Genomic DNA, 55,939 nt, shown 5'->3' on the forward strand with positions numbered 1-55,939 from the left:
CAAGCACGGCAGGATCAGCTGGCAGAACCGGCCGACGTTCCAGCAGGTGGTGGAGTACACCTCACACCGGTAGGCCGGGAGGTGACGTGCGGCGGCGGGTCAGCTCACCCGGCCCGCCGCCAGTACCACCCGCGCCAGCTCCGGATGCACGATGTCGCTGTGCGCGCCCGACGGCGGACCGCCGTGGCAGACCACCGAACAGGCATCGAGGTTGACGCAGCCGGACGCCGGCAGTCCGCCGTCGAGCGCGTCGGCGAGCGTCATGCTTCGCGTACCGTCCACCGCCTGGATCCCGTCGTGCCCCATCGCCCCCCACCGGGGGCCGAGGAGCCGGCCGATGTCGAAGTCCGCCGCGAAGTCCCCGGTCAGCGACCGGTCGTCGTCCGCCATCCGGGACGCCAGCGGGTAGAGCGTGCCGAGCGCCGAGTCGAAGTGGGAGTAGCAGCACACCAGGGGACCGTCGACCCGGTTCTGCTGCCCGTCCAGCACACCGCTGGTATGCGGGTCCTCCGGCAGCCGGGCCGCGAACGCGTAGTGCGAGAAGGCGCCCTGCAGCAGCGTCACCGACTTCACCGTGCGCACGCCCGCCGGCAGCCCGCGCAGCGCGAACGCCACCAGCCGCCCGCCGAAGCTGTGCCCGACCAGGTGCACCCGCACCCCCGGCGCCGCCTGCGCCAGTTGCCCGATCACCTGCCCGAGCCCCCGCTCGCCGACCGTCCCCGCGCGCCGCTTCATCGCGTAGTACGTGGCCTGTCTGAGCAACTCGCGCGCGCCGTCCCACACCCCCTTAGAAGTGAACGAGAACCCCTCCGGGGACTCCCCGCCGGCCGACTGGACCTGCTCCAGCGCCCGCGCGAAGCTCCGGCACACCTCGGCCGTGTCCCCGGTCAGCATCCCGGGCTCGTCCTCGGGCGCCCCCTGCGCCAGGGTGTCCGCGGCGAACGCGGCCTGCGGCTCCTGCGGTCGCACCTCCACCAGCAGCCGTACCAGCCGCCCGAACTCCTCCAGCGAGGCGCTGTCGTCAGGGTGCTGCTCCAGCAGCCGTGAGAGCTGCTCCACCACGGTCGCACGGCCGGGGAAGACCTCGAGCAGCGCGTGGCGGCTGTTTTTGTCCAGCGGCGGAGCCGCCGGCACCTCCACGACCGACGGCGGGAAATGGGGGATCGGCTCGTCCGCGAACATCATCGACGGCCAGATCACTCCCACGTACCCGAGGCGGGCGCTGGGCGCGATCAAGGGCACCGGCGCGAAGAAGCTGCTGTAGAGCCGGGTGGCGCCGGAGCGCTGGTTGTTCCAGCCGTGCGCGAAGACCAGCAGGTCGCGTACTCCCCGCCGCGTCACCTCGCCCGACAGCCGGTCCCGCTCCGGCCCGTCGACGTCGCCGTCCGCGTCGAAGGTCAACTCCCAGTAGGGACTCACGCTCACTGCCGGTACCGTCATGACGGGCCCCCTTGCCCCGAGGTCGAGTGCGCTGCGCGCAGTGCGCGTATCGTCCTGCGGGCGGACACGGTTGGCCATACGTCACGACTCATCCGTACAGCAGGTACTCCCTGCGGATCCGCCGGAAGGCGGCCAGCTCGTCCTGCCACGCGGCCACCACCTCGTCGGCCGTGGCGCCGGCGTCGATCATCGTGCGCACCCGCGCGGAGCCCGTGAGCTTGTCGATCCAGTCGTCGGAGCGCCAGGCGAAACCGCTCCACACCTTCTTCGCGGTCACGAGCAGCGCGATCCCGGTGCGGACGGGGTCGTAGGCGGCCCGGTCGTGCACATGGATCTGCACCCCACCGATCGTCTTCCCCTGGAACTTGGAGAAGGTGGGCGCGAAGTACGCCTCCCTGAAGTGCACGCCCGGCAGTCCCAGTTGCTCCGCTTCCGCTGCCCACCGGCCGTCGACGCCCTCTGCGCCGAGGAGTTCGAAGGGGCGGGTGGCGCCGCGTCCCTCGGACAGGTTCGTGCCCTCGAACAGGCAGGTACCCGAGTAGACCAGCGCGGTCTCGGGCGTCGGCATGTTGGGGCTCGGCGGCACCCAGGGCAGCCCGGAGGCGTCGTAGAAGTCGGCCCGCCTCCAGCCGGTCATCAGGACGGTGTCGAGCGGTACGGGCGGGGTCAGGAACTCCCCGTTGAACAGCCGCGCCAGCTCCGCGACCGTCATCCCGTGCGCCTGCGCGATCGGCTGCCGGCCGACGAACGTGGCGAACTCCCTGCGCAGGACCGGGCCGAGGGCGGCACGTCCGGTCACCGGGTTCGGCCGGTCCAGGACCATGAACCGCTTGCCCGCGAGCGCGGCGGCCTCCATGCAGTCGTAAAGGGTCCAGATGTAGGTGTAGAAGCGGGCGCCCACGTCCTGGATGTCGAAGACGACGGTGTCCGCACCGGACGCGGTGAAGATGTCGGCGAGCGGCCGGCCGCTCTTCAGGTACGTGTCGTAGACGGGAAGCCCGGTCGCCGGGTCGTCGTGGCGGCCCTCGGATCCGCCGGCCTGGGCGCTGCCGCGGAAGCCGTGCTCGGGGCCGAAGACCGCGACCAGGTTCACCCGGGGGTCGGCGTGCATCACGTCCACGATGTGGCGCACGTCCCTCGTCACGCCCGTGGGATTGGTCACGATGCCGACCCGGTGGCCCGCCAGCGGCGCGTAGCCGTCCGCCGCCAGCCGTTCGAAACCGGTGCGCAGCCGCCGGCCGCCGCCGGCCCCGGACGCTGCGGGGAGCGGCACGGTCGCCGCCGTGGTGGCGGCGAGCAGCCCTCGTCTGGACAGCCTCATGCGATGACCTCCCTGCTCGATGGAACTGTCATGCCCGCGTAATGGCCGGTGAAGCAGCCTCTTCCCTCGTTACATACCGACTGGTTAGTCTGGCCGCCGTACAGAGCCGACGGCAGCAGAGCCGGTGCGTGTCGCGTCGAAGGAGACCGATGGTGGAAGCCGTGCAGGATGCGGGAGTGGTCGTCACCGGGGCGGGAGGCGGCATCGGGGCCGCGCTGGCCCGCCGCTTCGCCGCCGAGGGGGCCCGGGTCGTCGTCAACGACCTGGACGCCGGGAAGGCGAAGGCCGTGGCCGACGAGATCGGCGGCACCGCCGTCCCGGGCGACGCCTCCGCGATCGTCGCCGAGGCGCGGGACGCCCTCGGCGGCACGATCGACGTCTACTGCGCCAACGCGGGCCTCGGCTCCGGCGGCACCGAGGCCGCCGACGAGGAGGTCTGGGCGCGGGCCTGGGACGTGAACGTGATGGCCCACGTCCGCGCGGCCCGGGAACTCCTGCCCGCCTGGCTGGAGCGCGGCGCGGGCCGCTTCGTCTCGACGGTCTCCGCCGCCGGACTGCTCACCATGATCGGCGCCGCCCCCTACAGCGTCACCAAGCACGGCGCGTACGCCTTCGCCGAGTGGCTGTCCCTGACGTACCGCCACCGCGGTCTGAAGGTCCACGCGATCTGCCCCCAGGGCGTCCGCACCGACATGCTGACCGCCTCCGGCACCGCCGGGGAACTGGTGCTGGCACCGACCGCGATCGACCCCGCGGACGTCGCCGACGCCCTGTTCAAGGGGATCGAGGAGGACCGGTTCCTGATCCTGCCGCACCCCGAGGCCGCCGCGTACTACCAGGCGCGGGCCACCGACCCGGACCGCTGGCTGACGAGCATGAACCACATCCAGCAGAAGTGGGAGGCCGGCCGGTGACCGCCTCCCGTTACGCCGCCAAGCCCTGGCTCGCCCTCCTCGACGACGCCCAGCGCGCCCCGGTCAGCCCCGCCGACTCGCTCCCGCACGCCCTGCGCGAGGTGCCCGCGGACCGCACCGCCCTGGCCTACTTCGACGGCCGGATCAGCTACGCCGAACTGGACGCGCTGACCGACTCCGTCGCCGGGTTCCTCGCCTCGCGCGGTCTGGAGCGCGGCGACCGGGTCGCGATCCTGCTGCAGAACTCCCCGCACTTCGTGCTGGCGCTGCTCGGCGCCTGGAAGGCCGGCGCCACCGTCGTTCCCGTCAACCCGATGTACAAGTCGGGTGAGGTCACGCACGTCCTGAAGGACGCCGAAGTGACCGCCCTGGTGTGCTCCGACCGCGCCTGGGAGTCGTATCTGCGGGACACGGCCGCCGCGTCGCCCGTGCGGATCGTGCTGACCGCCTGCGAACGGGACCTCCAGACCCGGGACGACGCACGTGTGCTCACCTTCGAGCGGCTGGAGCAGGCCGCCGACGCCGACGACCTGGTCACCGTCGCCCGGCAGGGCCGCAAGGCCCCCGAGGGCCGCGACGTGGGCCCGTCGGACATCGCCCTGATCAGCTACACCTCGGGGACCAGCGGCACCCCCAAGGGCGCCACCAACACGCACGGCAACATCATGTACAACGCCGAGCGGCAGCGCACGGGCCTCGGCCTGCCCGAGGCGCCCGTCTACTTCGCGCTGGCGCCGCTCTTCCACATCACCGGGATGGTGTGCGAGCTGGTGGCCTGTCTCACCAGCGGCGGCACGCTCGTCCTCGCCTACCGGTTCGAGCCGGGCGTCGTCCTCGACGCGTTCGCCGAGCACCGCCCGCACTACACCGTCGGCCCCTCCACCGCCTTCATGGCGCTCGCCGCCCACCCCTCCGTCACCCCGGACCACTTCTCCTCCTTCCGGGTCATCTCCTCCGGCGGCGCCCCGCTGCCGCCCGCCCTGGTGGAGAAGTTCCGGGCCGGCTTCGGGCCGTACATCCGCAACGGCTACGGCCTGACCGAGTGCACCGCACCCTGCGCATCGGTCCCGCCCGGTCAGGAGGCCCCCGTGGACCCGGTCTCCGGGACCCTGGCGGTCGGCGTGCCCGGGCCGGACACGGTCGTCCGCATCGTCGACGAGCGGGGCGAGGAGGTGCCGTTCGGCGAACAGGGCGAGATCGTCGTCCGCGGCCCCCAGGTCGTGCCCGGCTACTGGCGGCGCCCCGAGGCCACCGCCCAGACCTTCCCGGACGGCGAGCTGCGCACCGGCGACATCGGGTTCATGGACGAGCGGGGCTGGCTGTACGTCGTGGACCGCAAGAAGGACATGATCAACGCTTCCGGCTTCAAGGTGTGGCCGCGCGAGGTGGAGGACGTCCTCTACACGCACCCGGCGGTGCGCGAGGCGGCCGTCGTGGGGGTGCCGGACGGGTACCGCGGCGAGACCGTCAAGGCGTACATCAGCCTGCGCCCGGGCGCCGAGACGGACCCCGACGCGCTCGCGGCGTACTGCAAGGAGAGACTGGCCGCCTACAAGTACCCGCGCCAGGTGGAGATCCTGCCCGAGCTGCCGAAGACGGCGAGTGGCAAGATCCTGCGTCGGGAACTGCGTACCCGCACGCAGACGCCCCAGTAGTCATCATCGGAAAGGCAGGTGGCGGCAGTGCCAAGAACGACGGACGGGGACGGGACACCGGTCCCGCAGCGGCTCCTGGCCGCCGCCACGCGTCTCTTCGCCGAGCGGGGCTACGACCGCACGTCCGTGCAGGAGATCGTCGAGGCGGCCGGCGTCACCAAGGGCGCGCTGTACCACTACTTCGGCTCCAAGGACGATCTGCTGCACGAGGTGTACGCGCGTGTGCTGCGTGTCCAGCAGGAGCGGCTGGACGCCTTCGCGGACGCCGACGAGCCGGTGGAGAAGCGCCTGAGGGACGCGGCAGCCGACGTCGTCGTCACCACGATCGAGAACCTCGACGACGCGATGATCTTCTTCCGGTCCATGCACCACCTCAGCCCGGAGAAGAACAAGCAGGTCCGCGCGGAGCGGCGCCGCTACCACGAGCGGTTCCGCGCGCTCATCGAAGAGGGCCAGAAGGAGGGTGTGTTCTCCACCGCCACCCCGGCCGACCTGGTCGTCGACTACCACTTCGGCTCGGTGCACCACCTGTCGACCTGGTACCGCCCCGACGGCCCGCTCAGCCCCCGGGAGGTCGCGGACCACCTGGCGGACCTACTGCTGAGGGCGCTGCGGCCGTAGCCGATCGACGCACATGGGTGAGGGGCGGACGCCGCGGCGTCCGCCCCTCACCCATGCCTCACAGGTACTTCTTCAGCTCCCGCCGCGCCAGCGACCGCTGATGGACCTCGTCCGGGCCGTCCGCGAGGCGCAGGGTGCGGGCCGCCGCCCAGAGCTCGGCCAGCGGGAAGTCCTGGCTCACCCCGCCCGCGCCGTGCAGCTGGACCGCCTTGTCGATGATGTCGACGACCGCGCGAGGCGTAGCGATCTTGATCGCCTGGATCTCCGTGTGGGCGCCCTTGTTGCCGACGGTGTCCATCAGCCAGGCGGTCTTCAGCACCAGCAGCCGCAGCTGCTCGACCGTCACCCGCGCGTCGGCGATCCAGTTGTGCACCACGCCCTGCTGTGCGAGCGCCTTGCCGAACGCCGTACGGGACACCGCCCGCCCGCACATGAGCTCGATCGCCCGCTCCGCCATGCCGATCAGCCGCATGCAGTGGTGGATACGGCCGGGGCCCAGCCGCGCCTGGGCGATGGCGAACCCGCCGCCCTCCTCGCCGATCAGGTTCGCCACCGGCACGCGTGCGTGGTCGAAGACTACCTCGGCGTGGCCACCGTGGTAGTGGTCCTCGTAGCCGTACACCTGCATCGCGCGCTTGACCGTGACACCCGGCGTGTCGCGGGGGACCAGCACCATGGACTGCTGACGGCGGATGTCCGGCCCGTCCGGGTCCGTCTTGCCCATCACGATCAAGATCCGGCAGTCGGGGTTCATCGCCCCGGAGATGTACCACTTGCGGCCGGTGATGACGTACTCGTCACCGTCCCGCTCGATGCGCGTGGTGATGTTGGTGGCGTCCGAGGAGGCCACCTCCGGCTCGGTCATCGCGAAGGCCGAGCGGATCTCCCCGGCCAGCAGCGGCTGAAGCCACTGCTTCTTCTGCTGCTCGTCGCCGAACTGCGCGAGCACCTCCATGTTGCCGGTGTCGGGCGCCGCGCAGTTCGTCACGGTGGGTGCCAGCTGCGGGGAGCGGCCGGTGATCTCGGCGAGCGGGGCGTACTGGAGGTTGGTGAGCCCGGCGCCGTACTCGGCGTCCGGCAGGAAGAGGTTCCACAGGCCCTGCCGGCGCGCCTCGGCCTTCAGCTCCTCGACGACCGGCGGGGTGTCCCACGGCGAGGCGAGCCGCGCGCGCTGCTCGTGGGCGACGGCCTCCGCCGGGTAGACGTACTCGTCCATGAAGGCGAGCAGCTTGGCGCGCAGCTCCTCGGTGCGCGCGTCGAACGCGAAGTCCATGACGGATCAGCCCTCCTGCAGGGTGGTCAGGCCGTGCTCGATGAAGACGGGCACCAGCTCGCCGATGCGGTCGAAGCCCCGCCCGACCGTCTGGCCGAGCGTGTAGCGGTAGTGGATGCCCTCGAGGATCACGGCGAGCTTGAACCAGGCGAACGCCGTGTACCAGGAGACGGCGGAGACATCGCGCCCCGAGCGGACCGCGTACCGCTCGATCAGCTCGGCCGGGTCGGGGTGGCCCGGGGCCTCGGCGGTCGTGGAGACGGGGGAGTCGGGCGTGCCGAGCGGCACGCTGTACATCACCAGCAGACCCAGGTCGGTCAGCGGGTCGCCGAGCGTGGACATCTCCCAGTCCAGGATGGCGGTGATCCTGTCGTCGTCACCGAGGAGAACGTTGTCCAGGCGGTAGTCGCCGTGGATCACGGCCGGCGGGGGGGAGGTGGGCAGCGCGCGGCCGAGCGCCGCGTGCAGCTCGTCGATGCCGGGCAGCTCCCGGTTGCGGGAGGCGTCCAACTGCTTGCCCCAGCGCCGCAGTTGGCGGTCCAGGAAGCCCTCCGGGCGGCCGAAGTCCGCAAGACCCACCGCCTCGGGGTCCACCGCGTGCAGCTCGACCAGTGTGTCCACCAGGCCGAGGATCGCGTTCCGGGTGCGCTCCGGGCCGAGCGGCGCCAGCTGTTCGGCGGTGCGGTAAGGGGTGCCGTCGACGAAGTCCATCACGTAGAAGGGGGCGCCGAGGACCGACTCGTCCTCGCACAGCAGCACCGGGCGCGGCACCGGCACCGGCGTCGGGTGCAGCGCGCTGATCACCCGGTGCTCGCGCCTCATGTCGTGCGCGGTGGCCAGGACGTGGCCGAGCGGAGGACGGCGTACGACCCATCGCGCCGTGCCGTCCGATACGGCGTAGGTGAGGTTGGACCGCCCGCCCTCGATCAGCCGCCCGGTCAGGGGGCCGTTCACCAGGCCGGGCCGCTCGGCGTCGAGCAGGCCGCGCAGCCGGCCGAGATCGAGACCCGGCGGGTGGTCTGGGCTCATCGTTGCTCCTCACGTGCGACGTGCGCGGAAAACAGGACCTGCCTCATGATGCCGACCGGTCGGTATGTCGTCCAGTGCGCGGGGCGAACGTGATCGGCGCCACGGTGCCATCGTGCCGTCGGCGGTGGCGGGTGTCACGGCGGCGGACGCGCCGCCGCCGTGGCCGGACGCGGCCCTCACGCGTGGCTGGGCATCATCTCCCCGCCGTTCATGACCGCCATGTCCCGGAAGGCGGGCAGCGGATCGAGAGGCGCCCCCTCGGCCAGGCCGTCCAGCTCGGCGTAGGCGCGGTGCAGGTTGGCCACCAGCCGCTCGCTCTCCCGCCACTCGGCGAACTCCCCGAGATCCGTGGACCGCGCCGCCTCGAGCGGCGTACGGCCCGCCGCATGGTGCTTGTGCGCGACCTCGGCGACGAACCGCAGATAGCGCTCCGTGCGGTCGAACGCCGACGGATCGGTCACCGGCCCGTGCCCGGGCACCACCGTCTCGGCGCCGAGCGCGCGCAGCCGTTCCAGCGCGCGCAGGGAGCCGCTGAGCGAGCCCATCAGGAAGAACGGCGTCCCGCCCTCGAAGACCAGGTCGCCCGTGAAGAGCACGCGCCGGTGCGACAGCCAGACCACCGAGTCGCCGACGGTGTGCCCGACGCCGGGGTGGATCACCTCGGCGTCCACCGCGCCCGCGTGCACCGTCGTGTGGTCCTGGTACGTCAGGTCGGCGCCCTGTATCCGGACGTCCCCATAGTCGATCGTGGGCCAGATCAGCGGCAGGTTGTGCCCGGCGGCGAGCGCTTCCCGGCGGCAGTCGGCGTGCGAGACGATCATCGCGGCCGGCGCGAAGAAGGCGTTGCCGTAGGTGTGGTCGCCGTGGTGGTGGGTGTTGACCACGACCCGCGGCGCGGGGGCGCCCGTCGCCGCGATCGCCGCGCCCAGGGCACGGGTGCGGCGCTCGGTCGCGGTGGTGTCCACCAGCAGGGTGGCCGTCCCGTCGCTCACGAACCCGGCGTTGTTCAGGCACCAGCCGCCGTCCGGCTGGACGTAGGCGTGTACGTCGTCGGCGAGTGCGACCGTGTACGGCTCAGCCGCGGCCATGGAACCCCCTGTTGCGTTGCCAACTGGTGCGGGACAGCCTGCCAGTCGACAACGAGCGCCCCGTATCGGGGGTTCCTCTCACCGTCCTCGGTCAGTGCCTTCAGAACACCAGGGCCGCCGCGCACACCGCGAGCGCGGCCGTGCACAAAGTGGCGGCCGCGGCGTGGCGGGGCGTGAGCCGCGGGGGGTGGCCGGGCTCGGCGGTCGCCAGGGCGTGGATGCGGCGCCCGGCCAGAGAAAGGAACCCGAGCCAGAGCAGGCAGCACAGCGCGACGGCCACGAAGCCGCTCGTCGTCCTGCCGTGCAGTGCCGTCTTCGCGGCCAGGACGGCGGCCACGGTGCAGGACAGGGTGGTACGGCGCCACGCGAGCCGGGTGCGCTCCGGCTGGAGCCCCGGGTCGCGCTGACCGGCCGGGGCGCTCATCCGGCCCAACCGACGACGACGACCACGACCATGGCGATGGCCACCACGGCGATGGCGAGGCTGAGCACCGCCGGGAAGCGGGAGGCGGGAAGGTCCTCGCCGCGCCGCATCGCCCGCTCGCAGCGCACCCAGTGGTTGATGGCCCGGAGCGAGCACAGCACCCCGGAGCCGAGCAGCGCGAGGGCGAGCCCCACGCGCCAGGCCCAGCGCAGGCCGGGCAGGAACTGGTCCACGGCGAAGCCGCCGCCGATCAGCGCCAGCGCGGTGCGCAACCAGGCCAGGAAGGTGCGCTCGTTGGCCAGGGAGAAGCGGTAGTCGGGTGTACGGCCTTCCTCACGGACCTCCTGGGGCGCGAACCACAGCCGGACGTTCCGTACGAATTCGATCACGCTCAGGACCCTACCGGGGGCGCCGTGCCGCGCCGCGCTCAGTCGGTGGAGCGGCGGTACTCCTTGAGTCGCCGGTACGCGGCGAGCCCGTCCGGGACCCACTCCCACTGCGGCAGCAGCCGTTCCACCTCGTCCTCGGGGAGGAAGGCGTGCCAGGCGACCTCCTCCGCCTGGGGGTTCACCGGCAGCTCGCAGGTGACCTGGTAGACCGAGGACCACCAGCTCCGGCCGACACCGTCGTCGTACAGGAACTTGAACAGCGGCTCGGGCCGGGGGAGCCCGCTCACGCCGAGTTCCTCCTCCGCCTCGCGCAGTGCGGCGTCGTCGTAGGTCTCTCCCGCGCCGACGACGCCGCCGACGAACATGTCGTAGCGGGAGGGGAAGACGAGTTTGGTAGGGGTGCGGCGGTGCACGAAGACCCGCCCGTCGCCATCGCGCGCCAGCACGAACACGCACCGGTGCCGCAGCCCCTGTGCGTAGGCCTCGCCGCGTGGCGACTGCCCGACGACCCGGTCGTCCTCGTCCACGATGTCAAGAAGCTCATCAGCGGCACTCATACGGCCATCCAACCAGCCGCTCCCGTCCGCCGCCGTTCGCCGAGGTTTCGCTCTTCGGCCCGCCGCACGGGGCCGACCCTCCGCGCCGGGGCCGGCACCGAGCCCTCACCGGGGCTGCAGATCCTTCTCCTGTTCCACTTCCCCCAACCCCCGAGGCATCGCCGGGTGCAACCCGAGCAGCACGATGCCCAGCACGATCGCCGCGAGGCCGGACGCCTCCCAGGCGAGTGCTCCCGTGTCGGTGCGCAGGCGGTCGCCGAGGAAGCCCACCCCGCAGGCGATCCCGGCCAGCGGCTGCGCCGCGGTCAGGGCCGGCAGGGACATCCGCAGCGGCGCCGTCTCGAACGCGCTCTGCACCAGCACCAGTCCGGTCACCCCTAGCACGAGCACCGCGTACGGCTGCCAGCCCGTGATGAACTCCGCCCACCCGCCCGTCGTCAGACGCTGCCCGCTGACCCGGGTGAGCGCGTCCTGCACGCCGTACAGCAGACCGGCCGCCAGCGCCAGCAGCGACGGTCCGATGATCATCCTGGATTTCTTCGCATAGGTCGTCAGCACCAGTGCCGCGCCGACCATCGCCCCGATGATCACCCAGTGCCGTACCGGATCGGTGACCGCGTCGCCCGCTCTGGGCCGGCCCGCCACGATGAACGCCGTGACACCGCCGGCCAGCAGCACCAGGCCGGTCCAGCCCTGACGGCCCAGCGGCTGCTTGGTCTGCCGGCGGGAGAGGGCGAGCGCGAACAGCAGGTTCGTGGCGACCAGCGGCTCGACCAGCGAGATCTCGCCCTGGGACAGCGCGACCGCGCTGAGGATCATGCCCGCCACCATCAGGCCGATGCCGCCGAGCCAGCGCGGCACCCTCATCAGGTCCAGCAGCAGCCGGGGGGAGAGGAAGTCGCTGAGCGGCGCCTGCTGGGCGGCGTTCTGCTGCAGGACGAACCCGGTGCCCAGACAGAAGGCCGCGCTCACGGCGAGAGTCAGAACCAGTACCGACACGCTGCGTACCTCAATGATTCAGCGGGGTCACGGGATGCGTATCACGCTGACTGTAGCGCTCACGGCTGTGACCTGCCCGTGCTTGACAACTTCTCGGCACGCTCCCGCTCGTACGACACGCCGGGTGTCCCGCACCCCCGCCCGGTACCGGGAAGACCCCAACAGCCCTTCCGGGAGTTCCTTTTCACCCCAGGTGGGCGCCCGCTGCCGCACGGCGGCGCACGTGTCCGTGCGGCGGACGACGTGAGTTTGCCGACAGCGGCGAGTACCCGGAAACATGCGGTTGACGCCGTCACTCTTGTGCCGAAGGATCTGACCCGTCAGTAACAAGGAGACGGACCGGTCGTCACCGTGAGAGGACGGGCGCATGGCCTACGACGCTGATGTCATCGTGATCGGGGCAGGCCTCGCCGGGCTCACCGCGACCGCCGAACTGGTGGACGCCGGCCGGAAGGTCATCCTGCTCGACCAGGAACCCGAGCAGTCGATGGGCGGCCAGGCGTTCTGGTCCTTCGGTGGCCTCTTCCTCGTGGACTCCCCGGAACAGCGCCGCCTCAGGATCCGCGACAGTCACGCGCTCGCCCTCCAGGACTGGACGGGCACGGCCGCCTTCGACCGCCCCGAGGACCACTGGCCGCGCAAGTGGGCCGAGGCGTACGTCGACTTCGCGGCGGGCGAGAAGCGGGCCTGGCTGCACGGGCAGGGCGTGCGCTTCTTCCCGGTGGTCGGCTGGGCCGAACGCGGCGGCTACGACGCCACCGGGCACGGCAACTCCGTCCCCCGCTTCCACATCACCTGGGGGACCGGGCCCGGGGTGATCGCCCCCTTCGTGCGGCGGGTGCGGGCCGGGGTCGCGCGTGGCCTCGTCGAGCTGAGGTTCCGTCACCGCGTCACCGGCCTCGCGCGCAGCGCGGGCACCGTCGACACCGTCACCGGCGAGATCCTGGAGCCCTCGGACGCGCCGCGGGGCAAGGCCAGCAGCCGCACGGTCACCGGCGCGTTCGAGCTGCGGGCCCAGGCGGTGATCATCACCTCGGGCGGTATCGGCGGCAACCACGACCTGGTCCGCGCCAACTGGCCGAAGCGTCTCGGCAACCCGCCGGAGCGCATGGTCTCCGGTGTGCCCGCGCACGTCGACGGCAGGATGCTCGGCATCGCCGAGGAGGCGGGCGCCCGTCTGATCAACCGCGACCGGATGTGGCACTACACCGAGGGCCTGCACAACTGGAACCCCATCTGGGACAACCACGGCATCCGCGTCCTGCCCGGTCCGTCCTCCCTCTGGCTGGACGCCCGCGGCCGGCGCCTGCCCGTCCCGCTCTTCCCCGGCTTCGACACCCTCGGCACGCTCGAGCACATCATGAGGACCGGGTACGACCACACGTGGTTCGTGCTCGACCAGAAGATCATCGGCAAGGAGTTCGCGCTCTCCGGCTCCGAGCAGAACCCCGACCTCACCGGCAAGTCGGTCCGGGACGTGATCGTGCGGGCCCGCGCGGACGTGCCGGGCCCGGTCAAGGCGTTCATGGACCACGGGGTGGACTTCGTCGTCGAGAAGGACCTCGGCGCGCTGGTGCGCGGCATGAACGCGCTCACCAAGGAACCACTCATCGACGAGACCGAGCTGCGCCGCGAGATCGTCGCGCGTGACCGGGAGATCCTCAACCCCTTCACCAAGGACCTCCAGGTGACCGCGATACGCGGGGCCCGCCGCTTCCTCGGCGACCGGCTGATCCGTACGGCGGCACCGCACCGCATCCTGGACCCCAAGGCGGGCCCGCTGATCGCGGTGCGCCTCAACATCCTCACCCGCAAGACGCTGGGCGGCCTGGAGACCGACCTGTCCTCCCGGGTGCTGACCGAGGGCGGCGACCCGCTGCCGGGCGTGTACGCGGCCGGGGAGGCGGCGGGCTTCGGCGGCGGCGGGGTGCACGGCTACCGCTCCCTGGAGGGCACGTTCCTCGGCGGGTGCCTGTTCTCGGGACGCACCGCCGGACGGGCGGCGGCGAAGGCGGTCGGCTGAGCGCACCCGGGGCGGGAGCGGCGGCACCACGACGACCGCCCCGCCCCGCGTCCACGCAACAGTGGCCCGTTAAACGCCCTTGCCGCACAGCGTGGTTGGCACGTGTATGCGATGCGGTAAGCCCTTGACGCACACCGCAGGCGGAGGGTTTGCTGTGCGTGACCGCACTCTGACGAGCCGCGTCCGGTAAGGAATCACCGCGGTGCCACCCCCACCCCCACCCCCACCGGCGTTCGGCCGTGCCCGCAAGCGCGCGGACCGGCTCTTCGACGCCGCGCTCGACGACACCGAACTCATCGCTGCCCGGGCCTCGCTCGCCCGCGGACGATGGGCGACCGTGCGCGCCCTGCTCGCCGCGACCCGGGACGACTGGGACCGCCGCGGCCACCGCGTCACCGTCCTCGCCCAGGAGCCCACGGCGCTCGCCTGGGCGCGCGACTGGCAGCTCGCCGAGCCGGAGTCGCCCTGCGCCGCGGTCCTCGTCGCCCACGCCGTCGTCCACCGCGCACTGAACGGCAAGGAGAGCCCGGACGCGGCCCGCGAGGCCTGCCGGGCCGCCGCCGCGCTCGCCCCCGAGGACCCCACGCCGTGGCTCGGCCTGCTGATCCTGGAGCGGTCGCTCGGCACCGAGGAGGACGTGGTCCGCCTCTTCGACGAGGTGCGCGCCCGCTACCCGGACCACCACCACGCGCACCACCTGGTGGTCGCCCGGCTCGCCGAGCGCCGTGCCGACGCCGGCCAGGACCCGCTGCACGAGGTCTACGATTTCGCCAACTGGGCCGCCGAACAGGCCCCCGCCGACTCGCCGCTCGCCATCCTCCCGGTCGTCGCGCACGCCGAGCGCTACCGCGTGCTGGCCGCCACGGGCAGTGAGCCGCCCGATCCCGTCGCCTCCGGGCACTGGGTGGGGCGGCGTGCCCGCCAGGTGATGAAGGCGGCGTTCGACTGGTGGTTGGAGTGGGAGCGCGACGACCACCCGCGCCGTCATGTCGACCTCAACTTCCTGGCCCACGCCAAGTACTGCGAGGGCCGGGGTGCCGAGGCCGCCGCCCTGTTCCACCGCATCGGGTCGTACGCGACCCCGGCGCCGTGGTCGTACCCCGACCGCGACCCGTACACGGCGTTCCGTACGGCGCGCGACACGGCGTTGGGCACGGTGTGACGACACCGACGGCCCCGAAAGCCCCTGAAGTCCCGACAGTCCCACCCGAAAGGACAACCGCGCGATGACGACCGGTGGTTCGAGCACGAGCAGACCGGCCGCCGCCGACGGCGGCGCCATCCCCACCTTCAAGGGGCAGGAACGCGCCCTGCGGGCCGACCGGCTCGGCACGACGGGCCTGCTGCTGTCCGTGCTGGCGGCGACGGCCCCCCTGATGGTCGTCGCGGGTGTCATGCCCACCACATTCGGGGTGATGGGCATCGTCGGCCAGCCGCTGTTGTTCGTCGTCCTCGGCGTCGTGCTCGCCCTGTTCTCCTTCGGATATGCGGAGATGAGCCGCCACGTCCACAACGCGGGCGCGTTCTACGCGTACATCTCCCGAGGGCTCGGCGGCACGGCGGGGGCGGCCGCGGCGGCGGTGGCGCTCGTCGCCTACAGCGCGCTGCAGTTCGGGATCTACGGCATCTTCGGCTTCGAGGTCTCCGGACTTTTCGCCACATATCTGGACATCCAGGTGGCCTGGTGGATCCCGGCGCTGGCCGCCGTCCTCGTCGTCGGCACGCTCGGCTGGCTGAAGATCGACGTCAACGCGCGCGTGCTCGGGGCGCTGCTGCTGGTCGAGGTCGCGCTCGTCGTCATCTTCGACGTGGCGGCCGTCGCCGATCCCTCCAAGGAGGGGCTGTCCCTGCACGCCTTCAATCCGGACACCCTCACCGGGGCGGGCGTCGGCACCGCGCTGTGCTTCTGCCTCGCCGCCTTCACCGGCTTCGAACAGGCACCCGTCTACGCAGAGGAGACCAGCCGCCCGCACGTCCTGGTACCCCGGGTGATGTTCCTCGCGATCGGTTTCGTCGCCGTCTTCTTCGCGGTCAGCTCGTGGGCGCTGACGGTCGCCGCCGGGCCCTCCCGGATCGTCCCGGCCGCGCAGAAGCAGAGCGCCGGGCTGCTGTTCTGGCTGACCGAGTCCCTCCTCGGGCACACCTTCGCGGACGTGCTGCACGTGCTGTTCGTGACCGGCATGTTCGCGGCGCTCCTCAGCTTCCACAACGTGGTCGCCCGATACGCGTTCGCCATGGGCCGCGAGGGACTGCTGCCGGCCGCCTTCGGACGGACGACCGGCGCGAGCGGGGCCCCCGGCACGGGTTCGCTGCTGCAGAGCGCGGTGTCCGCGGTGATCGTGATCGCGTTCGCGGTGGCCGACGACAAGCCGAACGGCGACCCGACCGCGCCCGTGCTGCACCTGTTCACCTGGTTCGGCAGCGTAGGAGCGCTCGGCGTCACCGTGCTGATGGTGGCCGCCTCCGCCGCCGTGATCGTCTTCTTCGCCCGGCGTGGCTCCGCCCGCGCCCAGGGCTGGCGGCTGGCCACCTCCGCGGTGGCGGGACTCGCCCTGCTGGTGATCGCCGCCTACACGGTCAAGGACTTCGACGTCCTGGTCGGCACGGGCCCGGACTCGGAACTCGGATGGCTGCTCCCCGCGATCATCGGCGTCGCTCTGCTGCTCGGCCTGGCCCAGGGGCTGCTGCTGCGCTCCCGCAAGCCCCAGGCGCACGCCCGCATCGGCCTGGGCAACGAGGCGTTCCAACTGGAGAAGGCGGCGGAGTCGACGGCATGACCGGCGCGCGTCGCTGATCCAGCCCGCTGATCCGGCTTCCTGAGAACCCGGTGAGAAGTGTGACGGAATCCTGACGGGCACACGGTTCCCCTGGCATCGAGGGGGTGCCGGGTGCTCGAATCGTTGTGTGAACCCTGAACGACCGCAAGAGCCGGACGCGCCGGAGCACCCGGCGACCGGTACGCCGATCGGCCGCCGGGTGCTGCTGGGCACCCTGGGACTCGGCGCGCTCGGCGTGATCGCGGCGCCCACCCTCCAGCGCGGCCTGGAGTCCTTTCTCGGCGGTGTCGCCGGCAAGGACCCGACGGGCCTGACCGGACTGCTGCCCAACGGCGGCGGCTTCCGCTACTACTCGGTGACCGCCACCGTCCCGCACCTCGGCGAGACGAGCTACCGGCTCACCGTGAACGGCCTGGTCGACCACCCGAAGACGTACAGCCTGGCCGACCTGCGCGCCCTGCCCCAGACCCGGCTCGTGCACGACGTCCAGTGCGTCACGGGCTGGCGGGTGCCGAAGACGCCGTTCGAAGGCGTACGGCTGTCCGCGCTGCTGGACGCCGCGGGCGTCAAGTCCTCCGCCGGCGCCGTGCGCTTCACCTGCTTCGACGGGGCGTACACCGAGAGCCTCACCCTGGACCAGGCGCGCCGCGACGACGTCCTGGTCGCTCTGAAGATGCAGGACAAGCCGGTGACCCACGACCACGGCGGCCCGGTCCGGCTCTACGTCGCCCCCATGTACTTCTACAAGTCCGCGAAATGGCTCTCCGGCATCACCGTCACCCGGGACGTGCGCCCCGGGTACTGGGAGGAGCGCGGATACGACGTCGACGCCTGGGTCGGCCGGTCGAACGGACGCGACGATGCCCCCACGAGTTGACGCCCCGCAGCCCCCCGTCTCCGCACCGGCCCGGGTACGCCGCTTCACCCGCGCCGAGCACTGGGTCCACCGCGCGACCGCCGTCCTGATGGGCGTGTGCGTGGTGACGGCGGCCTGCCTCTACATCCCCGCGTTCGCGGAACTGGTGGGGCGCCGCGAACTGGTGGTCAGGGTCCACGAGGTGGCGGGCGTGCTGCTGCCGGTCCCGGTCCTGCTCGGCCTCGCCTCCCGGGCCTTTCGCGCCGACCTCGGCCACCTCAACCGCTGGGGGCCGCACGACCGGGTCTGGCTGCGCGCGGCCCTGCGGCGCGACCACCGCCGCGAGTCCCGGCCCGCGGGCAAGTTCAACGCGGGGCAGAAGACGTACGCGGCCTGGATCGCGGGCGCCACACTGGTCATGCTCGGCACGGGACTGCTGATGTGGTTCACGCACCTGACCCCGCTGATGTGGCGCACCTCGGCGACGTTCGTCCACGACTGGCTCGCCCTGACGATCGGCGTGGTCCTGGCCGGCCACATCGGCATGGCCCTCGGCGACCTGGAGTCCCGCCGGGGCCTGCGCACGGGTCTGGTCGCCCGCGACTGGGCGGAGCGGGAACACCCGCTGTGGCGCCCGTAGGAAGAACGGCGAAGGAACGGCCGCGGATCAGGGCGGTGATCGACGACCCGACCGCCGCCCGCGACCTCCTCGACTCACCGGCGGGCCGCCCGGTCAGCCACCCTGGCCGAAGTCCAGCAGCACCTTGCACGAGCGGCTCCGGTCCGCCGCCAGGGCGAACGCCGACTCCGCTTCCCGCACCGGGACCACCTCGCTGATCAGCGCGTCGAACGCCGGGTCGGAGGCGAGCAGGCCGAGCGCGTCGTCGAACTCCGTGTCGAAGCGGAACGCGCCGCGCAGGTCGATCTCCCGGCTCACCAGCAGGTTGCCCGCGAAGGGGCTCCGATCCGGGGACAGCATGCCGAGCTGGACGACGACACCGCCCCGGCGGACCAGTCGCAGACAGGTGTCGAGCCCGGCGGCGACACCCGACGCCTCCACCGCCACCTCCACCTCGGCGGGCCACCCCGCGTCGTCCGGGTCGTCCGCCCGTACCAGGGTGTCGGCGCCTGCCGCCGCGGCGAACGCCAGCGCCCGAGGCAGCAGGTCCGTGACCGTGACCTGTGCCGCGCCGGCCGCCTTCGCGGCCGCCACCACCAGGCAGCCGATAGGGCCCGCACCGGTCACCAGGACGTGCCGGCCGGCCACCTCACCGGCCCGGCGCACCGCGTGCAGCGCCACCGACAACGGCTCGGCGAGCGCCGCCCGGCGCAGCTCCAGACCTGCCGGCAGCGGCCTCAGCTGCTCGGCCGGGACGGCCATCCGCGCGGCGAAGCCGCCCTGCACATGCGGGAAACGGGCCGCGCTGCCGAGGTAGCGGGTGTCCCGGCACACGTTCCGCCGTCCGCCCGCGCACTGCGGACACACCCCGCAAGGAGTGGCCGGGTGCACCGCGACGGCCGTACCGACGGCCGGACCTGACGCGCCGTCACCGTAGTCGATCACCGTCCCGACCACCTCGTGGCCGAGCACCATCGGCTCCCTGAGCCGGAAGTCCCCGACCCCGCCGTGCCGCCAGTAGTGCAGATCCGAGCCGCACACCCCGCCGTAGCGGACGGCGACCAGCGCCTGCCCGGCCCCCGGCTCCGGGACCGGCAGTTCGTCGACCCGCAGGTCGCCCTGGCCGTGGATGACGCAACCCGGCATCGTGGACATCTCGATGGCCCCCTTCACAGCACACTCGTCATGCCGCCGTCGACATACAGCACCTGTCCGCCGACGAAGTCCGCCGCGGGGGAGGCGAGGAACAGCACCCCGCCCACCAGGTCCTCCGTACGCCCCCAGCGCCCAGCCGGAGTGCGCCCGCGCACCCAGGCGCTGAACTCCTCGTCCTGGACGAGCGGCCGGGTCAGCTCCGTCTCGATGTAGCCGGGGCCGAGCCCGTTGACCTGCACACCGTGCGGACCCCAGTCCGCGCACATGCCCTTGGTGAGCATCTTCAGCGCGCCCTTGGTCGCCGCGTACGGCGCGATCCCGGGCCGGACCACCTCGCTCTGCAGCGAGCAGATGTTGATGATCTTGCCGTGGCCGCGCTCGGTCATGTGCCGGGCCGCCTCACGGCCGACCAGGAACGCGCTGGTCAGGTTGGTGTCCAGGATCCGGTGCCAGTCGGTGTCGGTGAACTCCAGCAGAGGCGCGCGCAGTTGCATGCCGGCGTTGTTGACCAGGATGTCGAGCGGGCCCACCCGCTCCTCGACGTCCGCGATCCCGGCGGCGACCGAGGCGCCGTCGGTCACGTCGAACACGGCCGTGTGCACGTCGCCCGGCAGTTCCGCCGCCGCCGTCGTGAGCCGGTCGGCGTCGCGCCCGTTGAGGACCACCGTGCAGCCGGCCTGCGCCAGACCGCGGGCGAGCGCGAGGCCGATGCCCCGGCTGGAGCCGGTCACCAGTGCCGTACGGCCGCCGATGTCGAAGAGGGGGTGAGCCGTCATCGCCGTACCACTCCTAGATGATGAGGGAGAGCAGGAGGACCAGTCCGCCGGCGACCACGGAGATGATGCACTCCATGACCGACCAGGTCTTCAGGTTCTGGCCGACACTGAGCCCGAAGTACTCCTTCACCAGCCAGAACCCGGCGTCGTTCACATGGCTGAAGAAGAGCGAGCCGGCGCCGATGGCCAGCACCAGCAGGGCCGCGTGCGTGGTCGACATGTCGGCCGCCAGCGGCGCGACCAGACCGGCGGCCGAGACGGTCGCCACGGTCGCGGAACCGGTCGCGAGCCGGATCGACACCGCGATCAGCCAGGCCAGCAGCAGGGCGGGGATCGACCAGTCCTTCGATATGTCGAGGACCATCTGGCCCACGCCGCAGTCGATCAGCGTCTGCTTGAAGCCGCCGCCCGCGCCCACGATCAGCAGGATGCCCGCGATGGGGGCGAGGCCCTTCTCGACGAGCTGGGAGATCCGCTCCTTGCCGAAGCCGGCCGGGCGACCCAGCGTGAAGATACCCACGATCACGGCCGCGAGCAGTGCGATCAGCGGCGAGCCGATCACGTCGAAGACGCGCTGCACCATCTTGGCCGGGTCGTCGACGACGATGTCCACCAGCGCCTTCGCCAGCATCAGCACGACCGGCAGCAGCACGGTGGCCAGCGTGGGGCCGAAGCCGGGGCGCCTCTGAAGCTCTTCGGAGGCGCGCGGGGGAATCATGCGGTCGGGGACCGGGGCGTCCACCCAGCGGGCCGCGACCTTCGAGAACAGCGGGCCCGCGATGATCACCGTCGGGACGGCGACCAGCACGCCGAGCGCCAGCGTCACACCGAGGTTCGCCTTGACCGCGTCGATCGCGACCAGCGGACCGGGGTGCGGCGGGACCAGACCGTGCATCACGGACAGGCCCGCGAGCGCCGGGATGCCGATCCGCATCAGCGAGTAGTTGCCGCGCTTGGCGACCATCAGCACGACCGGGATCAGCAGCACGATGCCGACCTCGAAGAACAGCGGGAGCCCGATCACCGCGGCGATCAGCACCATCGCCCACGGCATCGCACGGCCCTTGGCCTTGGCGAGGATCGTGTCGACGATCTGGTCCGCGCCGCCTGAGTCGGCGAGCAGCCTGCCGAGGATCGCGCCGAGCGCGATCAGGACGCCCACACCGGCCACGGTCGAGCCGAGCCCGGTGGTGAAACTGGTGATCGCCTTGTCGAGCGGTGCCCCGGCGAACGCGCCCAGCGCGAGCGAGCCGATGGTCAGGGCCAGGAAGGCGTGGAGCTTGAACTTGGTGATGAGCAGCACGATGACGGCAATGCCCGCCACCGCCGCGATGCCCAGTTGAGCGTGGCCCGCCGACGTGATCGGCTCGACGGGGTCCGCTGCCAGCATCTCGACGCTGAGTCTGGTCACGGGTGTTCCCTAGGAGTGAGGAGAGGAACTCTCGGTTTCGGGTGAGGACGACCCCCGGCGGCCCCTGGGGAGAGGGCCGTCGCCGAGGGCGAGGGAGTTGTTACTGCGAGGACCGCGCGGAGGGCCGCTCGAGGTCGCGCAGGGCGCTCACGGCGCGGGCGGTGATGTCCTCGGGGCTGCCCGAGACGTCCACCGCGACCCCTCGCTCGTCAGGCTCCAGCGGCTGGAGCGTGGCGAACTGGGAGTCCAGCAGCGCCGTGGGCATGAAGTGCCCCTGGCGGTGCGCCATCCGTTCCTCGATCAGCCCCCGGTCGCCCGTCAGATGCACGAAGACGACGCCGGGAGCCGAGGCCCGCAGCCGGTCGCGGTACGCGCGCTTCAGCGCCGAACTGCTGACCACCCCGCCCAGCCCCGCCCGCTCGTGCGCCCAGGCGCCGATGGCGTCCAGCCACGGCCACCGGTCCGCGTCGTCGAGCGGGATCCCGGCCGACATCTTGGCGATGTTGGCCGGCGGGTGGAAGTCGTCGCCCTCGGCGTACGGGACGCCGAGCCGGGCCGCAAGCAGGGGACCGATGGTGGTCTTGCCGGTGCCTGCGACGCCCATGACCACGACGACGTGGGGGGTACGCGGATGCTGCATCGTGCTCTCGCTGTCTTCGTCGACATCTGGTGTCGACGTCACTGAAACCGATTAGGTACGACGAATTCAAGACCCTGTGACATATAAGTCTGACTTTTTCTTCTCGTGACCTTCCTCGTACGCTGAGTGCATGAGCACACCGGGCCGGGGGCTGCACGGCCATGTACTGGACACCCTCGGCCCCGCGATCACCGCGGGCGAGTACCCGCCGGGCAGCGTCCTGCGCACCGACGAACTCGCCCAGCGCTTCGAGGTGTCCCGGTCCGTGATGCGCGAGGCGGTGCGCGTCCTGGAGTCCATGCACCTGGTGGAGTCGCGCCGCCGGGTGGGCGTGACGGTCCTGCCCCCTTGCGAGTGGAACGTCTACGACCCCCAGGTCATCCGGTGGCGGCTGGCCGGCGCCGACCGCCCCCGGCAGCTGCGCTCGCTGACCGTGCTGCGCTCGGCGATCGAACCGGTCGCGGCCGGCCTCGCCGCGCGCCACGCCACCGCCGAGCAGTGCGCCGAACTCACCGAGTGCGCCCTCGGGATGGTGGCCAACTCACGTGGCCACAAACTGGAGGGCTACCTGGTCCACGACATGGCCTTCCACCGGGTGATCCTCGAGGCGTCGGGCAACGAGATGTTCGCGCGCCTCGGCGACGTGGTCGCGGAGGTCCTCTCGGGCCGCACCCACCACGACGTCATGTTCGAGGACCCGGACCCCGCCGCGGTCACCCTGCACGTCCAGGTCGCCGAGGCGGTACGGGAGGGCGACGCGGCCCGCGCCGAGCAGCTCACCCGCGAGATCACCGTGGGCGCGCTGCACGAACTGGACATCCTCGCGCCGTGACGGCGCCGGGAGCCGTCAGGAGCCGTCAGTCTCGGTCGAGGAACTCCCCGTCGACGTACACCCACGCCCCGTCGACCCGCTCGAAGCGGCTGCGCTCGTGCAGCGAGCCACCCCGGTAGGAGGCGCGGAAGGTCACGGTCCCCCCGGAGTGGAACGCTGAACCCTCCGTCGTCCCCAGGATCTCCAGCCCCGTCCACCGCATCCGCGGGTCGAGGTCGAGCCGCGCCGGGCGGGTGCGCGGATGCCATGTGCGCAGCAGATACCCCGCGTCCCGCCGAACGAAGGCGCTGTACCGGGACCGCATGAGCGCCTCGGCGGTCGGCGCGGCGGCCCCCGCGTGGAAGCGGCCGCAGCAGTTCTCGTACGCCTCGGGCAGCCCGCACGGGCAGGAACGCGTGGTCATGACCGCCATTCTGCCCGGCCCGGCGACGCGCCCCGCGGGGACTGTGCGGCACGCGTCCATCGGAGTCACAGTGGAAGAGGGCCGCATCCCTTTCAGTCCTCTTGCCTCGCACCCGCGTGAGGAGGGACGGACGATGACCCGAGCCGCCGACAGCCGGACTGTGTCCGCCAAGGAGTGGACACTGCACCTGTACCTGTCCGAACACGATCCGGCGACCACGGCCCGGGCCGTCCTGGACACCGGCGAGAACGTGCTCGAAAGCCACGCGGAGGCCCACCGCAGCCCGTACGACACGGCGGTGCCCGAGATCGGCGACGAACTCGCCGCCGGACGCGCTCTGATCGCCCTGGGCCGCCGGCTGGTCCGCGCCGCCGTCGGTGACATCACGGCGGCAGGGGCGCCCGAGGAGCCCCCGCCCGCACCGCTCTGGTCCCCCCGGGAGTGAGGAGGCTGCATCGTGGTCTTCACCGATCGTCTCGAAGCCGGACGGCAGTTGGGCGCGCGCCTGAAGCACCTCAGGGGCCGCGACCTCGTGGTGCTGGGGCTGCCCAGAGGAGGGGTGCCGGTCGCCGCCGAGGTCGCCGATGCGCTCGGGGCGCCGCTGGACGTGTGCCTGGTCCGCAAGCTGGGCGTGCCCTTCCAGCCGGAGCTGGGAATGGGGGCGATCGGCGAGGACGGCGTGCGCGTGATCAACGACGCGGTGGTGCGGGAGGCCCGCGTCACACCGGAGGAACTGGCGCAGGTCGAGGAGCGCGAGCGCGAGGTGCTGGAACTCAGGGGCCGGCGCTACCGGGGCGGGCACTCACCGGTCCCCGTCCGGGGGCGGACCGTGGTGGTCGTCGACGACGGGGTGGCCACCGGGTCCACCGCGCGCGCCGCCTGCCGGATCGCCCGGGCCCGGGGAGCGGCACGGATCGTGCTGGCGGTGCCCGTCGCCCCGCAGGACTGGGCCGAGCGGCTCGCCGACGAGGCCGACGAACTGGTCTGCCTGGACACCCCGCAGATCTTCTTCGCGGTCGGCCAGTTCTACGCCGACTTCACCCAGGTCGACGATGCCGAAGTGGCCGCCTGCCTGCAACGGACCGCGGGGCACATGGGCACCGTGGACCGCGAGGTGGAGGCGGCCGCCGGTGCCGTACGCCTCGGCGGGCGGCTGACCGTGCCCGAGGACCCGACCGGAATCGTCGTCTTCGCCCACGGCAGCGGCAGCAGCCGGCACAGCCCGCGCAACCGGTTCGTGGCCGAGGGCCTGAACCGGGCCGGGCTCGGCACGCTGCTGTTCGACCTGCTCACCGAGGAGGAGGAGCGCGACCGGGCCAACGTCTTCGACACCGAGCTGCTGGCCCGGCGGCTCGCCGACACCACCGGCTGGCTGCGCACCCGACCGGAGACGCAGGAACTCGCCGTCGGCTACTTCGGCGCCAGCACCGGCGCCGCCGCCGCGCTGTGGGCGGCCACCGAACCGGGGGCGCACATCGCCGCCGTGGTCTCCCGCGGAGGCAGGCCCGACCTCGCCGGACCGCGCCTGCCCGAGGTGACGACACCCACGCTGCTCGTCGTCGGCGGCGCCGACCCGCTCGTCCTCGACCTCAACCGGCAGGCCCAGGCCCGGCTGCGCTGCGAGAACCACCTCGCGGTCGTCCCCGGCGCCACCCACCTGTTCGAGGAACCGGGCGCCCTTGAGGCGGTCACCGACCTGGCCCGCGACTGGTTCACCGACCACATGGCGCCCGCGCACGTATGACCGGGACCCACGGCACAACCGCGACCCTTCGCGCGGCGCCCGATACCGCCTTAGCGTGGAACAGTGCACACGGGCGCGGTGACCCTGTTCCTGTGCGGGGACGTCATGCTCGGCCGGGGCGTCGACCAGATCCTCCCGCATCCCGGCGATCCGGCGCTGCGGGAGACCTACATCCACGACGCCCGGGCCTACGTCGGCCTGGCCGAGGCCGCCAACGGGCCCATTCCCCAGCCGGTCGACTACTCCTGGCCCTGGGGCGAGGCGCTGGCGGTGCTGCAGGACGCCGCCCCCGACGTGCGGGTGGTCAATCTGGAGACCGCCGTCACCGGCGACGGGGACTTCGCGCCCGGCAAGGGCGTCCACTACCGGATGAGCCCCGCCAACCTGCCCTGCCTGGCCGCCCTGCGCCCGGACGTCTGCGCCCTCGCCAACAACCACGTCCTCGACTTCGGTCGGCGCGGCCTCGAGGAGACCCTGGACTCCCTGGCGGCAGCGGGGCTGCGCACGGCCGGGGCGGGTCGGGACGCGACCGCGGCCGGGCGGCCCGCGATCGTCCCCCTCGACGGAGGCGGACGCGTGCTGGTGTTCTCCTTCGGCATGCCCTCCAGCGGGATCCCGGAGGACTGGGCCGCCACCGAGGACCGGTCCGGCGTCGACTTCGTCGCGGACCCGACCGTCGCCGTGGCCGCCGGGTTCGCCGCCCGTCTGCGGCAGCTCAAGCATTCCGGAGACATCGTCGTCGCCTCGGTCCACTGGGGCCCCAACTGGGGCTATGACGTCTCCCGCGCCGAGATCCGCTTCGCCCACGCGCTCGTCGACGCGGGCGTGGACATCGTCCACGGGCACTCCTCGCACCACCCGCGCCCGCTGGAGACCTACCGGGGCAGGCTCGTCCTGTACGGCTGCGGGGACCTCGTCGACGACTACGAGGGCATCGGCGGCTACGAGCGCTACCGCGACGACCTGCGCCTGCTGTACCTGGTGACGGTCGACCCGGACACCGGCCGGACGACCGGCGCCCGCATCGTCACCCTCCAGGCACGCAGAATGCGGCTGGAGCACGCCTCGGACGAGGACACCTCCTGGCTGCGCACCGCCCTCGACGGATTCAGCCGGGAGTTCGGCACCCGCGTGGACCGCGAACCCGACGGCACGCTCACGCTGCGCGCCCTGCGCTGACCTACCACCGCGTCTCGTCCTCGTCGTCGTCCGGCACGACGTGCACCGCGGCCTCCTCGGCCGTGCGGGCGCCGCTGTCGAAGCCGACGTCGTTGGCGACGGCCTCCGCGTCGGTGTCCTCGTGCGCGCCCTCGTCCGGCGCGACCAGCCGCCCGGCGTCCGGGCCGCCGACCTCGTCGTCCCTCGGCTCGCCCGCACCGCCGGGCAGGTCGCCGATCCCGTCGCCCACCACGGCCGTGTCCTCGGGCACCTCCCGGGCCAGCCTCTCGTCCAGCGACTCGCCGTCGCGCTGCTCGGCCGCGGTGGTGCCCACGTCGTTCACCGCGAGAGGCTTCTCCGGCGGCGAGTAGCCCTCCTCCATGGGCTCCACGACCCGGTGCTCCAGGCTGTCCGGGGACTCCAGCGGGCTCATGTCCTCCACGACGTCCTCGTCCCGCTGGGGCTGGTAGACCTCGTCACCCATGCTGTTCTCAGTCACTTCGGCACCCCCTCACATATCGTGTCCCACGAGTTGCGGCGACCACTGTCGGGTCTCCGGTCGGCCGTACGGCAAACGCGCGCCATCTCACCCCGACCCACCCTTGGCGAGGAACCGGCGCAGCCGCCGCAGCGGCCAGGTGTTGATCACATCGTCCGCGGTGAGCCAGCCGCGCTGCGCGGTACCGACGCCGTAGCGCAGGTGGGCCAGGTGGAGCACGGAGTGCGCGTCGGTGTTCACGGCGAACTTCACGCCGTGCTGCCGGGCCCGCAGGATGTCCTCGTCGCACAGGTCGAGCCGGTCCGGCTGCGCGTTGATCTCCAGCGCGGTGCCGGTGCGGGCGCAGGCCGCGAAGACCTCGTCCCAGTCGGCGTCCACCCCCGGCCGCTTGCCGATCAGGCGCGTGGTGGGATGGCCGATGATGTTGACGTGCGGATTCTCACAGGCCCGCACCAGACGCCGCGTCATCGCCTCGCGGTCCAGGTCGAAGTGGGAGTGCAGCGAGGCCACACACAGGTCGAAGCCGGCCAGGAACGCGCCCGGCCAGTCCACGTCCCCCTCGGCGCTGATGTTGAGCTCGGTGCCGTGCAGCAGCCGCATCCCGTGGTGCGCGCCGTCCAGCGCCCGCAGCTCCTCCCGCTGGGCGAGGATCTTCTCGTCCGTCATGCGCTGCATGTACAGGTTCGGCGCGTGGTCGGTGACCGCGTAGTACGCGTATCCGCGCTCGGCCGCGGCCTCCACCATCGCCTCCAAGGAGGCCAGCCCGTCGGTGAGGTCCGTGTGCGTGTGCAGATCGCCGCGCACGTCCCGCTCCGTCACCACCTCCGGCAACTCCCCGCGCACGGCCGCCTGGACCTCCCCGCGGTCCTCCCGCAGTGTCGGCGGAATCCACGGCAGGCCCAGGCGGGCGTACACCTCCTCCTCGCTGCGGGAGGCGACCGACTCCCCGCTGCCCGTGTCGAACAGGCCGTACTCGGACAGCTTCAGACCCTGGCGTACGGCGATGGTGCGGGTCCGGATGTTGTGCGCCTTGGAGCCGGTGAAGTACTGCAGCCCGGCGCCCCACGAGTCGGGCGGCAGCACCCGCAGGTCCACCTGCACGCCCTTGGTGGTGCGGATCGACGTCTTCTTCTCACCGTGCGCGATCACCTCGGCGGTGGACGGCAGCCCCTCCAGGGCCTCCATGAAGAGGGCCGACCGCTTGGCCGCGACCAGGATGTCGATGTCGCCGATCGTCTCCTTCATCCGCCGCAGCGATCCCGCGTACGTGCAGCGCTTGCAGCCGGTGACCTGGGACAGCTCGGCGACGATCTCCTCGGCGGTGTCCAGCGCCAGATGGATCGGGATACGGCCGCCCGCCTGCTGCATCAGCCGGATCCCGTGCAGGATGTTCTCCTGCGTCTTCTCGCCGAACCCCTTCAGGTCGGCCAGCGCGTCCGCCTCGATGGCGGCGGCCAGCTCGCTCACCGACGAGATGTGCAGGTCCTCGTAGAGCCGCATCGCCTTCTTCGGACCCAGCGTGGGGATCCTGATCAGCTCCCGCACCCCGGCGGGGATCTTCGCCCGGCGCTCCTCGACGACCGCGACCGTGCCGGTGCGCAGATACTCGATCACCTTCTCGGCGATCGACCGGCCCACGTTCGGGATGTCCCGCAGCCCGTCGGCGTCCAGATGGGAGATGTCGGCCGGGTGGCCGCCGATGGCACGCGCGGCCTTCTCGTAGGCGCGCGCCTTGAAGGCGTCGCCTCCCGTGATCGCGACGAGGTCCGCGTACTCCTGCAGGAGCGCCTCGACCTCTTCGTTGGCCCGGGCCACACCTCGAGTCTAGGAACCGCCCGGGAGGTGGGCCACACGCGAAAGGGTGCCGACCGGAACCGGTCGGCACCCTTCGGGTCACGTGTCCGAGGGGGGACTTGAACCCCCACGCCCGATAAAGGGCACTAGCACCTCAAGCTAGCGCGTCTGCCATTCCGCCACCCGGACAAGGTGTCTGTCGTGCGGGCTTCCCCCGCGGCGACGAGGGAAACATTACCAGGCTTTCGGCGGCGTTCGATCACCCCCTTTTCCGCGTGAACGGCCTGTGACGGGCCGTACACCGCCTTGGGCCGCGACGGGGGTCGGAGGGAGGATGAGGAGGACCACCAGCAGGGAGACCGGGAGGAAGCAGCGTGACCGACACCGGCACGGCCAGGAGCGTCACCGGCGAGGACGAGGTCGTCGACCTCTGCCGTGAGCTGATCCAGATCGACACCAGCAACTACGGCGACCACTCGGGTCCCGGCGAACGGAGGGCCGCCGAGTACGTCGCCGAGAAGCTCGCCGAGGTGGGGCTCGAACCGAAGATCTTCGAGTCGCACCCGGGCCGTGCCTCCACGGTGGCCCGTATCGAGGGCGAGGACCCCTCACGGCCCGCGCTGCTCATCCACGGCCACACCGACGTCGTACCGGCCAACGCGGACGACTGGACGCACCACCCGTTCTCCGGCGAGATCGCCGACGGATGCGTGTGGGGGCGCGGCGCGGTCGACATGAAGGACATGGACGCCATGACCCTGGCGGTCGTCCGCGACCGGCTGCGCAGCGGGCGCAGGCCGCCGCGCGACATCGTCCTCGCCTTCCTCGCCGACGAGGAGGCGGGCGGCACCTACGGCGCCCGCTACCTGGTCGACAACCACCGCGACCTCTTCGAGGGCGTCACCGAGGCCATCAGCGAGGTCGGCGGTTTCTCGTTCACGGTGAACGAGCAGCGCCGGCTCTACCTCATCCAGACGGCCGAGAAGGGCATGCACTGGATGAAGCTCACCGTGGCCGGCACCGCGGGCCACGGGTCGATGATCCACCGGGACAACGCGATCACCGAGCTCTCCGAAGCCGTGGCACGCCTCGGCCGGCACAAGTTCCCGGTACGGGTCACCAAGACGACGCGGGCCTTCCTCGACGAACTCGGCGACGCGCTCGGCACCGAACTCGACCCGGAGAACATGGAGGGCACCCTCGCCAAGCTCGGCGGCATCGCCAAGCTCATCGGCGCGACCCTGAGCAACACCGCCAACCCCACCCAGCTGAACGCCGGTTACAAGGTGAACGTCATTCCGGGCGAGGCCACGGCGCACGTCGACGGGCGCTTCCTGCCCGGCTTCGAGGAGGAGTTCCTCGCCGACGTGGACCGGATCCTCGGGCCGAACGTGCGGCGCGAGGACGTGCACGCCGACAAGGCCGTCGAGACCGGCTTCGACGGTGCGCTGGTGGAGGCGATGCAGTCGGCGCTGCTGGCGGAGGACCCGGCCGCGAAGGCGATCCCGTACATGCTCTCCGGCGGCACGGACGCCAAGTCCTTCGACGACCTCGGCATCCGGGGCTTCGGCTTCGCGCCGCTGAAGCTGCCGCCGGAGCTGGACTTCGCGGGCATGTTCCACGGGGTCGACGAGCGGGTGCCGGTGGACGCGCTGCAGTTCGGCGTGCGGGTGCTGGACCGGTTCATCGACGCGTCCTGAGTCGGCGTCGGTCCCGTGCACTATTCGCCAGCGTGTACGGGAACACCCCGGGACGGGTGAATGCGACCATACGCTCGTAGCTCCATTACTCCCTCCTCGTTACACGTGGTGCGGTCCGAGGCTTGGATCGCTTTGCCAACAAGGAGGAATAATGATCAAGAAGGTCGTCGCTGCTGCGGCTGCCACCGGTGGTCTGGTTCTCGCGGGTGCGGGTCTGGCTGTCGCCGACTCGGGCGCCCAGGGTGCCGCCACGCACTCCCCGGGTGTCGTGTCGGGCAATGTGATCCAGGTTCCGGTGCACGTCCCGGTGAACGTCTGCGGCAACACGATCTCGGTGATCGGGCTGCTGAACCCCGCCTTCGGCAACACCTGCATCAACCACTGACGTGGTGCCTCACCCCATGAGGGGCCCGAACCCCATGAGGGTGTGAGTCCGTCGGCCCCGGAGTGCGTGCCATGCGCTCCGGGGCCGACCGGTTCCCCCGCGTCCGCATCCACCGCGCGGGACGCGTTCCGAAGGTCCACGACCAGCTCGAAGACAGGGAAATCAGCAATGCGACAGGTCACCCGCAAGGGCCTGATGACCATGGCGGCGGCGACCGGAGTCCTCGCGGTCACCGGCGGCTACGCGCACGCCGACGCCGGAGCGAACGGCTCCGCCAGCAACTCGCCCGGCGTGCTGTCGGGCAACCTGATCCAGGTTCCGGTGCACATCCCGGTGAACGTCTGCGGCAACACCGTGAACGTCATCGGGCTGCTCAACCCGGCGGCCGGCAACACGTGCGCGAACACCGGCAGCCAGTCCGGCGGCGGGGGCGGCGCCCAGGCCGGCGGGCACACCAGCGACTCGCCCGGCGTCGGCTCCGGCAACACCGCGCAGGTGCCGGTGGACGTTCCGGTGAACGTCTGCGGCAACTCCGTCAACGTGGGCGGGATCGGCAACCCGGCGGGCGGCAACGACTGCGCCAATCCGGGCGGCGGCCACTCCACCACGCCTCCCGGCGGCGGTGGCGGGACGACTCCTCCCGGCGGCGGGGGCAGCACCACGCCCCCCGGCGGCAGTGGCGGGACGACTCCTCCCGGCGGCGGGGGCAGCACCACGCCCCCCGGCGGCGGCACCACCACGCCTCCGGGCACGCCCCGCCACTCCGGCACGCCGCAGCACCCGGGCGGCGGCCAGGACAACTCCGGTCAGTGGAACACCGGCGGTCAGTGGAACTCCCAGCACGCGGCCACCGCACAGCTCGCCCACACCGGCAGCGACCTGCCGCTCGGCCTCCTGGCGCCGGTCGGCGCGGGAGCCCTGCTCGGCGGCGCGCTGCTCTACCGCAGGGCGCGGGCGCACGCGTAACGGCACCGGCACCGCCCGCTCCCCCCGGGGCGGGCGATACGGATCGGGCCCCGTCCGTGCGGGGCCCGATCCGTTTCAGTCACCTTCGCTCACCACGTTGCGCGCACCTGGCGGATGATCCGCCGACGCAACCGCACCTTGCGGCTCCCGTCGCGCAGCAGGCTCAGGCGGTCCAACTCCCAGTGTCCGTACTCGGCATGGTCCGTCAGCAGGCGTGTGGCGTCCTTGCGGGAGACCCCACGAGGTACGTACACGTCGACAAATTCGTATTCCGGCATCGCATCTATTGTGCGGGCTGGGGCCCGGTACGGATAGCGTCTGCACTATGTCTGATGCTGCGCAGCCCACCGCTGCCGAGGTACGCGCCGCCGCCGAGGCGGTCAAGACCGCACTCGACCGCCACCTTGCCGCGGTCGAGCGCAGGACGGGTGAGGACGACCCGGCCGTCTACGAGGCGTTCAACGAGCTGGCCGCGGCGGCCGAGGAGTACGACGAGCTGCTCTACGACCGCTACGACGAGGTCACCCCCTTTGAGATCCCCGGTGCGGAGGAGCCCCTTCCGCCGTACACGGGCCCCGAGGAACCGAGCGCGCTGAGCGTCCTGATCCGCCGGGACTACGCGGTGGCGGAGCCCCAGCGGCTGCTGGCACAGGCGGAGCGCGTGGAGGCCGCGGACGAGGAGCCCACGCCGGCGTCGTCGGCCGGCACCGTCCACGGCGCGCTCGGCGTGCTCTTCGGGGAGTTCGAACCGGACGAGATCGCCTCCCGGCACAAGGAGTTCGGCCTCGAGGAGGGCGACTCCACGCTGTGGGTGGTGGCCGCCGAGGAACCGGCCGAGCCGGGGGAGTGGCTGGAGGCCCCCTTCGAGCAGGTCGATCCCCAGCGGGTGATCTGCCGTTTCGACGTCAGCTCCGTCTTCGACGAGGAGGCGGACGTCGAGGAGCTGCGGGACGAGGAGCTGCGGGACGAGGAGCTACGGGAAGAGGAGCTGGAGGACGACGAGCTCGAGCTGGACGACGACGAGGACCTGGAACCGTTGGATCGTTGATCCTCAGCAGGGGGCTTCCCCGGCGGTGCCGTGTGGCCTGGGGCAGCACGGCACCACCGGGCCCCGCCGTAGTGAGGTGCCGCTCCTCAGTCCGAAGTCGGGACCTGGGGCCTCAGCAGCGCGAGCAGACGGGTCGTACGCGGCTTGGCCTGGATCTCCGCCACGGCACGCGGCAGGGCCTGGTCCGCGCCGTGCACCACCGACAGATGGCGGACCGCTCGGCCGAAGGCCGTGTAGACCCACGGCCGGGTGAGGCTCTGAGCGGCGTCGCCCGGCAGGACCACGACCACCGCCGGCCACCGCTGCCCCACCGCCTGGTGCGCGGTCAGCGCCCAGCCGTGACGTAGGGTCTGCTCCACCCGCTCCTTCGGCACGACCACGGGGACGCCCGCGCACTCCAGGTGCAACCCCTCGGCGTCGCCCTTCAGGACACGGCCCGGCAGCGTACGCCCCGGCGCGGGGGAGTAGGCGATCCGGTCGCCCGGGTCGAAGCCGCCGAAGCGCCCCGGCCCCGGGTTGAGCCGCTCCTTCAGAGCCGCGTTCAGCGCGCGGGTGCCCGCGGCGCCGCCGTGGCCCGGCGTGATCACCTGCGTCTCCTCCGCCGGAACCCCGATCGCCCGCGGCACCGAGTCCGCGACCAGCTGCACGGTCCGGTGCACGGCCTCCCCGGCGTCCCGCACCGGGACGATCACGACCTCCTTGCCGGGCGCGTCGACCTGCGGCAGCTCACCGATGCCGATGGCGGAGACAAGTTCGCCGAGCGGGCCCGGGTCGGGGGTCCGGGAGGTGATCTGCGGGCACACGCGGGCCGCGAGCAGGTCGCCGAACACGCGCCCGGGGCCGACCGACCACAGCGCGCCCGGGTCGCCGCTCAGCACCAGCCGGGCTCCGTCGGGCAGCGACTCGACGAGCAGGGCCGCCGCCTCGACATCCAACTGGGGCGCGTCCAGCACGATGAGGAGATCGAGGTCCAGCGCACCGTCCGCGTCACGTCCCGGACCCTCGCCACCGGACAGGAGGCCCGCGACGGTGGCGAGCGGCGGGTGTGTTCGCTCGTCGTCCGGCAGGTCGAGGCGGGCCAGCAGCGCCCCGAACTGGTCACGGCCGGCCGGGCTGTGCGTGGCGGCCCAGGCGCGCAGCCCGAGCCGGCGTGCCTCACGCAGCAGCGTGGCCGGCTCGATGCGGGACGCCTCCGACCCGGTGTGCAGCACCAGGCCGTGGCCCGCGACCGCACCGATCAGTTCCGCCGCGGAGCCCGCCGCCGACCGGGCCGCCTGCTGCCAGTCATCCGCAGCGCCGTCCTCCTTCGGCACGGAGTTGACCAGCCGGGCCAGTTGGTCGGCGAGGCTCTCCTCCGCGAGCGCGTACCGCTCCAGGCCGATCAGGACGCGCACCGGGCGCTCCTGCTCCTCGTCGCCGCCCGGCGGGGCCGACTCCAGGGCGTCCTGGAAGACCAGGGCCTCGCCCTCGGCGAGGGTGTCGCGCACGGCCGCCTCGGGATCCGGCACCTGGCGCCGGCCGAGCGCCGCCTCCAGGTCCGGGACCTCCAGGGCGGTGTGCCCGGCCAGGGCCGCCTGCTCCAGCAGCCAGACCGCCGTCGCACGGGCCCGGCGTTCGTCGTCCGGGCGGCAGTCCGCGCCGAGCAGGGCGCGGGCGAAGGTGTCGGCCTGCTCGGGGCGCACTCCGAAGACGCGCAGCAGCTGCCAGGGGTCGGAGCGCAGCCGCGCCTCCGCGCCCTCGCCGAGCGCCTCGGCGACCTGGGGGGCGAGCGTGTCCGGCGCGCCGCCCTCGGCCAGGACGGCCCGCACCGACGCCACCGTCTCGGCGGCGGGAGGCGCCGCGGCGGCCGCCACGGGCTGGGGGCGCCGCACCGGCTCGGGGGCGGTGGGGCGGCGCGGTGCGGGCGCGGGCGCGCTGAAGGCGCTCGCCACCGGCTTCTCACCGCTCTCCACGGCCCGCACGGCGGCGAGCAGGTCGGCGGCCTTCCCGCTGAGCTTCCCACCGGCCTCGACGGGGCCCTGCTTCGTGGCCTTCCGCCGCTCGATCCGCTCCCGCTCCAGCCGCTGAGCGGCCAGCTCGGCCTCGGCCTCGGACATCTCGGGCGCGGCACCCTCGCCGCCGCCGGCGTCCTGCGAGGGATCAGGGGAGCCGTCCGCCGGGTCCGGGCCGCCGGCCGCCGGCGCCTCGTCCCCGGAGCCCCCTGCGAGCCCCTCCGCGGGCATCGGGTCCGCGGCCCTGTCGCTCCCCGCACCGCCGCCCGCGGCGGTCCCGGCCCCGTCCTCCGCCCGAGGGGCCGTCTCCGTCGTCTCCGGGTCCGTGCTCACAGCGTGCTCCAGTCGTGATCGGGATAGCGGTGCACCGGGGCCGACACATCGTCCAGCGCCCGGCAGATCTCGTCCGGAAGACTAAGCGCCTCCACTGACAACGCCGCCGCGAGCTGCTGCGCGTTGCGCGCGCCGACGATCGGCGCGACCACCCCGGGCCGGTCCCGCACCCACGCCAGCGCCACCTGCAACGGCGTCGAGGCGAGCCCGTCGGCGGCCGTCTGCACCGCGTCGACGATGCTGCTCGCCGTGTCGTCGAGGTAGGGCGCGACGAACGGCCCCATGTGCTCCGACGCCCCGCGCGAGTCGGCCGGTGTCGAGTGCCGGTACTTGCCGGTCAGCACACCCCGGCCGAGCGGAGACGACGGCAGCAGCCCGACCCCCAGGTCCAGCGCCGCGGGCAGCACCTCCCGCTCCACTCCCCGCTGCAGCAGCGAGTACTCCATCTGTGTGCTCGCGATCCGGGTCCTCACGCCTGGCGCCGCCAGCTGCCACGTCGCCGCCTTCGCCAGCTGCCAGCCGCAGAAGTTGGACACCCCCGCATACCGCGCCCGTCCGCTGCCGACCGCCAGGTCTAGCGCCTGCAGGGTCTCCTCCAGCGGCGTGTACGGGTCGAAGGCGTGGACGTGCCAGACATCGACGTGGTCCGTGCCCAGGCGGGCGAGCGAGGCGTCCAGGGCGGAGAGCAGATGACCGCGCGAGCAGTCGAAGCGGCGGTCCGGGTCGGGCACGCTGCCCGCCTTCGTCGAGATCACCAGGTCCCGGCGGGGCACCAGCCCGTCCATGAGCCGTCCGAGCAGGTACTCGGCCTCCCCGTCCCCGTAGACGTCGGCCGTGTCGACGAGGGTCCCGCCGGCCTCCCAGAACACCTTCAACTGGTCCGCGGCGTCGTGCTCGTCCGTGTCGCGGCCCCACGTCAGGGTGCCGAGCCCGATCCGCGACACACGAAGGCCGGTACGGCCGAGATGCCTCTGCTCCATGAACGCCGAGATTACGGCCTGGACTCGGCTCATGGGGGGCCTGTGGACAACGCGTTCCCCCCGTCCGTGAGGGGATTTCCGGGGGGCCCGCCCCCACGCTAAGGTCGGGCACCAAGGGACGTTACTGATCGGTAAGGGGAATGGGCCATGCAGCTCGGGATCAACCTCGGCTACTGGGGCGCCGGAATGGACGCGGACAACCTCGCCGTGGCCCAGGAGGCCGACCGGCTCGGATACGCGGTGTGCTGGGCCGCCGAGGCCTACGGCTCCGACGCGGCCACCGTGCTGTCCTGGGTCGCCGCCAAGACCGAGCGCATCGACGTCGGCTCCGCCATCTTCCAGATCCCGGCGCGGCAGCCCGCGATGACCGCGATGACCGCCGCCACCCTCGACTCCCTGTCCGGAGGCCGCTTCCGTCTCGGTCTCGGCGTGTCGGGGCCGCAGGTCTCCGAGGGCTGGTACGGCGTCAAGTTCGACAAGCCGCTCGCCCGCACCCGCGAGTATGTGGAGATCGTACGGAGGGCGATGACCCGTGAACGGCTGACGTACGAGGGCGAGCACTGGATGCTGCCGCTGCCCGGCGGCCCCGGCAAGCCGATCAAGCTGACCGTGCACCCGCAGCGCGAGCACATCCCCCTCTACATCGCGGCCATCGGCCCGAAGAACCTGGAGCAGACCGGCGAGATCGCCGACGGCGCCCTGCTGATCTTCCCCTCCGCCGACCATCTCGAGGACACCGCGATCAAGTACCTGAGGGCCGGGCGCGAGAAGGCCGGCAAGACCCTCGACGGCTTCGACGTCTGCCCCACGGTCCCGCTCGCCGTCGGCGACGACAAGGACGTGACCGCGCTCGCCGACACCTTCCGCCCCTACACGGCCCTGTACGTCGGCGGCATGGGCAGCCCCAAGCAGAACTTCTACAACCAGCTCGCCCAGCGCATGGGCTACGAGAAGGCTGCCGCCGAAGTCCAGGAGAAGTACCTGTCCGGCGACAAGCAGGGCGCGGCGGCCGCGATCCCGCACGAGCTGATCGACCGGACCACCCTGCTCGGCTCCGTCGACCGGATCGCCGACCGCATGAGGGCGTACGCCGCGGCCGGCGTCACCACGCTCAGCCTGGCGCCGGCGGGCTTCACCCTCGAGGAGCGGATCGCAGGGCTCCGGGCCGGGACGGAGGCGCTGGAGCGGGCCGGGCTCGCGTAGCGGGCGAAGAGGTCTCTGCGGCCGTGGTGGGGGCTCGGGGGGTCTTCCCCGCCACGGCCGTCACCGGGAACAACGCTCGGCCGCCCGGGCGGTTACGGCCCTGCCGCGGCCCGCCCCTCCTTCTTTCGGCCGAGTGGTCCGCACGCAGCTGTTGCGGCACCTTCAGGGTCCCATTTGACTCGGTTTGACTCGATCGTCGCGGGTTCTGCAGAGAGGTGCGCCCATGTTGTCGGCCAAGAGCCTGTTCGAGGAGATCCTCGAACGCGACGAGTCGTTCCGGCTGTTCTGCTCCATCGCGGCCAGCGGAGAGGCACAGGGCGGCTGGGAGAACGGGCGCATCGCCCAACTGGTGCCGGAGAGCGAACGCCCGCTCGCCTCCAAGATCTCCCGCCACGGAGCGGACGAGGACAAGCACGGACGCATCTTCCACGCACTGCTCAAGAAACGCGGCCTGGAAGCCGTACCGGTGCCCCCGGAGACCGACTACACGATGCTCCTGGAGCGCCGGGGCGTCGGTCTCGCGCACGCGAAGCTCCGTGCGGACCAGCCGCTCACCGTGCAGGAGATCATCGTCTACCTGGCGCACAGCCGGGTCACCGAACAGCGCGCCGCCGAACAGATGCTCATGCTGCGCAAGCACTTCGGGGACCACCCGGACATCGGCCGGGCCGTCCGGATGATCTCCGACGACGAGGACGACCACCTCGCGTACACGCACGAGGAGCTGCTGCGCCTCGCCGCCGCCGGACACGGCCGGTTCATCCGGCGCACGCTGCGCGCGTGCGCGCTGGCCGAGATCCGTGTCCACCGGGACGTAAGCCTCGCGGTCATGGCCCACATGGCACGCATCCTCGGCTGGTCCGGAGCCAGGTCGGCGCTGCTCACGACCGTAATCCACCTCGTCTACGCCTACGAGCGGCTCGTCGGCCGCCGGCGCATGGTGACCCTGCGGACGCCCGAGCGGCGCAACGCGCTCGGCGGTCCGGCTACAACCAGCCCCGCCGCTTGAACAGCCGGTACAACAGCACCTCGAGCACTGCCATGACCACGATCACCGCAGGGTAGGACCACACCCAGTGCAGCTCCGGCATGTGCTCGAAGTTCATGCCGTAGATCCCCGCGATCATCGTCGGAACGGCGGCCATCGCGGCCCACGCCGAGATCTTCCGCATGTCGTCGTTCTGCCGCACGCTGGTCTGCGCCAGATGCGCCGACAGGATGTCCGACACCAGCCGGTCCAGGCCCTCCACCGACTCGTTCACCCGGATCAGATGGTCGTTGACGTCCCGGAAGAAGGGCCGCGACTTCTCCTGCACGAAGGGCATCGCCGCACCGTACGCGCCCTGCCCCGCCAGCCGGGCCGTCGGCGGCCCCAGCGGCACCGTCGCCCGCCGGAACTCCAGGACCTGCCGCTTGAAGGCGTAGATCCGGGACGCCGTGTGCCGCGAGCCCCCGACGGACGGCGAGAAGACCTCCGCCTCCAGCTCCTCCAGATCGGTGCCCAGCTCGGTCGCCACCTCCAGGTAGTGGTCGACGATCGAGTCCGTGATCGAGTACAGCACCCCGGTGGGCCCGTGCCGCAGCATCTCGGGCTGCTGCTCCAGATGACGGCGGACGTCACCGAGCGGCATGTCCGCGCCGTGGCGCACGGTCACCACGAACGAGTCGCCGAGGAACACCATCAACTCGCCGGTGGAGACGGTGTCGCTGTCCGGTTCGTACGACACCGGCTTGAGCACCATGAACAGCGAGTCCTCGTACACCTCCAGCTTGGGCCGCTGGTGCGCCTTCAGAGCGTCCTCCACGGCCAGCGGATGCAGCCCGAACTCCGTGGTGACCAGCTCGAACTCGTCCTCCGTCGGCTCGTACAGGCCGACCCACAAGAACGTGTCCGACGAGGCGCGCGCCTGCTCCAGCGCGGTGGACAGGTCCTGCGGCCCCTCGTCCCCCTCGTTGCGGCGCCCGTCGCGGTAGACGGCGCAGTCGACGATCACAGAGCGCACTCTCCTCTCACCCGCACCCGGGCACCGACGGGGGTTTGACGACACGACCTAGGCTGGTCGTCATGCCCACGTTGCTCCTCGTCCGGCACGGACGCTCCACCGCCAACACCGCGGGACTCCTCGCCGGCTGGACGCCCGGCGTCGCCCTCGACGAACGCGGCGCCGCGCAGGCCGCGGCCCTGCCCGGGCGGCTCGCCGAGCTGCCGATCACCGAAGTCGTCACCAGCCCCCTGCAGCGCTGCCAGGAGACCGTCCAGCCGCTCCTCGACGCCCGTCCCGGGCTGCGCGCCCACACCGACGACCGGATCGGCGAGTGCCACTACGGCGACTGGTCCGGCCGCAAGCTCGCCGAGCTGAAGGACGAGCCGCTGATGGAGGTCGTCCAGGCGCACCCGTCGGCGGCCGCGTTCCCCGGCGGCGAGTCGATGCGGGCGATGGCGACCCGCGCCGCGGAGGCCGTACGGGAGTGGAACGCGCGCGTGGAGCGCGACCACGGGGCCGACGCCGTCTACCTCATGTGCTCGCACGGCGACATCATCAAGTCCCTCGTCGGGGACGCACTCGGACTTCATCTCGACCTCTTCCAGCGGATCTCCGTGGAACCGTGTTCCATCACCGCGATCCGTTACACCCGGCTGAGGCCATTTCTCGTTCGTCTCGGCGACACCGGCGATTTCTCCTCCCTCGTACCGCGTCCGGAAGCCTCGGATCCGGACGCCACGGTCGGGGGCGGTGCGGGCGCACCGTGATCGTCGAGCGCAGTAGGGTGAAGCGGTCGAACGAGCGCAGTAGTTGTTCAGCGTAGTTGTCAGCAACCCCACAGGACCGGCGCGGTCCGCCGGTCCCGACCCCGATCCAATGGAGACAGGACGTGTCCCGTCAGGTGTTCCTCTACGACCCCCCGGACCGCTTCGTGGCCGGTACGGTCGGGCTGCCCGGGCGCCGTACCTTCTTCCTGCAGGCCTCGGCCGGACCCCGGGTGACCAGCGTGGCCCTGGAGAAGACCCAGGTCGCGGCGCTCGCCGAGCGCATGGACGAACTGCTGGACGAGGTCGTGCGGCGCAGCGGCGGCAGCGCCGCCGTCCCCGCCGTGGCCCCTGCGGAGATCACCGACACGGCCCCCCTGGAGACCCCCATCGAGGAGGAGTTCCGCGTCGGCACCATGGCGCTCGCCTGGGACGCCGAGGAACAGCGCATGATCGTCGAGGCCCAGGCCCTCGTCGAGCTGGACGCCGACTCCGAGGAGGACCTCGCCGAGGCCGAGGAGCGGCTGCTGCAGGACGAGGAGAACGGTCCGCCGATGCTCCGGGTCCGGCTCACCGGCGCGCAGGCCAGAGCCTTCGCCAAGCGCGCACTCGACGTCGTCAACGCCGGGCGGCCGCCGTGCCCGCTGTGCAGCCTCCCGCTCGACCCGGAAGGACACGTATGTCCGCGCCAGAACGGATACCGCCGCGGAGCGTGAGCACGGCCGAACTGCTCGCCGAGGGTGAGCTGACCGTGCGCGGCCGCATCCGCGACGCGTCCAACGCGGCGCTGTACTGCACGGTCTCCCACGACGGCCGGGAAGCCACCTGTGTCTACAAGCCCGTCGCGGGGGAGCGGCCCCTGTGGGACTTCCCGGACGGGACGCTGGCCCAGCGCGAGGTGGCCGCCTACGAGGTCTCCGAGGCGACCGGCTGGGGGCTCGTGCCGCCCACCGTGCTGCGCGACGGCCCGTACGGCGAGGGCATGTGCCAGCTGTGGGTGGAGGTCGTGCCCGACGGCGAGCTCCTCGCCCTGGTGGACGGCGAGGAGCCCGAGCCGGGCTGGAAGGCGATCGGTCTCGCGGAGGTCGGCGACGGTGAGACGGCGCTGCTCGTGCATGCCGACGACGAGCGGCTGCGGCGGCTCGCCGTCCTGGACGCGGTCATCAACAACGCGGACCGCAAGGGGGGCCATCTGCTGCCGGCGGCCGAGGGGCGGCTGTACGGGATCGACCACGGGGTCACGTTCAACGTCGAGAACAAGCTGCGGACGCTGCTGTGGGGGTGGGCCGGGGAGCCGCTGACGGGGGAGGCGGTGGAGGTGCTGAAAGGCCTCAAGGACGGGCTCTGCGAAGGGGCCGCCCTGGCTACCCGCCTGGCCGCACTGATCACCCCTGCGGAGGTGCGTGCGACGCGGGCGCGGGTGGAGGCGCTGCTGAAGTCGGGCCGGCATCCGGAGCCGGGCGGGGAGTGGCCGGCCATTCCGTGGCCGCCGGTGTGAGAAGTACCGCTCGCTGGGGCTGACCGGGGGCTCGTCACGCTTCCCGGCGCCTGCAGGAAGGCCTCCCCCGAGTTCTTCGAGCACCCCCAGCGCCCACCCGTGCCGCCCCGCGGCACGACTGCCCGCAGCTGCGCGGGACGGGCATGCACACCGGCCGGGCTCCCGCAAGAGCGTGTTCCCGGTCATTCACCGCCCCTCCCGCCCGATCCGGTTCGTGGACAGAACTTCCCGCCGGTTACGCTCATGACATGCATGCCTGGCCCGCTTCCGAGGTCCCCGCCCTGCCTGGTCAGGGCCGCGACCTGAGGATCCACGACACCGCGACCGGCGGCCTCGTCACCCTCGACCCCGGTCCCGTCGCCCGTATCTACGTCTGCGGGATCACCCCGTACGACGCGACCCACATGGGTCACGCGGCGACCTACAACGCGTTCGACCTCGTTCAGCGCGTGTGGCTCGACACCAAGCGCCAGGTCCACTACGTCCAGAACGTCACCGACGTCGACGACCCCCTCCTCGAGCGCGCCCAGCGCGACAACATCGACTGGGTGGCTCTCGCCGAGCGGGAGACCACCCTGTTCCGCGAGGACATGACCGCCCTGAGGATGCTGCCACCGCGGCACTACGTAGGCGCCGTGGAGGCGATACCCGGCATCGTCCCGCTGGTCGAGCGCCTGAGGGACCTCGGAGCCGCGTACGAACTCGAAGGGGACGTCTACTTCTCCGTCGAGTCCGACCCCAGCTTCGGCAAGGTCTCCCGCCTGGACGCCGCCGCCATGCGCCTGCTCTCCGCGGAGCGCGGCGGCGACCCCGACCGGCCCGGGAAGAAGAACCCGCTCGATCCGATGCTGTGGATGGCCGCCCGCGACGGCGAGCCCAGCTGGGACGGCGGCTCGCTCGGCCGCGGCCGTCCCGGCTGGCACATCGAGTGCGTGGCCATCGCCCTGGACCACCTGGGCATGGGCTTCGACGTCCAGGGCGGCGGCTCCGACCTCGCCTTCCCGCACCACGAGATGGGCGCCTCGCACGCCCAGGTGCTGACCGGCGAGTTCCCCATGGCCAAGGCGTACGTCCACGCCGGCATGGTGGCCCTGGACGGCGAGAAGATGTCCAAGTCCAAGGGCAACCTCGTCTTCGTCTCCCGGCTCCGCCGCGACGGCGTCGACCCGGCCGCCATCCGGCTCGCGCTGCACGCCCACCACTACCGGTCCGACTGGGAGTGGACCGACCAGGTCCTCCAGGACGCCGTGGCGCGGCTCGGCCGCTGGCGTGCCGCCGTCTCCCGGCCCGACGGCCCGTCCGCCGACGCGCTCGTCGAGGAGATCCGCGACGCCCTCGCGAACGACCTGGACGCACCCTCCGCGCTCGCCGCGGTCGACCGCTGGGTGGTACTCCAGGAGGAGAGCGGCGGCACGGACACCGGGGCGCCCGGTGTCGTGTCGCGGGCCGTGGACGCGCTGCTCGGCGTGGCGCTCTGAGTCCCTTTTCGCCGGTACGGAGCGGGGCGGTGCGCAGTTTGCGCACCGCCCCGCTCAGTCCTCCGGCGAGTCCTCGTCCTCGGCGCCCGGCCTCGGCGGCTTCGGTGGACGCGGACGACCGCCGGGGTTGTCCCGCAGGAACGGGCCGCCCTCGCTGCCGTCCGCCGTGGCGTGTCCGCCGGGCGGGCTGACGTCCCGTCGCCGCAGATACCGCTCGAACTCGCGGGCGATCGCCTCACCCGACGCCTCCGGCAGCTCGGCGGTGTCCCGGGCCTCCTCCAGCGTCTGCACGTACTCGGCGACCTCGCTGTCCTCGGCGGCCAGCTGGTCCACGCCGAGCTGCCAGGCGCGCGCGTCCTCCGGCAGTTCACCGAGCGGGATGCGCAGGTCGAGGAGGTCCTCCAGGCGGTTGAGGAGGGCCAGCGTGGCCTTGGGGTTCGGCGGCTGCGACACGTAGTGCGGGACCGCCGCCCACAGCGACACGGCCGGGACGCCCGCGTGCGTGCACGCCTCCTGCAGGACGCCCACGATGCCCGTGGGGCCCTCGTACTTGGTCTCCTCCAGGTCCATCCGGCGGGCCAGGTCCGGGTCGGACGTGGTCCCGCTGATCGGGACCGGACGCGTGTGCGGGGTGTCGCCGAGCAGAGCGCCCAGGATCACCACCAGTTCCACACCCAGCTCGTGGGCGAAGCCCAGCAGCTCGTTACAGAACGAGCGCCAGCGCATCGACGGTTCGATGCCGCGGACCAGCACCAGGTCGCGGGGCTTCGCACCGCCGACGCGGACCACCGAGAGCCGGGTCGTGGGCCAAGTGATCTTGCGGACCCCGGCCTCCATGAACACGGTGGGGCGGTTCACCTGGAAGTCGTAGTAGTCCTCGGCGTCCAGCGCCGCGAAGACCTCGCCCTTCCATTCCCTGTCCAGATGCGCGACCGCGGTGGAGGCGGCGTCGCCGGCATCGTTCCAGCCCTCGAACGCGGCCACCATGACCGGGTCGATCAGCTCGGGAACCCCCTCGAGCTCGATCACCCAGCGCCTCCTTCCGACGTGCCCTCACGTACGCCCCAACCTTACGGCGTGCGGCGGGGGCGCCCGCAGTCCCCTGCCACGGGGGAGTGAACGGATGACTGCCCCGTCCGGGGCCGTCGAACACCCATGATCGCCTACCGGTCCGGCACGCCGCACGGGTGGCCCACGCGGTGGGACCTCACAGGGTCGAGCGCAGCCACTGCTCGACGGACGCGATGTGCACGGTCGCCCAGGAGCGGGCCGCTTCGGCGTCGCGGTCGCGCAGGGCGCCGAGGATCGCGCGGTGCTCGCGCAGGGTGCGGCCGACCGCGTCCTCCTGGGTGAGGCCGCGCCAGACACGGGCCCGCGTGGTGGGCCCGGACAGGCCGTCCAGCAGGGAGCACAGCACCGAGTTGCCGGAGCTGTGCACGATCCCCCGATGGAACTCCAGATCGGAGGCGACCAGCTCCTCCACCGAGGGCTCGGGGCCGAGCTTGTCCAACTGGGCGGTCAGCGCGTCCAGTTGCTGCTCGCTGATGCGGGAGGCCGCCATGGCCGTCGCGGCCGGCTCCAGGATGCGGCGCACCGCGAGGAACTCCAGCACGGTGTCGTCGCGGTGGAAGTCCACGACGAAGCTCATCGCCTCCAGCAGCAGCTGGGGGTCGAGGCTCGTGACGTAGGTGCCGTCGCCCTGCCGCACGTCCAGGATGCGGATCAGCGACAGGGCGCGCACGGCCTCGCGCAGGGAGTTGCGGGACAGCCCCAGCTCCGCGGCCAGCTCGCTCTCCTTGGGCAGGCGGTCGCCCGGGCGCAGCGCACCGGAGACGATCATTTCCTTGATCTTCTCGATCGCCTCGTCGGTGACTGCCATGGCGTGCCTCCCAGGTGCTCAGACATCCGATGTCTTGGCGTCATTATGGGGGGTCGACGGGCTGAACGGAGCCGGCGCTTCCCATGTCACCTCGCGAGACGCCGTGGGCCGCTCGCAGTGGGCTCGCCGGGGTGCCGCTCGCGTGGGCTCGCCGTGGGCCGCTCGTCCGAGGTCGGACCCCGACGGGCTCGGTCATCCCGCGTCCCCCTCCGCCAGCAGCCGCAGCGCCTCCAGCGAGACCACCGCGCCGTGCTCCACGCCCCGGCCGACGACCTCACGGTGCGGGTCGTAGGCGCCCGCCGAGAACGGGGACGCCTCGTCGAGGAGTTCGTCGGCGTTGACGCCGTCCACCACGAGCACCCCACCCGCGACCAGCCCGCGCAGCGAGGCGGTCACCAGCAGTGCGGACAGCTCCATCTCGATCGCCACCAGCCCCGCCCTGTCGTAGGCGTCGAGCGGGATCAGCCCCGGCTGGAACGCCGCCCGCGTCCAGACGATCCCCCGGTGATGCGGCACCCCCGCCTCGCGCGCCGCGCGCTGGAGGGCGAGGACCGCCTCGGGCGCGGCCACCGCCGGGTACTCCGGCGGCAGCAACTGCTGGGTGACCCCGTCGTCGCGCACGGCCGCCTCCGCGATCACCAGGTCACCGTCGCCGATCCCCGGCCTCATCGCGCCCGCCGTGCCGAACCGCAGGATGGTGTGGACACCTGCGTCCGCCAGCTCCTGGAACAGCAGGATCGCACCCGGCGCACCCACCCCGTGCGAGGCCACCGTCACCGGCAGGCCCTTCCAACTCCCGCTGAACACCCGGTACTCGCGGTGGTGCGAGACCTCCTCGGCCGCCTCCAACAGCGCGGCGACGGTCGCCGCGCGCGCCGGGTCGCCCACGACCACCGCGAACGGCGGCAGCCCGGTGCGGCGGATGCGGGCGATGGGGGACAGCTCCTGCGTCATGGGGCGACTCCAGTGGGACGGGCGTACGAACACCGTACGCAGCCCGGAGCTGCGCACAGGAGTCGCGCAGGAGCCGCGCACAGGAAACGCGCACACGAAAGGGGCGGCTCCGTGCGGGAAGCCGCCCCTCGCTGTGTGGGACCCGGTGGGACCCGACCTCGACCTACTTCTTGTCTAGCAGGTCCTGCACCTTGCCGCGCACCTCGTCCGTGGCCAGGCCGCGGATCGTCAGGGTGGTGCGGCGGCGCAGCACGTCGTCCACCGTCTCGGCCCACTCGTGGTCCCGGGCGTAGACGACCTGCGCCCAGATCTCCGGGGCGTCCGGGTGGACGCGCTCGCCCAGCTCCGGGTTGTCGTTGGCCAGCCGCGCGATGTCGAAGGCCAGCGAACCGTAGTGGGTCGCCAGGTGCTTGGCCGTGTCGGGCGCCATGCGCGGGCCGGGCGCCGGGCCGTCCACGACGAGCCGGTGGGCGACCGCGCGCGGGTTGGCGATGCCCGGCAGCGGCAGCTTCTTCGGCAGCGACGAGATCGGCTCGAAGTCGTCGCCCAGCGGGTGACCCGGCAGCGACTCCAGCTTCTGCATGACCGTACGGCCGATGTGCCGGAAGGTCGTCCACTTGCCGCCCGCGACGGACAGCATGCCGCCCTTGCCCTCGGTCACCACGGTCTCCCGCTTGGCCTTGGCGGTGTCGCCGGGACCGCCCGGCAGCACCCTGAGGCCGGCGAACGAGTAGGTGATCAGCTCCCGTCGCAGCTGCTGGTCGCGGACGGAGAAGGCGGCCTCGTCCAGGATCTGGGCGATGTCCTTCTCGTTGACCGCCACCTCGGCGGGGTCGCCCTCGTACTCCTCGTCGGTCGTGCCGAGCAGCAGCATGTCCTCCCACGGGAGGGCGAAGGTGATGCGGTACTTGTCGATCGGGGTCGCGAGCGCCGCCTTCCAGGGGGAGGTGCGCTTGAGGACCAGGTGCACGCCCTTGGACAGCCGGATGGACGGCGCCGCGTTCGGGTCCTCCATCCGGCGCAGGTGGTCGACCCACGGCCCGGTCGCGTTCAGCACCAGCCGCGCGTCCACGCCGAACTCGTCGCCCGAGAGCCGGTCGCGCAGCTCGGCGCCGGTGACCCGGCCCTTGGTGAACCTGAGGCCGGTGACCTCGGCGTGGTTGAGGACGACGGCGCCCGCCTCGACGGCCGCGCGGACCGTCATCAGCGCCATGCGCGCGTCGTTCATCTGGTCGTCGCCGTAGACGGCCACGGCCTTGAGGTTCTCGGTGCGCAGCTCCGGCACGTCCTGCGCCGCCCTGGCCGGCGACAGCAGGTGGCCTATGCCGTCGCCGAACGCCGACAGCGCGGAGTAGGCGAACACGCCCGCCCCGAGCTTCGCCGCGCCGTGCGGCCCGCCCTTGTACACGGGGAGGTAGAACGTGAGCGGGTTCGCCAGGTGGGGGGCCACCTGACGGGAGACCGCACGGCGCTCGAAGTGGTTCTCCGCGACCAGCTTCACCGCGCCGGTCTGCAGGTAGCGCAGACCGCCGTGGAGCAGCTTGGAGGAGGCTGAGGAGGTGGCGCCGGCGAAGTCGCCGGCGTCCACCAGCGCCACCCTGAGGCCCGACTGCGCGGCATGCCAGGCCGTGGAGATGCCCAGGATCCCGCCGCCGATCACCAGGAGGTCGTAGGTCGCCCTGGACAACTGCTCCCGGGTCTCGGCACGGCTCGGGTTGGAGCCGTAGGCGGGGTGGGTCCCCAGAGCCGGAACACTCTGCAGGGTGGTCATCGCGAATTACTCCTCGTGCTCGATCCAGCCCATGGTCCGCTCGACGGCCTTGAGCCAGTTCTTGTACTCACGGTCGCGGGTCTCCGCGTCCATGTGGGGCGTCCACTCGGCGGCCCGCCGCCAGTTGGCGCGCAGGTCGTCGGTGCTGGTCCAGAAGCCGACGGCCAGGCCGGCGGCGTAGGCGGCGCCGAGGCAGGTGGTCTCGGCGACCATCGGGCGCACCACCGGTGCGTCCAGGACGTCCGAGAGCGTCTGCATCAGCAGGTTGTTGGAGGTCATGCCGCCGTCGACCTTGAGGGTCGCCAGCTCGACACCCGAGTCCTTGGTCATGGCGTCGGCGATCTCCCGCGTCTGCCAGGCGGTGGCCTCCAGGACGGCGCGCGCGAGGTGCGCCTTGGTGACGTACCGGGTCAGCCCGGCGATCACACCGCGGGCGTCGGAGCGCCAGTACGGGGCGAACAGACCGGAGAAGGCCGGTACGAAGTAGGCGCCGCCGTTGTCCTCGACCGAGAGCGCGAGGGTCTCGATCTCGGCGGCGGTCTGGATCAGGCCCATCTGGTCCCGCATCCACTGCACCAGGGAGCCGGTGACCGCGATGGAGCCCTCCAGGGCGTAGACCGGCTTGTCGTCGCCGATCTGGTAGCCGACCGTGGTCAGCAGGCCCGAGTAGGAGTTGATGAGCTTGTCACCGGTGTTCATCACCATGAAGGTGCCGGTGCCGTAGGTGGACTTGGTCTCGCCCTCGGAGAAGCAGGTCTGGCCGAACAGGGCCGCCTGCTGGTCGCCGAGCGCGGAGGCCACCGGGATGCCGCCGAGCAGCTCGCCGAGGCGGCCGCCGGTGATCTCGCCGTAGACCTCGGCGGAGGAACGGATCTCGGGCAGCATCGCGAGCGGCACGCCGATGGATTCGGCGATCTTCTCGTCCCACTGCATGGTGTGCAGGTTCATCAGCAGGGTGCGGGAGGCGTTGGTCACGTCGGTGACGTGGTGGCCCCCGTTGACACCGCCGGTCAGGTTCCAGATGACCCAGGTGTCCATGGTGCCGAAGAGGATGTCCCCCGCCTCGGCGCGCTCGCGCAGGCCGTCGACGTTGTCGAGCAGCCAGCGGGCCTTGGGGCCCGCGAAGTACGAGGCCAGCGGCAGGCCGGTCTCGCGGCGGAAGCGGTCCTGGCCGACGTTGCGGCCGAGCTCCTTGCACAGGGCGTCGGTGCGGGTGTCCTGCCAGACGATGGCGTTGTGGACGGGCTCACCGGTGTTCTTGTCCCACAGCACGGTCGTCTCGCGCTGGTTGGTGATGCCGATGGCCTTGATGTCGTCTCTGGTGATGCCGGCCTTCTCGACGGCTCCGGCCACGACGTCCTGGACGTTGGTCCAGATCTCGGTGGCGTTGTGCTCCACCCAGCCCGGCTTCGGGAAGATCTGCTCGTGCTCCTTCTGGTCGACGGAGACGATCCGGCCGTCCCGGTCGAAGATGATGCAGCGCGAGGAGGTCGTGCCCTGGTCGATGGCGGCGATGAAGGGGCCGGCGGTGTGTGCGTCGGTCACGGTGTGCTCCTGGAGTTCCATGGTTAAAAGGGGCTGTCTTTACGGCGCGGTGCTGATGTGCGGAAGCCTTCTACGGCTCACTCGATCTCAAGCAAAAGCGACGTTGTAGATGCCTGCGGCGATCGCCGCGCCGACCAGCGGGCCGACGACCGGGATCCAGGCGTAGCCCCAGTCGGAGCCGCCCTTGTTGGGCAGGGGGAGGAGGGCGTGCACGATACGCGGACCGAGGTCACGGGCCGGGTTGATCGCGTAGCCCGTCGGACCGCCCAGGGAGAGGCCGATCGAGACCACGACCAGCGAGGTGATCAGGGCGCCCAGGGTGCCCAGACCGTTGCCCTTGTCGTTGAGGCCCTGCGTGAGGACCGCGAGCACCAGCACGATCGTGCCGATGATCTCCGTGGCGAGGTTCTGCACCGTGTTCCGGATCTCCGGGCCGGTGGAGAAGATGCCGAGCACGGGGCCGGCGCCCTTTTCCTGCGCCTCGACCGCCTTGGCGGTGGTGGCCTGCGCGCCCGGCCCGCCCACGATCTCCTTGTCGGTGAGGTGGGCCTGGAACTGGCCTGCGTAGGCGACCCACACCAGCGTCGCACCGATCATCGCACCGAGCAGCTGTCCTGCCCAGTAGACCGGGAGGTTGCTCCAGTCGCCGGTCTTGATGGCGAGTGCGAGGGTCACGGCCGGGTTCAGATGGGCACCGGAGAGCGGTGCGGAGGTGTAGACCGCCGTCAGAACGGCGAAACCCCAGCCGAACGTGATGGCGAGCCAACCGGCGTTACGGGCCTTGGAGGCCTTCAGCGTCACGGCGGCGCACACGCCGCCGCCCAGCAGGATGAGTATGGCGGTACCGATGGTCTCGCCGATGAAGATGTCGGAGCTGGACACCCGCGACTCCTTTGTCCTTCGTCCAGGGGAAGGCGAACCCCGGGTCCCTCCGGTGGTCCGCGCCCTCGGGGGTGAGAGCGATGCCGGCCCTTGGCGTTGTCACACTCTAGCGCTTATTGCCGGTAGGTGTTCGACAATGCCGACCGATGGACGGGAGTCTTGCTTCCTGTTCGCACGGTCGTCAAGAGTCCTGTTGCACGAAGCGGGATCGTTACTGATCGACATGTGCCCACGACCTTTTCGATGGGTGCGCATCGCGTGCGAACAGGCACGTTGCGTGGGGGCCGCACCAGGACGCGGGCAGGCACGCGGCCGGTACGGCAATGCCGTACCGGTCTTTCAGAGTGCGGGGTTCCCCGAGTGCGGGACGTGGTGGCCGCGGGACTCAGAAGCGTCCGGCGCCCAGGTCCCGGGAGACCGCGCGGGCGCAGTCGCGCACCGCCGCGATCAGCTCGGGGCGCAGTTCCCCGTCCCGGCACACCCGCTCCACGGCGCCGGTGATGCCCACGGCGCCCACCGGCATCCGCCGCCGGTCGTGGATGGGTGCCGCGACCGAGGCCACTCCGGTCCACGTCTCCTCCACGTCGGCCGCGTACCCGCGCGCCCGGGCGAGGTCGAGGACGTGCTCGAAGTCGTGCGGGTCGCACACGGTCCTGTCGGTGAACGCCTTGCGGTCGGCCTCCAGCGCCTCGCTGTGCGCGACCGGGTCGTACGCCGACAGCACCTTGCCCAGGGCCGTGGAGTGCAGCGGCTGCATCGCCCCGATCTCCAGGACCTGCCGGCTGTCGTCGGGCCGGAACACGTGGTGCACGATCAGGACGCCCTGCTGATGCAGGACCCCGAGGTAGACGCTCTCCCCGCTGGAGCGGGCCAGGTCGTCCGTCCACACCAGGGCGCGCGCCCGCAGCTCGTGCACGTCCAGGTAGGTGGTCCCCAGGCGCAGCAGCTCCGCCCCGAGCTGGTAGCGGCCGGAGGCCGTGTCCTGCTCGACGAACCCCTCCTGCTGGAGTGTGCGGAGTATGCCGTGGGCCGTGCCCTTGGCGAGGCCCAGGGACGAGGCGATGTCCGACAGGCCGAGCCGTCGCTCGCCGCCCGCGAGCAGCCGCAGCATCGCGGCCGCCCGTTCGAGCGACTGGATGTTCCGTGCCATCGCCGTCCTGCCCTCCGTCCACTTCGACCGTCGGCAGGGTTCGCATACCGCCGTTCGGCAATGCCGAACACTACCGGTCGTTGCCGACCTCCCGCTAATGGGTGGTCGCCATCCGTTCGGCGGAAATCCCCACGCGGGTCATTCCGGGCCCCGCCCGTCCCGCCCCGTGGACGCCCCTGACCGTACGGCGTGCTCCGGGCTACCCTGGCCGCGTGCGTCTTCCGTGGGAAGGTCCAGAGGAGACGCAAAGCCGACAGCCGTCGCACTCCAGGGAGCATCTTCCATGGCCTCGTTGCCGAACCCGTCCCTTTCGTCCGCCTCCACCGACAGCCGGATCCGAATCGAAGCCCTCCGGGAAGCCCTCGCCACCCGCGTCGTGGTGGCCGACGGCGCCATGGGCACGATGCTCCAGGCCCAGGACCCGACGCTGGAGGACTTCCAGGGCCTCGAGGGCTGCAACGAGATCCTCAACGTCACCCGTCCGGACATCGTCCGCACGGTGCACGCCGCCTACTTCGACGCGGGCGTCGACTGCGTCGAGACCAACACCTTCGGCGCCAACCTCACCGCCCTGGGCGAGTACGACATCGCCGAGCGGGTCGCCGAACTGTCCGAGGCCGGCGCCCGCATCGCCCGCGAGACGGCCGACGAGTTCACCGCGCGCGACGGGCGCCGGCGCTGGGTGCTGGGCTCCATCGGCCCCGGCACCAAGCTGCCCACCCTCGGCCACACCACCTTCACCGGCCTCCGCGACGCCTACCGGCGCAACGCCGAGGGCCTGCTCGCCGGCGGTGCCGACGCCCTGCTGGTGGAGACCACCCAGGACCTGCTGCAGACCAAGGCCTCCGTCATCGCCGCCCGCCGTGCGATGGAGACGGCCGGGTACGAGGTCCCGCTGATCGTGTCGGTCACCGTCGAGACGACCGGCACCATGCTGCTCGGCTCTGAGATCGGCGCCGCGCTGACCGCGCTGGAGCCGCTCGGCATCGACATGATCGGCTTGAACTGCGCCACCGGCCCGGCCGAGATGAGCGAGCACCTGCGCTACCTCGCCCGCCACTCCCGTATCCCGCTGTCGTGCATGCCGAACGCCGGCCTGCCCGAGCTGACCAAGGACGGCGCGCACTACCCGCTGACCGCCCCCCAGCTGGCCGACGCCCAGGAGACGTTCGTCACCGAGTACGGCCTGTCCCTGGTCGGCGGCTGCTGCGGTACGACGCCGGAGCATCTGCGCCAGGTCGTCGAGCGGGTCCGTGACCTCACCCCGCCCGAGCGGCGCCCGCAGCCCGAGCCCGGTGCGGCGTCGCTGTACCAGTCGGTGCCGTTCCGCCAGGACACCTCCTACCTGGCGATCGGCGAGCGCACGAACGCCAACGGGTCGAAGAAGTTCCGGGAGGCCATGCTGGAGGGCCGCTGGGACGACTGTGTGGAGATGGCCCGGGAGCAGATCCGCGAGGGCGCCCACCTGCTCGACCTGTGCGTCGACTACGTGGGCCGCGACGGCGTCGCCGACATGGAAGAGCTGGCCGGCCGCTTCGCCACCGCCTCCACGCTGCCGATCGTCCTGGACTCCACCGAGGTCGACGTCCTGCGGGCCGGGTTGGAGAAGCTCGGCGGCCGTGCGGTCATCAACTCGGTGAACTACGAGGACGGCGACGGCCCCGAGTCCCGTTTCGTGAAGGTCACCCGGCTCGCCAGGGAGCACGGGGCGGCGCTGATCGCGCTGACCATCGACGAGGAGGGCCAGGCCCGCACCGCCGAGAAGAAGGTGGAGATCGCCGAGCGGCTGATCGCCGACCTGACGGGGAACTGGGGCATCCGTGAGGAGGACATCCTCATCGACTGCCTGACCTTCACCATCTGCACCGGCCAGGAGGAGTCCCGCAAGGACGGCCTCGCCACCATCGAGGGCATCCGCGAGCTGAAGAAGCGCCACCCCCGGGTGCAGACCACGCTGGGCCTGTCGAACATCTCCTTCGGCCTCAACCCGGCCGCCCGCATCCTGCTCAACTCCGTCTTCCTCGAGGAGTGCGTCAAGGCCGGGCTGGACTCGGCGATCGTGCATGCCTCGAAGATCCTTCCGATCGCCCGGTTCAGCGAGGAAGAGGTGCAAACGGCCCTCGACCTCATCTACGACCGCCGCTCCGCGGACTACGACCCGCTGCAGAAGCTCATGCAGCTGTTCGAGGGCGCCACCGCCAAGTCCCTGAAGGCGGGCAAGGCCGAGGAACTGGCCGCGCTGCCGCTCGAGGAGCGCCTGAAGCGGCGGATCATCGACGGCGAGCGCAACGGCCTGGAAGCCGACCTCGAGGAGGCCCTTCAGGAGCGCCCGGCCCTCGACATCGTCAACGAGACCCTGCTGGACGGAATGAAGGTCGTCGGCGAGCTGTTCGGCTCCGGCCAGATGCAGCTGCCGTTCGTCCTGCAGTCCGCCGAGGTGATGAAGTCCGCGGTCGCCTACCTCGAGCCGCACATGGAGAAGACCGACGAGGCCGGCAAGGGCACCATCGTGCTCGCCACCGTGCGCGGCGACGTGCACGACATCGGCAAGAACCTCGTCGACATCATCCTGTCCAACAACGGCTACAACGTCGTCAACCTCGGCATCAAGCAGCCCGTCTCCGCGATCCTGGAGGCCGCTGAGGAGCACAAGGCCGACGTCATCGGCATGTCGGGTCTCCTGGTCAAGTCCACGGTGATCATGAAGGAGAACCTGGAGGAGCTCAACCAGCGGGGCCTGGCCGCCACCTACCCGGTCATCCTCGGCGGCGCCGCACTCACCCGGGCCTACGTCGAGCAGGATCTGCACGAGCTGTACGAGGGCGAGGTCCGCTACGCCCGCGACGCGTTCGAGGGCCTGCGGCTGATGGACGCCCTGATCGGGGTCAAGCGGGGCGTGCCCGGGGCGAAGCTGCCCGAGCTGCGGCAGCGCCGGGTACGCGCGGCCGCCGTGGAGATCGAGGAGCGGCCCGAGGAAGGGCACGTCCGCTCCGACGTCGCCACCGACAACCCCGTGCCCACCCCACCGTTCCGGGGCACCCGCATCGTCAAGGGCATCCCGCTCAAGGAGTACGCGAGCTGGCTGGACGAGGGCGCGCTGTTCAAGGGGCAGTGGGGCCTGAGGCAGGCCCGCACCGGCGAGGGGCCGACGTACGAGGAGCTGGTCGAGACCGAGGGCCGGCCCCGGCTGCGTGGCCTGCTGGACCGGCTGCAGACCGAGAACCTCCTCGAAGCGGCCGTCGTCTACGGCTACTTCCCCTGCGTGTCCAAGGACGACGACCTGATCATCCTGGACGAGGAGGGCAACGAGCGCACCCGGTTCACCTTCCCGCGCCAGCGTCGCGGCCGCCGGCTGTGCCTGGCCGACTTCTTCCGTCCGGAGGAGTCGGGGGAGAGGGACGTCGTCGGCTTCCAGGTCGTCACCGTCGGCTCGAGGATCGGTGAGGAGACCGCGCGGCTGTTCGAGTCGAACTCCTACCGCGACTACCTCGAACTGCACGGCCTGTCCGTGCAGTTGGCGGAGGCGCTCGCCGAGTACTGGCACGCGCGCGTGCGTGCCGAGCTGGGCTTCGCCGGCGAGGACCCCGCCGACATGGAAGACATGTTCGCCCTGAAGTACCGCGGTGCCCGCTTCTCCCTCGGCTACGGCGCCTGCCCCGACCTGGAGGACCGCGCGAAGATCGCCCAGCTCCTGGAGCCGGAGCGGATCGGCGTCCACCTCTCCGAGGAGTTCCAGCTGCACCCGGAGCAGTCCACGGACGCGATCGTGATCCACCACCCGGAGGCCAAGTACTTCAACGCGCGGTAGCGTCCGTCCGCGGTCCCCGGCGGGCCCCGTGGCGCGTCTTCGGCGCGGGCAGGGTGTGGCCGGGCGCCCGACGGCGGCGCCGGCGCGTCTTCCGCCGCGGCGGGGTGTGCCCCGGGTAAGCCCCATCCGCGCGTCCTCGGCGCGTCCTCGGCCCGGCACGGGTGTGCCCCGGCGAGCCCCGCCGACGCCTCTCCCGGCGGCGGCAGAGCGCCCCGGGTGTCCTGGTGGCCGGATGGGTGCCGCCCGGCGGTCTGCGCAGGTCCTCCTACGCCCGCCCGGCGTGGCGCTCCGGCACCGAGAGGCACTTTTCCCACCCGCGTCGTACACTGGTCGATCCACCGCAGGCCGGTTCCCTCCCTGGGAACCGGCCTGGTCGTCCCTTGAAGGAGGTATGCCGGATGACCACCACGGTTCCCGCACTCGGAACCCGTACGGCCGAAGGCTCCGCCCTGCAGGCCGTGCTCCTCGACATGGACGGCACCCTCGTGGACACCGAGGGATTCTGGTGGGACGTCGAAGTCGAGGTCTTCGCCGGCCTCGGTCACACGCTCGACGACTCCTGGCGTCATGTCGTGGTCGGCGGTCCCATGACACGCAGCGCGGGATTCCTGATCGAGGCCACCGGCGCCGACATCACTCTCGACGAGCTCAGCGTCCTGCTCAACGACGGGTTCGAGAGCCGTATCGACCGCAGACTGCCCCTGATGCCGGGCGCCGCGCGACTGCTGGCCGAACTCGCCGCGCACGACATCCCCACCGCCCTGGTCTCCGCCTCCCACCGGCGCATCATCGACCGGGTCCTGGCCTCCGTCGGTCCGCAGTACTTCGCCCTGACCATCGCCGGCGACGAGGTCGAGCGCACCAAGCCGTTCCCCGACCCGTATCTGCGGGCCGCCGCCGGCCTCGGTGCCGACCCCACACGGTGCGCGGTCGTCGAGGACACACTGACCGGAGTCACGGCCGCCGAGGCCGCCGGCTGCCGCGTGGTGGCCGTGCCCTCGGTCGCCCCCATCGAACCGGCCGCCCGCCGCACCGTCGTCACCTCGCTCGAAGAGGTCGACCTGCCATTTCTGCGGCGTTTGATGACGCGCGTTTGATGACGCACGTGCGCTGATCCTTCACTCAGCGTGCAGAGCGAATGGACGGATTACTTCCGGCTGTCCGACCGAATGAATTAATACCGGCTCAACCGAGCGAATTCCGGGGCACTGAGCGCCTGTTC

At 71.8% G+C, this 55,939-nt stretch carries 52 protein-coding genes and 1 tRNA gene (1 of these 53 only partly in view); 25 read left to right on the forward strand and 28 right to left on the reverse strand.

Annotated elements, in window-relative coordinates; genetic code table 11:
- Positions 1–73: the final stretch of a penicillin acylase family protein gene (locus ACZ7L1_RS14240; protein ID WP_471437113.1), read on the forward strand. 2,729 nt of this gene lie to the left of the window's left edge; 73 of the gene's 2,802 nt are visible here — the last part of the coding sequence; its start codon lies off the left edge, out of view; it ends in the stop codon at positions 71–73.
- A 26-nt stretch (positions 74–99) separates the two neighbouring features.
- Here ACZ7L1_RS14240 and ACZ7L1_RS14245 read toward each other — a convergent pair whose 3' ends face one another.
- Positions 100–1,440 (reverse strand): serine-threonine protein kinase, encoded by a 1,341-nt coding sequence (locus ACZ7L1_RS14245; protein ID WP_471437115.1) that lies wholly within the window; start codon positions 1,438–1,440, stop codon positions 100–102.
- Between the two features lie 88 nt (positions 1,441–1,528).
- Complete coding sequence (locus tag ACZ7L1_RS14250) at positions 1,529–2,761, reverse strand: exo-beta-N-acetylmuramidase NamZ family protein (protein WP_471437117.1); 1,233 nt, start codon at positions 2,759–2,761, stop codon at positions 1,529–1,531.
- A 149-nt stretch (positions 2,762–2,910) separates the two neighbouring features.
- On the opposite strand from ACZ7L1_RS14250, the gene ACZ7L1_RS14255 reads away from it, so the two are divergent.
- Genes ACZ7L1_RS14255 through ACZ7L1_RS14265 form a run of 3 tightly spaced genes read left to right on the forward strand, consistent with a single transcriptional unit; the run spans position 2,911 to position 5,951 of the window.
- Positions 2,911–3,675 (forward strand): SDR family oxidoreductase, encoded by a 765-nt coding sequence (locus tag ACZ7L1_RS14255; RefSeq protein WP_471437118.1) that lies wholly within the window; start codon positions 2,911–2,913, stop codon positions 3,673–3,675.
- On the forward strand, positions 3,672–5,330 hold the full coding sequence (locus ACZ7L1_RS14260; RefSeq protein ID WP_471437120.1) for a class I adenylate-forming enzyme family protein: 1,659 nt from the start codon (positions 3,672–3,674) through the stop codon (positions 5,328–5,330). Before ACZ7L1_RS14255 ends, ACZ7L1_RS14260 begins: the two co-directional genes overlap by 4 nt.
- Positions 5,331–5,357: 27 nt before the next feature.
- Positions 5,358–5,951: a TetR/AcrR family transcriptional regulator gene (locus ACZ7L1_RS14265; protein ID WP_471437122.1), complete on the forward strand. Its 594-nt coding sequence runs from the start codon at positions 5,358–5,360 to the stop codon at positions 5,949–5,951.
- Positions 5,952–6,009: 58 nt separating this feature from the next.
- Here ACZ7L1_RS14265 and ACZ7L1_RS14270 read toward each other — a convergent pair whose 3' ends face one another.
- The 7 genes from ACZ7L1_RS14270 to ACZ7L1_RS14300 all read right to left on the reverse strand — a co-directional run bounded on the left by ACZ7L1_RS14270 (position 6,010) and on the right by ACZ7L1_RS14300 (position 11,710).
- Complete coding sequence (locus ACZ7L1_RS14270; RefSeq protein WP_471437124.1) at positions 6,010–7,224, reverse strand: acyl-CoA dehydrogenase; 1,215 nt, start codon at positions 7,222–7,224, stop codon at positions 6,010–6,012.
- 6 nt (positions 7,225–7,230) lie between these two features.
- Complete coding sequence (locus tag ACZ7L1_RS14275; RefSeq protein WP_471437126.1) at positions 7,231–8,253, reverse strand: phosphotransferase family protein; 1,023 nt, start codon at positions 8,251–8,253, stop codon at positions 7,231–7,233.
- Between the two features lie 176 nt (positions 8,254–8,429).
- The gene (locus tag ACZ7L1_RS14280; RefSeq protein WP_471437127.1) at positions 8,430–9,341 is read right to left on the reverse strand and encodes an MBL fold metallo-hydrolase; all 912 of its coding nucleotides are present in this window, start codon (positions 9,339–9,341) and stop codon (positions 8,430–8,432) included.
- 100 nt (positions 9,342–9,441) lie between these two features.
- Positions 9,442–9,765: a DUF202 domain-containing protein gene (locus tag ACZ7L1_RS14285; protein ID WP_471437129.1), complete on the reverse strand. Its 324-nt coding sequence runs from the start codon at positions 9,763–9,765 to the stop codon at positions 9,442–9,444.
- Positions 9,762–10,154, reverse strand: a complete 393-nt coding sequence (locus ACZ7L1_RS14290) for a YidH family protein (RefSeq protein ID WP_471437131.1) — start codon at positions 10,152–10,154, stop codon at positions 9,762–9,764. Before ACZ7L1_RS14290 ends, ACZ7L1_RS14285 begins: the two co-directional genes overlap by 4 nt.
- Before the next feature lie 38 nt (positions 10,155–10,192).
- The gene (locus tag ACZ7L1_RS14295) at positions 10,193–10,711 is read right to left on the reverse strand and encodes an NUDIX hydrolase (RefSeq protein ID WP_471437133.1); all 519 of its coding nucleotides are present in this window, start codon (positions 10,709–10,711) and stop codon (positions 10,193–10,195) included.
- A 105-nt stretch (positions 10,712–10,816) separates the two neighbouring features.
- On the reverse strand, positions 10,817–11,710 hold the full coding sequence (locus ACZ7L1_RS14300) for a DMT family transporter (protein WP_471437134.1): 894 nt from the start codon (positions 11,708–11,710) through the stop codon (positions 10,817–10,819).
- Positions 11,711–12,077: 367 nt separating this feature from the next.
- Between ACZ7L1_RS14300 and ACZ7L1_RS14305 the strand changes: the two genes are divergently transcribed.
- From ACZ7L1_RS14305 to ACZ7L1_RS14325, 5 genes are all read left to right on the forward strand, one after another.
- Positions 12,078–13,733 carry an FAD-binding dehydrogenase gene (locus ACZ7L1_RS14305; RefSeq protein ID WP_471437136.1) on the forward strand — a complete coding sequence of 552 codons (1,656 nt, stop codon included), beginning with the start codon at positions 12,078–12,080 and terminating at the stop codon, positions 13,731–13,733.
- 202 nt (positions 13,734–13,935) lie between these two features.
- Complete coding sequence (locus ACZ7L1_RS14310) at positions 13,936–14,895, forward strand: hypothetical protein (RefSeq protein WP_471437138.1); 960 nt, start codon at positions 13,936–13,938, stop codon at positions 14,893–14,895.
- A 64-nt stretch (positions 14,896–14,959) separates the two neighbouring features.
- Positions 14,960–16,510: an APC family permease gene (locus ACZ7L1_RS14315; RefSeq protein ID WP_471437139.1), complete on the forward strand. Its 1,551-nt coding sequence runs from the start codon at positions 14,960–14,962 to the stop codon at positions 16,508–16,510.
- Positions 16,511–16,637: 127 nt separating this feature from the next.
- Complete coding sequence (locus ACZ7L1_RS14320) at positions 16,638–17,387, forward strand: molybdopterin-dependent oxidoreductase (RefSeq protein ID WP_471437141.1); 750 nt, start codon at positions 16,638–16,640, stop codon at positions 17,385–17,387.
- The gene (locus tag ACZ7L1_RS14325) at positions 17,371–18,006 is read left to right on the forward strand and encodes a cytochrome b/b6 domain-containing protein (RefSeq protein WP_471437143.1); all 636 of its coding nucleotides are present in this window, start codon (positions 17,371–17,373) and stop codon (positions 18,004–18,006) included. The genes ACZ7L1_RS14320 and ACZ7L1_RS14325 overlap by 17 nt, the downstream gene beginning before the upstream one ends.
- 93 nt (positions 18,007–18,099) lie before the next feature.
- Here ACZ7L1_RS14325 and ACZ7L1_RS14330 read toward each other — a convergent pair whose 3' ends face one another.
- The 4 genes from ACZ7L1_RS14330 to ACZ7L1_RS14345 all read right to left on the reverse strand — a co-directional run bounded on the left by ACZ7L1_RS14330 (position 18,100) and on the right by ACZ7L1_RS14345 (position 21,967).
- Positions 18,100–19,131 carry an L-idonate 5-dehydrogenase gene (locus ACZ7L1_RS14330; protein WP_471437399.1) on the reverse strand — a complete coding sequence of 344 codons (1,032 nt, stop codon included), beginning with the start codon at positions 19,129–19,131 and terminating at the stop codon, positions 18,100–18,102.
- Between the two features lie 23 nt (positions 19,132–19,154).
- Entirely contained in the window at positions 19,155–19,916 is a 762-nt protein-coding gene (locus ACZ7L1_RS14335) for an SDR family oxidoreductase (RefSeq protein WP_471437145.1), read from the reverse strand.
- Positions 19,917–19,929: 13 nt separating this feature from the next.
- Positions 19,930–21,327, reverse strand: coding sequence for a GntP family permease (locus ACZ7L1_RS14340; RefSeq protein ID WP_471437146.1), 1,398 nt, complete (start codon positions 21,325–21,327; stop codon positions 19,930–19,932).
- A 100-nt stretch (positions 21,328–21,427) separates the two neighbouring features.
- Complete coding sequence (locus tag ACZ7L1_RS14345) at positions 21,428–21,967, reverse strand: gluconokinase (protein WP_471437148.1); 540 nt, start codon at positions 21,965–21,967, stop codon at positions 21,428–21,430.
- Between the two features lie 130 nt (positions 21,968–22,097).
- Between ACZ7L1_RS14345 and ACZ7L1_RS14350 the strand changes: the two genes are divergently transcribed.
- Entirely contained in the window at positions 22,098–22,799 is a 702-nt protein-coding gene (locus ACZ7L1_RS14350; RefSeq protein ID WP_471437150.1) for a FadR/GntR family transcriptional regulator, read from the forward strand.
- A gap of 25 nt (positions 22,800–22,824) precedes the next feature.
- Here the strand turns inward: ACZ7L1_RS14350 and ACZ7L1_RS14355 are convergent, their stop codons facing one another.
- Positions 22,825–23,202: a YchJ family protein gene (locus ACZ7L1_RS14355; RefSeq protein ID WP_471437151.1), complete on the reverse strand. Its 378-nt coding sequence runs from the start codon at positions 23,200–23,202 to the stop codon at positions 22,825–22,827.
- Between the two features lie 133 nt (positions 23,203–23,335).
- Here ACZ7L1_RS14355 and ACZ7L1_RS14360 point away from each other — a divergent pair, with 133 nt between their 5' ends.
- The 3 genes from ACZ7L1_RS14360 to ACZ7L1_RS14370 all read left to right on the forward strand — a co-directional run bounded on the left by ACZ7L1_RS14360 (position 23,336) and on the right by ACZ7L1_RS14370 (position 26,125).
- Complete coding sequence (locus ACZ7L1_RS14360) at positions 23,336–23,647, forward strand: dsRBD fold-containing protein (protein ID WP_471437153.1); 312 nt, start codon at positions 23,336–23,338, stop codon at positions 23,645–23,647.
- Between the two features lie 12 nt (positions 23,648–23,659).
- A complete protein-coding gene (locus tag ACZ7L1_RS14365) occupies positions 23,660–24,946 on the forward strand; it encodes a phosphoribosyltransferase family protein (protein WP_471437155.1) in 1,287 nt (428 codons plus the stop codon).
- Between the two features lie 105 nt (positions 24,947–25,051).
- Positions 25,052–26,125 (forward strand): CapA family protein, encoded by a 1,074-nt coding sequence (locus ACZ7L1_RS14370; RefSeq protein WP_471437401.1) that lies wholly within the window; start codon positions 25,052–25,054, stop codon positions 26,123–26,125.
- A 1-nt stretch (position 26,126) separates the two neighbouring features.
- Here the strand turns inward: ACZ7L1_RS14370 and ACZ7L1_RS14375 are convergent, their stop codons facing one another.
- From ACZ7L1_RS14375 to ACZ7L1_RS14385, 3 genes are all read right to left on the reverse strand, one after another.
- On the reverse strand, positions 26,127–26,603 hold the full coding sequence (locus tag ACZ7L1_RS14375; RefSeq protein WP_471437157.1) for a DUF5709 domain-containing protein: 477 nt from the start codon (positions 26,601–26,603) through the stop codon (positions 26,127–26,129).
- 87 nt (positions 26,604–26,690) lie between these two features.
- Positions 26,691–28,418: a DNA polymerase/3'-5' exonuclease PolX gene (polX, locus tag ACZ7L1_RS14380; RefSeq protein ID WP_471437159.1), complete on the reverse strand. Its 1,728-nt coding sequence runs from the start codon at positions 28,416–28,418 to the stop codon at positions 26,691–26,693.
- 83 nt (positions 28,419–28,501) lie between these two features.
- Positions 28,502–28,586, reverse strand: a tRNA-Leu gene (locus ACZ7L1_RS14385).
- 185 nt (positions 28,587–28,771) lie between these two features.
- On the opposite strand from ACZ7L1_RS14385, the gene ACZ7L1_RS14390 reads away from it, so the two are divergent.
- The 3 genes from ACZ7L1_RS14390 to ACZ7L1_RS14400 all read left to right on the forward strand — a co-directional run bounded on the left by ACZ7L1_RS14390 (position 28,772) and on the right by ACZ7L1_RS14400 (position 31,448).
- Entirely contained in the window at positions 28,772–30,097 is a 1,326-nt protein-coding gene (locus ACZ7L1_RS14390) for a M20/M25/M40 family metallo-hydrolase (RefSeq protein ID WP_200421364.1), read from the forward strand.
- A 151-nt stretch (positions 30,098–30,248) separates the two neighbouring features.
- The gene (gene chpH, locus ACZ7L1_RS14395; protein ID WP_103839114.1) at positions 30,249–30,482 is read left to right on the forward strand and encodes a chaplin ChpH; all 234 of its coding nucleotides are present in this window, start codon (positions 30,249–30,251) and stop codon (positions 30,480–30,482) included.
- A gap of 168 nt (positions 30,483–30,650) precedes the next feature.
- Complete coding sequence (locus ACZ7L1_RS14400) at positions 30,651–31,448, forward strand: chaplin (protein ID WP_471437162.1); 798 nt, start codon at positions 30,651–30,653, stop codon at positions 31,446–31,448.
- An 89-nt stretch (positions 31,449–31,537) separates the two neighbouring features.
- Here the strand turns inward: ACZ7L1_RS14400 and ACZ7L1_RS14405 are convergent, their stop codons facing one another.
- Positions 31,538–31,726 (reverse strand): DUF5703 family protein, encoded by a 189-nt coding sequence (locus tag ACZ7L1_RS14405; RefSeq protein WP_030053310.1) that lies wholly within the window; start codon positions 31,724–31,726, stop codon positions 31,538–31,540.
- Between the two features lie 47 nt (positions 31,727–31,773).
- Here ACZ7L1_RS14405 and ACZ7L1_RS14410 point away from each other — a divergent pair, with 47 nt between their 5' ends.
- Positions 31,774–32,496: a hypothetical protein gene (locus ACZ7L1_RS14410; protein ID WP_471437164.1), complete on the forward strand. Its 723-nt coding sequence runs from the start codon at positions 31,774–31,776 to the stop codon at positions 32,494–32,496.
- An 86-nt stretch (positions 32,497–32,582) separates the two neighbouring features.
- Here the strand turns inward: ACZ7L1_RS14410 and ACZ7L1_RS14415 are convergent, their stop codons facing one another.
- Positions 32,583–34,718, reverse strand: coding sequence for a helix-hairpin-helix domain-containing protein (locus ACZ7L1_RS14415; RefSeq protein WP_471437403.1), 2,136 nt, complete (start codon positions 34,716–34,718; stop codon positions 32,583–32,585).
- Positions 34,719–34,816: 98 nt separating this feature from the next.
- Entirely contained in the window at positions 34,817–35,800 is a 984-nt protein-coding gene (locus ACZ7L1_RS14420; RefSeq protein ID WP_471437405.1) for an aldo/keto reductase, read from the reverse strand.
- Positions 35,801–35,947: 147 nt separating this feature from the next.
- Here ACZ7L1_RS14420 and ACZ7L1_RS14425 point away from each other — a divergent pair, with 147 nt between their 5' ends.
- Together ACZ7L1_RS14425 and ACZ7L1_RS14430 are read left to right on the forward strand one after the other, a co-directional pair.
- Entirely contained in the window at positions 35,948–37,003 is a 1,056-nt protein-coding gene (locus ACZ7L1_RS14425) for an LLM class F420-dependent oxidoreductase (RefSeq protein WP_471437166.1), read from the forward strand.
- A gap of 223 nt (positions 37,004–37,226) precedes the next feature.
- Positions 37,227–38,012, forward strand: coding sequence for a ferritin-like domain-containing protein (locus ACZ7L1_RS14430; protein WP_471437168.1), 786 nt, complete (start codon positions 37,227–37,229; stop codon positions 38,010–38,012).
- On the opposite strand, the gene corA is transcribed toward ACZ7L1_RS14430, so the two are convergent.
- Positions 37,990–38,997 carry a magnesium/cobalt transporter CorA gene (corA, locus tag ACZ7L1_RS14435; protein WP_471437169.1) on the reverse strand — a complete coding sequence of 336 codons (1,008 nt, stop codon included), beginning with the start codon at positions 38,995–38,997 and terminating at the stop codon, positions 37,990–37,992. The genes ACZ7L1_RS14430 and corA overlap by 23 nt on opposite strands.
- 71 nt (positions 38,998–39,068) lie before the next feature.
- On the opposite strand from corA, the gene ACZ7L1_RS14440 reads away from it, so the two are divergent.
- From ACZ7L1_RS14440 to mshC, 4 genes are all read left to right on the forward strand, one after another.
- Positions 39,069–39,755 (forward strand): histidine phosphatase family protein, encoded by a 687-nt coding sequence (locus tag ACZ7L1_RS14440; RefSeq protein ID WP_471437171.1) that lies wholly within the window; start codon positions 39,069–39,071, stop codon positions 39,753–39,755.
- Between the two features lie 122 nt (positions 39,756–39,877).
- Positions 39,878–40,468 carry a DUF3090 domain-containing protein gene (locus ACZ7L1_RS14445; protein WP_388571003.1) on the forward strand — a complete coding sequence of 197 codons (591 nt, stop codon included), beginning with the start codon at positions 39,878–39,880 and terminating at the stop codon, positions 40,466–40,468.
- On the forward strand, positions 40,432–41,250 hold the full coding sequence (locus ACZ7L1_RS14450; protein ID WP_471437174.1) for an SCO1664 family protein: 819 nt from the start codon (positions 40,432–40,434) through the stop codon (positions 41,248–41,250). Before ACZ7L1_RS14445 ends, ACZ7L1_RS14450 begins: the two co-directional genes overlap by 37 nt.
- 248 nt (positions 41,251–41,498) lie before the next feature.
- Positions 41,499–42,728, forward strand: a complete 1,230-nt coding sequence (mshC, locus tag ACZ7L1_RS14455) for a cysteine--1-D-myo-inosityl 2-amino-2-deoxy-alpha-D-glucopyranoside ligase (RefSeq protein ID WP_471437175.1) — start codon at positions 41,499–41,501, stop codon at positions 42,726–42,728.
- A gap of 54 nt (positions 42,729–42,782) precedes the next feature.
- On the opposite strand, the gene ACZ7L1_RS14460 is transcribed toward mshC, so the two are convergent.
- The 7 genes from ACZ7L1_RS14460 to ACZ7L1_RS14490 all read right to left on the reverse strand — a co-directional run bounded on the left by ACZ7L1_RS14460 (position 42,783) and on the right by ACZ7L1_RS14490 (position 50,909).
- A complete protein-coding gene (locus ACZ7L1_RS14460; RefSeq protein WP_471437177.1) occupies positions 42,783–43,757 on the reverse strand; it encodes a PAC2 family protein in 975 nt (324 codons plus the stop codon).
- 178 nt (positions 43,758–43,935) lie between these two features.
- Positions 43,936–44,607 carry a FadR/GntR family transcriptional regulator gene (locus ACZ7L1_RS14465; protein WP_471437179.1) on the reverse strand — a complete coding sequence of 224 codons (672 nt, stop codon included), beginning with the start codon at positions 44,605–44,607 and terminating at the stop codon, positions 43,936–43,938.
- Between the two features lie 192 nt (positions 44,608–44,799).
- Positions 44,800–45,561, reverse strand: coding sequence for a nucleoside phosphorylase (locus ACZ7L1_RS14470; protein WP_471437181.1), 762 nt, complete (start codon positions 45,559–45,561; stop codon positions 44,800–44,802).
- Positions 45,562–45,724: 163 nt separating this feature from the next.
- A complete protein-coding gene (locus tag ACZ7L1_RS14475) occupies positions 45,725–47,332 on the reverse strand; it encodes a glycerol-3-phosphate dehydrogenase/oxidase (RefSeq protein WP_471437183.1) in 1,608 nt (535 codons plus the stop codon).
- Positions 47,333–47,338: 6 nt separating this feature from the next.
- A complete protein-coding gene (gene glpK, locus ACZ7L1_RS14480) occupies positions 47,339–48,877 on the reverse strand; it encodes a glycerol kinase GlpK (protein ID WP_471437185.1) in 1,539 nt (512 codons plus the stop codon).
- A gap of 87 nt (positions 48,878–48,964) precedes the next feature.
- On the reverse strand, positions 48,965–49,759 hold the full coding sequence (locus ACZ7L1_RS14485; RefSeq protein ID WP_403621363.1) for an MIP/aquaporin family protein: 795 nt from the start codon (positions 49,757–49,759) through the stop codon (positions 48,965–48,967).
- A 385-nt stretch (positions 49,760–50,144) separates the two neighbouring features.
- Complete coding sequence (locus ACZ7L1_RS14490; protein WP_471437186.1) at positions 50,145–50,909, reverse strand: IclR family transcriptional regulator; 765 nt, start codon at positions 50,907–50,909, stop codon at positions 50,145–50,147.
- Between the two features lie 283 nt (positions 50,910–51,192).
- Here ACZ7L1_RS14490 and metH point away from each other — a divergent pair, with 283 nt between their 5' ends.
- Both metH and ACZ7L1_RS14500 read left to right on the forward strand, forming a co-directional pair.
- Entirely contained in the window at positions 51,193–54,717 is a 3,525-nt protein-coding gene (metH, locus tag ACZ7L1_RS14495; RefSeq protein WP_471437188.1) for a methionine synthase, read from the forward strand.
- A 398-nt stretch (positions 54,718–55,115) separates the two neighbouring features.
- On the forward strand, positions 55,116–55,814 hold the full coding sequence (locus ACZ7L1_RS14500; protein ID WP_471437190.1) for an HAD family hydrolase: 699 nt from the start codon (positions 55,116–55,118) through the stop codon (positions 55,812–55,814).
- The last annotated feature ends 125 nt before the right edge of the window (positions 55,815–55,939 follow it).

The sequence above is a fragment of the Streptomyces sp. NPDC107546 genome, from assembly GCF_055639175.1.

What these genes read in the sequence shown, in the direction of transcription:
- ACZ7L1_RS14410 (WP_471437164.1), top strand. Translation starts at nt 31,774, where the DNA reads ATGTCTGATGCTGCGCAGCCCACCGCTGCCGAGGTACGCGCCGCCGCC.
- ACZ7L1_RS14420 (WP_471437405.1), bottom strand. Translation starts at nt 35,800, where the DNA reads ATGGAGCAGAGGCATCTCGGCCGTACCGGCCTTCGTGTGTCGCGGATC.
- ACZ7L1_RS14470 (WP_471437181.1), bottom strand. Translation starts at nt 45,561, where the DNA reads ATGACGCAGGAGCTGTCCCCCATCGCCCGCATCCGCCGCACCGGGCTG.
- ACZ7L1_RS14280 (WP_471437127.1), bottom strand. Translation starts at nt 9,341, where the DNA reads ATGGCCGCGGCTGAGCCGTACACGGTCGCACTCGCCGACGACGTACAC.
- chpH (WP_103839114.1), top strand. Translation starts at nt 30,249, where the DNA reads ATGATCAAGAAGGTCGTCGCTGCTGCGGCTGCCACCGGTGGTCTGGTT.
- ACZ7L1_RS14315 (WP_471437139.1), top strand. Translation starts at nt 14,960, where the DNA reads ATGACGACCGGTGGTTCGAGCACGAGCAGACCGGCCGCCGCCGACGGC.
- ACZ7L1_RS14245 (WP_471437115.1), bottom strand. Translation starts at nt 1,440, where the DNA reads ATGACGGTACCGGCAGTGAGCGTGAGTCCCTACTGGGAGTTGACCTTC.
- ACZ7L1_RS14400 (WP_471437162.1), top strand. Translation starts at nt 30,651, where the DNA reads ATGCGACAGGTCACCCGCAAGGGCCTGATGACCATGGCGGCGGCGACC.
- ACZ7L1_RS14350 (WP_471437150.1), top strand. Translation starts at nt 22,098, where the DNA reads ATGAGCACACCGGGCCGGGGGCTGCACGGCCATGTACTGGACACCCTC.
- mshC (WP_471437175.1), top strand. Translation starts at nt 41,499, where the DNA reads ATGCATGCCTGGCCCGCTTCCGAGGTCCCCGCCCTGCCTGGTCAGGGC.
- ACZ7L1_RS14360 (WP_471437153.1), top strand. Translation starts at nt 23,336, where the DNA reads ATGACCCGAGCCGCCGACAGCCGGACTGTGTCCGCCAAGGAGTGGACA.
- ACZ7L1_RS14475 (WP_471437183.1), bottom strand. Translation starts at nt 47,332, where the DNA reads ATGACCACCCTGCAGAGTGTTCCGGCTCTGGGGACCCACCCCGCCTAC.
- ACZ7L1_RS14465 (WP_471437179.1), bottom strand. Translation starts at nt 44,607, where the DNA reads ATGGCAGTCACCGACGAGGCGATCGAGAAGATCAAGGAAATGATCGTC.
- ACZ7L1_RS14440 (WP_471437171.1), top strand. Translation starts at nt 39,069, where the DNA reads ATGCCCACGTTGCTCCTCGTCCGGCACGGACGCTCCACCGCCAACACC.
- ACZ7L1_RS14255 (WP_471437118.1), top strand. Translation starts at nt 2,911, where the DNA reads ATGGTGGAAGCCGTGCAGGATGCGGGAGTGGTCGTCACCGGGGCGGGA.
- ACZ7L1_RS14355 (WP_471437151.1), bottom strand. Translation starts at nt 23,202, where the DNA reads ATGACCACGCGTTCCTGCCCGTGCGGGCTGCCCGAGGCGTACGAGAAC.
- ACZ7L1_RS14405 (WP_030053310.1), bottom strand. Translation starts at nt 31,726, where the DNA reads ATGCCGGAATACGAATTTGTCGACGTGTACGTACCTCGTGGGGTCTCC.
- ACZ7L1_RS14295 (WP_471437133.1), bottom strand. Translation starts at nt 10,711, where the DNA reads ATGAGTGCCGCTGATGAGCTTCTTGACATCGTGGACGAGGACGACCGG.
- ACZ7L1_RS14330 (WP_471437399.1), bottom strand. Translation starts at nt 19,131, where the DNA reads ATGCCGGGTTGCGTCATCCACGGCCAGGGCGACCTGCGGGTCGACGAA.
- metH (WP_471437188.1), top strand. Translation starts at nt 51,193, where the DNA reads ATGGCCTCGTTGCCGAACCCGTCCCTTTCGTCCGCCTCCACCGACAGC.
- ACZ7L1_RS14425 (WP_471437166.1), top strand. Translation starts at nt 35,948, where the DNA reads ATGCAGCTCGGGATCAACCTCGGCTACTGGGGCGCCGGAATGGACGCG.
- ACZ7L1_RS14275 (WP_471437126.1), bottom strand. Translation starts at nt 8,253, where the DNA reads ATGAGCCCAGACCACCCGCCGGGTCTCGATCTCGGCCGGCTGCGCGGC.
- ACZ7L1_RS14500 (WP_471437190.1), top strand. Translation starts at nt 55,116, where the DNA reads ATGACCACCACGGTTCCCGCACTCGGAACCCGTACGGCCGAAGGCTCC.
- ACZ7L1_RS14370 (WP_471437401.1), top strand. Translation starts at nt 25,052, where the DNA reads ATGCTCGGCCGGGGCGTCGACCAGATCCTCCCGCATCCCGGCGATCCG.
- ACZ7L1_RS14430 (WP_471437168.1), top strand. Translation starts at nt 37,227, where the DNA reads ATGTTGTCGGCCAAGAGCCTGTTCGAGGAGATCCTCGAACGCGACGAG.
- ACZ7L1_RS14305 (WP_471437136.1), top strand. Translation starts at nt 12,078, where the DNA reads ATGGCCTACGACGCTGATGTCATCGTGATCGGGGCAGGCCTCGCCGGG.
- ACZ7L1_RS14325 (WP_471437143.1), top strand. Translation starts at nt 17,371, where the DNA reads ATGCCCCCACGAGTTGACGCCCCGCAGCCCCCCGTCTCCGCACCGGCC.
- ACZ7L1_RS14415 (WP_471437403.1), bottom strand. Translation starts at nt 34,718, where the DNA reads ATGCCCGCGGAGGGGCTCGCAGGGGGCTCCGGGGACGAGGCGCCGGCG.
- ACZ7L1_RS14335 (WP_471437145.1), bottom strand. Translation starts at nt 19,916, where the DNA reads ATGACGGCTCACCCCCTCTTCGACATCGGCGGCCGTACGGCACTGGTG.
- ACZ7L1_RS14450 (WP_471437174.1), top strand. Translation starts at nt 40,432, where the DNA reads ATGTCCGCGCCAGAACGGATACCGCCGCGGAGCGTGAGCACGGCCGAA.
- ACZ7L1_RS14250 (WP_471437117.1), bottom strand. Translation starts at nt 2,761, where the DNA reads ATGAGGCTGTCCAGACGAGGGCTGCTCGCCGCCACCACGGCGGCGACC.
- ACZ7L1_RS14285 (WP_471437129.1), bottom strand. Translation starts at nt 9,765, where the DNA reads ATGAGCGCCCCGGCCGGTCAGCGCGACCCGGGGCTCCAGCCGGAGCGC.
- ACZ7L1_RS14490 (WP_471437186.1), bottom strand. Translation starts at nt 50,909, where the DNA reads ATGGCACGGAACATCCAGTCGCTCGAACGGGCGGCCGCGATGCTGCGG.
- ACZ7L1_RS14270 (WP_471437124.1), bottom strand. Translation starts at nt 7,224, where the DNA reads ATGGACTTCGCGTTCGACGCGCGCACCGAGGAGCTGCGCGCCAAGCTG.
- ACZ7L1_RS14345 (WP_471437148.1), bottom strand. Translation starts at nt 21,967, where the DNA reads ATGCAGCATCCGCGTACCCCCCACGTCGTCGTGGTCATGGGCGTCGCA.